The 43,655-nt window shown below is 68.5% G+C and carries 34 protein-coding genes and 2 pseudogenes; 14 read left to right on the top strand and 22 right to left on the bottom strand.

What is annotated here, in order from left to right:
- The first annotated feature begins 101 nt into the window (after window positions 1-101).
- Window positions 102-1,496, top strand: a complete 1,395-nt coding sequence (locus tag ACFORO_RS41550) for an RHS repeat-associated core domain-containing protein (protein WP_377896755.1) — start codon at window positions 102-104, stop codon at window positions 1,494-1,496.
- 232 nt (window positions 1,497-1,728) lie between these two features.
- Window positions 1,729-1,923, top strand: a complete 195-nt coding sequence (locus ACFORO_RS41545; protein WP_377875804.1) for a hypothetical protein — start codon at window positions 1,729-1,731, stop codon at window positions 1,921-1,923.
- Between the two features lie 200 nt (window positions 1,924-2,123).
- Here the strand turns inward: ACFORO_RS41545 and phoU are convergent, their stop codons facing one another.
- From phoU to cmdF, 7 genes are all read right to left on the bottom strand, one after another.
- The gene (gene phoU, locus ACFORO_RS41540; RefSeq protein ID WP_377875806.1) at window positions 2,124-2,780 is read right to left on the bottom strand and encodes a phosphate signaling complex protein PhoU; all 657 of its coding nucleotides are present in this window, start codon (window positions 2,778-2,780) and stop codon (window positions 2,124-2,126) included.
- Between the two features lie 710 nt (window positions 2,781-3,490).
- Window positions 3,491-5,374 (bottom strand): endonuclease/exonuclease/phosphatase family protein, encoded by a 1,884-nt coding sequence (locus tag ACFORO_RS41535; RefSeq protein WP_377875809.1) that lies wholly within the window; start codon window positions 5,372-5,374, stop codon window positions 3,491-3,493.
- Between the two features lie 1,537 nt (window positions 5,375-6,911).
- The gene (locus tag ACFORO_RS41530) at window positions 6,912-8,402 is read right to left on the bottom strand and encodes an APC family permease (protein WP_377875811.1); all 1,491 of its coding nucleotides are present in this window, start codon (window positions 8,400-8,402) and stop codon (window positions 6,912-6,914) included.
- Between the two features lie 32 nt (window positions 8,403-8,434).
- Window positions 8,435-9,478 (bottom strand): alcohol dehydrogenase catalytic domain-containing protein, encoded by a 1,044-nt coding sequence (locus ACFORO_RS41525; RefSeq protein ID WP_377875813.1) that lies wholly within the window; start codon window positions 9,476-9,478, stop codon window positions 8,435-8,437.
- 31 nt (window positions 9,479-9,509) lie between these two features.
- Window positions 9,510-10,925, bottom strand: coding sequence for an aldehyde dehydrogenase family protein (locus tag ACFORO_RS41520; RefSeq protein ID WP_377875815.1), 1,416 nt, complete (start codon window positions 10,923-10,925; stop codon window positions 9,510-9,512).
- Window positions 10,925-12,025, bottom strand: a complete 1,101-nt coding sequence (locus tag ACFORO_RS41515) for an AMP-binding protein (RefSeq protein WP_377875817.1) — start codon at window positions 12,023-12,025, stop codon at window positions 10,925-10,927. The genes ACFORO_RS41520 and ACFORO_RS41515 overlap by 1 nt, the downstream gene beginning before the upstream one ends.
- 53 nt (window positions 12,026-12,078) lie before the next feature.
- On the bottom strand, window positions 12,079-13,686 hold the full coding sequence (gene cmdF / locus ACFORO_RS41510; RefSeq protein ID WP_377875819.1) for a tyrosine 2,3-aminomutase: 1,608 nt from the start codon (window positions 13,684-13,686) through the stop codon (window positions 12,079-12,081).
- A 639-nt stretch (window positions 13,687-14,325) separates the two neighbouring features.
- On the opposite strand from cmdF, the gene ACFORO_RS41505 reads away from it, so the two are divergent.
- From ACFORO_RS41505 to ACFORO_RS41495, 3 genes are all read left to right on the top strand, one after another.
- Entirely contained in the window at window positions 14,326-15,228 is a 903-nt protein-coding gene (locus ACFORO_RS41505; RefSeq protein ID WP_377875822.1) for a phytanoyl-CoA dioxygenase family protein, read from the top strand.
- A gap of 184 nt (window positions 15,229-15,412) precedes the next feature.
- Window positions 15,413-17,512, top strand: coding sequence for an ArnT family glycosyltransferase (locus ACFORO_RS41500; RefSeq protein ID WP_377875825.1), 2,100 nt, complete (start codon window positions 15,413-15,415; stop codon window positions 17,510-17,512).
- 258 nt (window positions 17,513-17,770) lie between these two features.
- Window positions 17,771-18,139 carry a hypothetical protein gene (locus ACFORO_RS41495; RefSeq protein WP_377875829.1) on the top strand — a complete coding sequence of 123 codons (369 nt, stop codon included), beginning with the start codon at window positions 17,771-17,773 and terminating at the stop codon, window positions 18,137-18,139.
- Between the two features lie 493 nt (window positions 18,140-18,632).
- Here ACFORO_RS41495 and ACFORO_RS41490 read toward each other — a convergent pair whose 3' ends face one another.
- Complete coding sequence (locus tag ACFORO_RS41490; protein ID WP_377875831.1) at window positions 18,633-19,088, bottom strand: anthrone oxygenase family protein; 456 nt, start codon at window positions 19,086-19,088, stop codon at window positions 18,633-18,635.
- Window positions 19,089-19,198: 110 nt separating this feature from the next.
- Here ACFORO_RS41490 and ACFORO_RS41485 point away from each other — a divergent pair, with 110 nt between their 5' ends.
- Window positions 19,199-19,948, top strand: coding sequence for a TetR family transcriptional regulator (locus ACFORO_RS41485; RefSeq protein ID WP_377875834.1), 750 nt, complete (start codon window positions 19,199-19,201; stop codon window positions 19,946-19,948).
- Between the two features lie 1,234 nt (window positions 19,949-21,182).
- On the opposite strand, the gene ACFORO_RS41480 is transcribed toward ACFORO_RS41485, so the two are convergent.
- Both ACFORO_RS41480 and ACFORO_RS41475 read right to left on the bottom strand, forming a co-directional pair.
- Complete coding sequence (locus ACFORO_RS41480; protein ID WP_377875836.1) at window positions 21,183-21,608, bottom strand: nitroreductase family deazaflavin-dependent oxidoreductase; 426 nt, start codon at window positions 21,606-21,608, stop codon at window positions 21,183-21,185.
- Between the two features lie 17 nt (window positions 21,609-21,625).
- Window positions 21,626-22,087, bottom strand: coding sequence for a VOC family protein (locus ACFORO_RS41475; RefSeq protein WP_377875838.1), 462 nt, complete (start codon window positions 22,085-22,087; stop codon window positions 21,626-21,628).
- A 71-nt stretch (window positions 22,088-22,158) separates the two neighbouring features.
- Here ACFORO_RS41475 and ACFORO_RS41470 point away from each other — a divergent pair, with 71 nt between their 5' ends.
- Window positions 22,159-22,914 (top strand): TetR/AcrR family transcriptional regulator, encoded by a 756-nt coding sequence (locus ACFORO_RS41470; protein ID WP_377875840.1) that lies wholly within the window; start codon window positions 22,159-22,161, stop codon window positions 22,912-22,914.
- Between the two features lie 627 nt (window positions 22,915-23,541).
- On the opposite strand, the gene ACFORO_RS41465 is transcribed toward ACFORO_RS41470, so the two are convergent.
- The gene (locus tag ACFORO_RS41465; protein WP_377875843.1) at window positions 23,542-25,296 is read right to left on the bottom strand and encodes a hypothetical protein; all 1,755 of its coding nucleotides are present in this window, start codon (window positions 25,294-25,296) and stop codon (window positions 23,542-23,544) included.
- A 545-nt stretch (window positions 25,297-25,841) separates the two neighbouring features.
- Here ACFORO_RS41465 and ACFORO_RS41460 point away from each other — a divergent pair.
- The 3 genes from ACFORO_RS41460 to ACFORO_RS41450 are packed head-to-tail and all read left to right on the top strand — an operon-like array spanning window position 25,842 to window position 28,119.
- Window positions 25,842-26,531: a response regulator gene (locus ACFORO_RS41460; RefSeq protein ID WP_377875845.1), complete on the top strand. Its 690-nt coding sequence runs from the start codon at window positions 25,842-25,844 to the stop codon at window positions 26,529-26,531.
- Entirely contained in the window at window positions 26,528-27,982 is a 1,455-nt protein-coding gene (locus ACFORO_RS41455; protein WP_377875847.1) for a sensor histidine kinase, read from the top strand. The genes ACFORO_RS41460 and ACFORO_RS41455 overlap by 4 nt, the downstream gene beginning before the upstream one ends.
- A complete protein-coding gene (locus ACFORO_RS41450; protein ID WP_377875849.1) occupies window positions 27,982-28,119 on the top strand; it encodes a hypothetical protein in 138 nt (45 codons plus the stop codon). Before ACFORO_RS41455 ends, ACFORO_RS41450 begins: the two co-directional genes overlap by 1 nt.
- Window positions 28,120-29,485: 1,366 nt before the next feature.
- On the opposite strand, the gene ACFORO_RS41445 is transcribed toward ACFORO_RS41450, so the two are convergent.
- Window positions 29,486-29,740: a hypothetical protein gene (locus ACFORO_RS41445; RefSeq protein ID WP_377875851.1), complete on the bottom strand. Its 255-nt coding sequence runs from the start codon at window positions 29,738-29,740 to the stop codon at window positions 29,486-29,488.
- A gap of 383 nt (window positions 29,741-30,123) precedes the next feature.
- On the bottom strand, window positions 30,124-30,861 hold the full coding sequence (locus ACFORO_RS41440; RefSeq protein ID WP_377875853.1) for a GbsR/MarR family transcriptional regulator: 738 nt from the start codon (window positions 30,859-30,861) through the stop codon (window positions 30,124-30,126).
- A 218-nt stretch (window positions 30,862-31,079) separates the two neighbouring features.
- Between ACFORO_RS41440 and ACFORO_RS41435 the strand changes: the two genes are divergently transcribed.
- Window positions 31,080-32,042 carry an ATP-binding cassette domain-containing protein gene (locus ACFORO_RS41435; RefSeq protein WP_377875855.1) on the top strand — a complete coding sequence of 321 codons (963 nt, stop codon included), beginning with the start codon at window positions 31,080-31,082 and terminating at the stop codon, window positions 32,040-32,042.
- Complete coding sequence (locus tag ACFORO_RS41430) at window positions 32,039-32,842, top strand: ABC transporter permease (RefSeq protein ID WP_377875857.1); 804 nt, start codon at window positions 32,039-32,041, stop codon at window positions 32,840-32,842. The genes ACFORO_RS41435 and ACFORO_RS41430 overlap by 4 nt, the downstream gene beginning before the upstream one ends.
- 20 nt (window positions 32,843-32,862) lie before the next feature.
- Here the strand turns inward: ACFORO_RS41430 and ACFORO_RS41425 are convergent, their stop codons facing one another.
- The 7 genes and pseudogenes from ACFORO_RS41425 to ACFORO_RS41395 all read right to left on the bottom strand — a co-directional run bounded on the left by ACFORO_RS41425 (window position 32,863) and on the right by ACFORO_RS41395 (window position 36,906).
- Window positions 32,863-33,177, bottom strand: a complete 315-nt coding sequence (locus ACFORO_RS41425; protein WP_377875859.1) for a hypothetical protein — start codon at window positions 33,175-33,177, stop codon at window positions 32,863-32,865.
- A 376-nt stretch (window positions 33,178-33,553) separates the two neighbouring features.
- Window positions 33,554-33,772 (bottom strand): annotated as a pseudogene (locus ACFORO_RS41420) (pentapeptide repeat-containing protein); the annotation flags it as partial.
- Window positions 33,773-33,825: 53 nt separating this feature from the next.
- A pseudogene (locus tag ACFORO_RS41415) lies at window positions 33,826-33,879 on the bottom strand (hypothetical protein); the annotation flags it as partial.
- A 36-nt stretch (window positions 33,880-33,915) separates the two neighbouring features.
- Complete coding sequence (locus ACFORO_RS41410) at window positions 33,916-34,191, bottom strand: hypothetical protein (RefSeq protein ID WP_370935152.1); 276 nt, start codon at window positions 34,189-34,191, stop codon at window positions 33,916-33,918.
- A gap of 72 nt (window positions 34,192-34,263) precedes the next feature.
- A complete protein-coding gene (locus ACFORO_RS41405; RefSeq protein WP_377875862.1) occupies window positions 34,264-35,415 on the bottom strand; it encodes a N(5)-(carboxyethyl)ornithine synthase in 1,152 nt (383 codons plus the stop codon).
- 49 nt (window positions 35,416-35,464) lie between these two features.
- Window positions 35,465-35,818, bottom strand: a complete 354-nt coding sequence (locus ACFORO_RS41400; RefSeq protein ID WP_377875864.1) for an RGCVC family protein — start codon at window positions 35,816-35,818, stop codon at window positions 35,465-35,467.
- A gap of 758 nt (window positions 35,819-36,576) precedes the next feature.
- The gene (locus ACFORO_RS41395) at window positions 36,577-36,906 is read right to left on the bottom strand and encodes a hypothetical protein (RefSeq protein ID WP_377875866.1); all 330 of its coding nucleotides are present in this window, start codon (window positions 36,904-36,906) and stop codon (window positions 36,577-36,579) included.
- A gap of 2,520 nt (window positions 36,907-39,426) precedes the next feature.
- On the opposite strand from ACFORO_RS41395, the gene ACFORO_RS41390 reads away from it, so the two are divergent.
- A complete protein-coding gene (locus ACFORO_RS41390) occupies window positions 39,427-39,849 on the top strand; it encodes an ATP-binding protein (RefSeq protein ID WP_377875868.1) in 423 nt (140 codons plus the stop codon).
- 952 nt (window positions 39,850-40,801) lie between these two features.
- Complete coding sequence (locus tag ACFORO_RS41385; protein WP_377875870.1) at window positions 40,802-41,401, top strand: DUF1707 domain-containing protein; 600 nt, start codon at window positions 40,802-40,804, stop codon at window positions 41,399-41,401.
- A 763-nt stretch (window positions 41,402-42,164) separates the two neighbouring features.
- Here ACFORO_RS41385 and ACFORO_RS41380 read toward each other — a convergent pair.
- A complete protein-coding gene (locus ACFORO_RS41380; RefSeq protein WP_377896754.1) occupies window positions 42,165-42,719 on the bottom strand; it encodes a DUF5994 family protein in 555 nt (184 codons plus the stop codon).
- A gap of 328 nt (window positions 42,720-43,047) precedes the next feature.
- Complete coding sequence (locus ACFORO_RS41375) at window positions 43,048-43,338, bottom strand: hypothetical protein (protein WP_377875872.1); 291 nt, start codon at window positions 43,336-43,338, stop codon at window positions 43,048-43,050.
- Window positions 43,339-43,655: the final 317 nt, after the last annotated feature.

Genomic DNA, 43,655 nt, shown 5'->3' with positions numbered 1-43,655 from the left:
TCCACTAGAATAAAAGAAGAAACCATCCGTGGCTTACACGGAAATCATGACAGGGTCGGTGGATCCGGCTGGACTACGGCTACGACAAACTCGACGGCGTCGTGTCCGTGACCCGCCACCGCGATGGCGTCGTGTTGCAGGCCGCGGCCTATGACAACAACGGCGGCCTCACCCGCCGAGACACCGCCACCGCGACTCACGTCTTCGCTTACGACACCGGCGGGCAGCTGCTGTCCGACACCCGCAGCGACGATGCCAGCCCGGACGAGCACCTCGCCTACGGCTACGACCTCGCCGGCAACCTCACTGCCGCGACCGATCCCGGCGGCCAGACGGTCTATGGCTACGACGCGGCGAACCGGCTCACCTCGCTGGCCGACCCGTTCGGGCAGACCACGACTTTCGGCTACGACAACGCCGGCCGCCAGACCAGCCTGACGGTCAAGAACTCCGCGGGAACACAGTTGTTGCAGACCAGCTACAGCTACACCCGCACCGGCGGCGCGGACTCCGACCAGATGCAGTCGAAAACCGACGCCACTGGCACCACCGCCTACACCTACGACTCCCTGCAACGCCTCAAGACCGCAGGCTCAACCAACTACTCCTACGACAACGCCGGCAACATCACCAAACTCGGCGCAGCGAACCTGACGTACAACGCCGCCGACCAGCTCGTCAACGACGGCCGCGCCCGCAGCTACGACACCGCCGGCAACCTCACCGGGTCGAGCAACCCGACTGAGACCAACAACTACAGCGACACCGGCCAGTTCGTCTCCGGCAGCGCCGCCGCCGGTAACAGCTTCGCCGCCAGCTACGACACCCTCGACCAGACTCAACCCCGCCAGCTCGCTTACACCACCAGCGGCGGAACCACCACCGACCGGTTCACCACCACCGCACTCGGTCTCACCCAAGCCGTCCACAACGGCGCCCGCACCAGCCTCGCCCGCGACCCGCGGGGAGCGATCGTCACCGAGAAAACCGGGGCCGGCGCGCGCTACAACGTGGTCACCGACTACCAAGGCAGCGTCGTCGCCCTCATTTCCACCACCGGCACCGTCGCCGCGACCTACCGCTACGACCCCTACGGCGGCAACACCGCCACCGGACCCAACGCCGCAGACAACCCGATCCACTACGTCGGCCAATACCAGTACGGTGTCGACATGCTCCTGGGCTACCGCTGGTACTTCCCCGGCTGGGGCCGATTCCTCACCCCCGACCCCACCGGACAAGAAACCAACCACTACGCCTACGCCCAAGACGACCCCATCAACAACAGCGACCCCACCGGGGCGAAATCAGCAAACAACGGTTGTGCGGATGCGATATTCGGAGTGGCCATTATTGGTGTTGGTCTGATAGGAGGAGCAGTGGGACTTGCCGCAGCGTTTATAGCCGAAGACATGCTAGGAGTGGGCTTGTCGATTGCCAGGTTAGCTGGTGCGGGCGCTAGTGGTTTAGCGGTAGACAATTCGCCGTGCCGATGACGAATACGGCGCTAATTGGAATAATAGTCGGAATTATCTCGATACTGCTCGCGCTAATTGCCATAATTCGAAGTATGCGAAAAAGAAAAGGCCAGTAGGGAAAACACTGCGCGGCCGGGCTTCTGCTTCGGTAAGCAGCGGCCCGGCCATGCCGTGATTGCCACCCTCGGGCGGGGAGGGAACTTAGCGAGCCGTGTCACCGCGGTCCGGATCACCCCTGGCAAGGAGAATAATGAAGAAGAAAAGCATTGTTGTGATGACTGGGATCATCGGTGCATTTCTTGCGATCTTTGCCTCTCTCTTCATCTTCTTGCAGGAGAACCCAGGGTCCGGCGAACAGGCCAACCTGATAGGAATTATTCTTGTTTTGGCCGGTGTTGTGATATTTTTGCTTGCCTCGTTGATATTGGCAAAAAAGAGAAAATAGCATTAAACGAGGATCTCCCTGGCGGGCCAGGGAGGTTTGCACTATTGACGGCGCAGACCTCCCTGGCCGGCATAGCGCTCGCCGCGACGGGCCAGGCTGCGCTCCGCAGGCGGCCGCCGTGACGCGGCGCTCGCTGCTCGCCATCACCCGCGCCCTGACCGTGCTGGACGCCGCTGACGAGGTTGCCGCCGCCGCCCTGCTTATCGTCCTGTGCATCTTCTGGTACCGCCGGACGGCACCTGGTCGCTGCACGTCACTCGAGCGACTGACACCGCTTGGTCGGCGTAGCGCTCGAAGAACCGGGCCAACAGCGCGACGTCGACTCCTGCGCGGACGCCGTGAGGCCAGTCGTTGCTGCTCGCCGACGCGAGCAAGTGTCCTTCGAGGCGGTCGATGAGATCGTCGGCGTCCTCGAGTTCGGCGTAGCGTGCTTCGCCGGTCAGGATCAGCTGCCGGACTGCGCGAGCGCTCACCACTGCCAGCCGCCCCATCTCGCCGAAGCTGTCGCGGGTGTCGCCCGGGATCGCGGCGTCCGGGTGGCGGCGGACTTGTTCGGCGACGTGGCGGGCGAGATCGCCCATCCGCTCGATCTTTTCGCTCACGTGAACGAAGGTCACGATCGACCGCAGGTCGCCGGCGACCGGAGCCTGCAGCGCGAGCAAGGCGTGTGCCTTTTCCTCGCTGGCCAACCGCATCGCGTCGGTGTCGGCGTCGTGACTGATGACGTCTTCGGCCAGCGGAAGGTCACGGTCGAGCAGTTCCTGGGTCGCCTTCTCCATGGCGTGCGCGGCCAGATCGCGCATCTGCGCGAGCTGGCCGGTGAGGCTGTCGAGTTGGTTGTGGAACGACGTCCGCATCTCACGACAGCAGGGGGCGCGGCCAGGAGAGGCCATGCGGAGTTGCCGGGCGCCCGCGTGCTCCGGGCCGCTGGCCGGTCAGGTGGCGCGGCTGTCGGTCGGGCGCGGCGAATGCCGGCGTTTCAGCGGAATGAGCCGGAGTATGTCCCGGGGGTGAGCGCGGGTCCGGCAGGGGGCGAGGCACCGCGACGGGATCAGGCAACCGTGGGGCAGCAGTAGCCCCGTATCGGCCGGGCGGGGCGTGGCCGATACGGGTCGACAGCCGCTTCTCGAACGTGGTCGGCCAGAGGAGGTCGAGGAGTGGGTCCGCAGCGCCGCAGTGCTGCATTCCAGCGGGGGCGGACTGGACATCGCTGGCGGCGACGGGCGGATCGCCGGCGTTCGGGGCCGCGCCGACGACCAGGTCGACCGCGGGCGGCTCGATCCGAAGGGACCCTTTCGGGTGGCAGGCGAACGTCTCGCCGGACCGGCTGACCACGCCGCTGGTCCGCAAGGGGACTGCAGCGCGAGGAGGTCGATCGGCACGGCCAGCGCTTCGCTGTCGATTTCATCGAGCAATCGCCGCGCCAGCGCGAGAACCTGCCGTGGACCGTGCTCATGATCCTGGTGTCGGACGACGGGCGCGTTTCGCTGCATGACGGCCCGGCCGTGTGCGGGTGATGCGGTGGGGTTGCCGACCCCGCCGCCTTCACCCGCGCACGGCGCGGCGGTCAGGGGTTGACGGTCTTCCAGCGTTCGGCGGGGATGTCGTTGCAGCTGGCCAGGCGGACATCGCCGGAGGTGCCGTCCGGGCCGAGCAGGCACAGGTGGTTGGCCTCGTTGCGGTATCGGGTGGTGCCGTCGGCGTAGGTTTCGGCGATCCAGCGCTGGCCGGCGGCGTCGACGCCGCGGTCGTCGTCGCACGCGCGGAGCAGGGCTGGGACCACTGCGTCTGGTCCGGCGTGTTCGTCCTTGGTGCCCAGGCAGCGGCCCTCGCCGTCGAGGCTGAGGATGTGGACCAGGTTGTCGCCGGGGGCGGCCTGTTCGATGGTCCAGCCGAAGTCTTTCTTCTCCTGGCCGGTCAGCCAGTAGATCCACCACCACGAGGGCGGTCTGGGCGCGGAGCTGATGCTGGTGCCGGGGACCGCGCCGCGGCGGTAGATCCGGGCGTCGAACCAGGCGGATTGCAGACGTGCGTTCGCGGCGAGTTCGTGCCAGGCGGTGTTGACGCGGACGGCGTTGTCCCACCATCGCTGGCTGGCGTCCTGGCCGCAGGGCGCCGCGGTGACCGCGGCGCCGGCTGCGGTCAGGCAGAGCGTCGGGTCGGCGACGTTCTGCCAGAGCTGCGGTCCGCTGTTGTCGTGGTTGAGACCGGGGTCCGGGGCAGGCTGGTGGATGCGCCACTGGGCGCGGGGATCGCTGCACGGACCGGCGACGATCCGGACAGCGGTGTCGCGGCGGGCCCCCGGCGCGATGGACGGACAGCCTCCGGGGAACCGCAGGTAGTGGGTGAGGCCGGGGGTGGTGTACATCTGGGAGGTCTGGGAGTCGGTGAAGTTGGCCGGTGCGAGCACGAACGAGTGATCGGCATTTTCCTGCAGCGCGGAACCGGTCGGGGTGGCCAGCTCTGTGCTGTAGGCGTGCGACGTCGTATCCCGCCCTTCCAGTTCTGGGCTCCGGCTGAACTCCACGGGCGTGTGGTCTGCTCTGCCGCCGCGCGGGATGGTCGCGGCGAATCGCCCGGGCAGCCCGCGGGTGATCGCGTAGTCCAGCTCGGAGTCCTCCCTGCGGGCGTTGATGTAAGTCGGCCGGCCCGTGCGGACGAGTTCTTCGCCGGCGTGCAGATGCAGAGACTGGTCGCGCGCCCGGTCGTCGCTCTGGCCGAGGATGTTCACGTTGAAGTCGCCGACCATGACCCAGTGCAAGCCGCCCACGGCGCCGCGCACCCGGTCGAGCAGCCCTTGCACGTCCTCGCCCCGGGCGTGGACGTTCCAGTACCAGGTGTTGCCGAACCGCAGGCCGAACAACGGCCGCGCCCGATAGCGGTTGTTAGGGGCGTGCGGGCGCGGATCGTAGGTGGGGTTTTCGAGCACCCGGACCTCGTCGGCCTCGGTGTCGGTCACCAGCGCGAGGTTCGTCCGCCCGCCGTTCCATCTGTCGGTCTGAGAGGCTCCGTCGCGCTGCGGGTCGGTTTGCAGGAAGTACACGTAGCGGTGGAGGCCCCTCGACTCGGTGCCGATGTTCCAGTCGACCACGCTGTAGTTGCTGGGTTGCGAGGGCGGGCGACGGCGGCGCGGCAGGTCGATGACCTGGCCGGTGCCGCCCGGCCGGTAGTCCGCCCCCGGCGGGCCGCTGCCCGCCTCTTGCACCGCCACCACGGCATGCGTCGTCGCCATTCGCGCGACGTCCGACAGCCACGCCGTACCGTTGTCGGTGCCGTCTATGTTGTAGGAGGCGAACGGCGAGGCACCGTCGCCGTCCACGGCTTCCGCTGCCGGGGCGCCGGTCACTGTCGCGGCCAGCAAGGCCATCGGTCCCGTGACCGCCGCGAGCACGGCCGCGGTCCACCCCCGTCGCTGCTGCACGCGCGTCGCCGCACCACGATCTCGTCGCACTGCTTCCCCTCTCGCCGGCCGGCCCCGCGCCGTCCGGCGCGGGCGCACTGGCATCACAGGCCTCCCACGACGATCGACAGACGAGAAAACCTGATTTCGCCTATACGCTAAAGAGGCCCCGACATTCGGGTCAATTCATATTGTCCCGTTTGTGCGCAAAGCGAGATAGGGAAGCGAAAACGGGTAACTGAAATGCCTCTTCGGCTCGTCCGGCCGCTTTCGTGCGAGGCGGCGGAGGACAATCTCGGCTCGCGCCGAATTCTCCCGCTGAGGACCGATGAAGCGGGTCGCCTCTGAAAAAAGAACGCTGTCTTCCGTCTGCAGTGTATTCCGTGCTGTCCCGGCCCTTGGGCCGGTGAATTCGAGGAGACGCGTCGGTCGCTGCCCGATCCGCACTGTGCACCGGCGCGACGCGCCCGGACCGACTGTTTCCCGACGGTGCGGTTCAGGGTGCCGGTTCCCGTGGCAGGCCAATCACCCGTCAGATCGCTGCGCGAAGCAGCGCGCCGGTGATGAGCACCTGCTCGTCGTGGCGATTCGCGCACGCGCAGGCCGGAGCTGCCGAGACCGGACTCTCCCATGAGAAGCGCTGTCCCGTCGTTGTCGACCGGGTGGCCTCGGCTCCAAGCATCGGCGAGACTGGCAGTGAGGCGTGCCGTGATGGCCTCCCCGCTCTGTGCGATGGCGGTTTAGCGACCGCCCGCGCGGGGGAACAGGCAAAACGCCGGCCTCGTCGCGGTCCCGGATCGCAGACGGCTCCGCATAGTGGCCGGGTCTCGGATCCCGTCCCGGCCACACTCGCGGCCCTCGCGTATCCTCGGCCGGAGGTGCCATTGGGCCGTGCACAACAAATTTTGGCCGATCCCGGTGCCGTCGCGGAAGATTGATGATTTATGGGATGCTGGAATACATAAAATGCTTGCGCTGACGGCTGGCCTAATGGGAGCTGGTTCCGCGCCCTGCGCGACTCGGGCGGCCTTCGCGAATCAGCCGCCTTCAACTGTGGTTCCCGCTTGAGGCTCTACGGTGGTGCGGACTGTGTCGAGGTCTGCGTCTCTCAAGGGAGGGCTGGCTATGATCGACGAAGTATGGTACCTGGAACGAGCTTCCGCCTGATCGCGCCGTCCGGCGCGAACACCGCTTGAGCGGACTGAGTGTCGACCCGACGATCACGTTGTTCGACGGCGTTGGACGGAGAAGGCATTCTCGATGTGGTCAGTTCTCTTCTGCGCCGATGGATTCGCCAGTTTGCGGAGGCAGGCAGTGTGCATCACATAGTTCGCGATCTGTGCCCGACAGGTTCCAGCGCGCCCGAACTTCGGCGTCAGCCGACGGACTCGACTGTCCTCGCACAAGGTTGTCAGGGAGTTCTTGTGCTCAAGCCAAACCAATTGGGTGCGAACGTCTAGGCCTCGCGCATCGCAAACGCCTCATCGCAGTGCTTCAATGTCGGCTCCTCGCCCGTGCTGCAGGCCGATGTCGCCGATGCCTCCGGTGCCTGAACGGAGGACCTCGACCGCGTGGAGGCGCGGGGGCGTCAGGGGCGCCTGCCGTCGTCGGGTGCGGTGTCGAGGACAGGCGTCGCCGACAGTCCGCGGTCCGAGGACGGCGGTTCAGCCGGCCGCGAGGTGGTCAGGGTGACGGGGCGGCCGCGGCGGGCGTGCCAGGCGGAGGCCAGCAAGGCGAGGATGCCGGCCAGCGGGATGAGCCAGGGCAGCAGGACGGCTGCCGGGCCGGTGAGCCCGGTGAGGATGTCGAAGTTGGCGACGGCCAGCGCGATGATCAGGAGCAGGCCCAGCCCGCCGAGCAGGGGAGCGGCCAGGGTCTGCCATCGGGAGCCGTGTTCCCGGCGGCGGAAGAAGACGATGACGGCTGCGGAAGTGGTGGCCTGCAAGAGAAGGACGGCCAGGGTCCCGAGGCCGACGAGCCAGGGGTAGAGCTGGGCGAAGGGCTGGACGCCCGCGATCATGAAAGCGGACAGCGCGAGCAGGGTGAAGGCGCTCTGGGCGAGGCTTGCCTTGTGAGGGCTGCGAAACCGGTGATGAGTTCGTCCCAGGGAAGCGGACAGCAAGCCTCCTCTGCCCAGGGAGAACAGGTACCTGGTGAGGGTGTTGTGCACGGCCAGCAGCACAGCGAACAGGCTGGTGACGACGAGAACCTGCATCAGCTCGGTGGCCGGCCGTCCGACGAAGGCGGCGTTGACAGCGGTGACGAAGCCGACCGGGTCCGCGGCGGCGTCCGCGGCCACCGCTCCCGATCCGTGGGCCAGGCCGATGGCCCAGATCGTTACCGCGTAGAAGGCTCCCATGAGCAGCACGGCGACGTAGGTGGCGCGAGGAACGGTACGGCGGGGATTGCGGGCTTCTTCGCCGTAGACGGTTGCCGCCTCGAAACCGATGTAGCACGTGAAGGCGAGCAGCAGGGCTACGCCGGGTGCCTTGGCGAAGACGGCGGCGGGGTCGACGGCGTCGAGGTCGATTCCTTGTGCTCCGCCGCTTCCGATGACGGCGATGTCGAAAACGAGCAGGATGAGCACCTCGGCGATCATCACAACGCCCAGCACCTTGCTGGACAGGTCCACCTCGAGATAGCCCAGCACACCCACCATGGCGAGCGCCACGAGCACGAGGGCCTGCCAGGGCAGCCGCAGGTCCCATCGGGCCAGCAGGTCGTGCGCGAACTCGCCGAACTGGCCGGATACGCCGGCCAGCATGCAGTTGTAGGCCAGCAGGCCGATCCCCGCGGCGGCCTCGCCCGCCCGCCGCCCCAAACCGAGGGACACGTAGGCGGTGAAACCGCCCGCGTTGGTGACGTAGCGGGCCATCGTGGCATAGCCGACGGCGAACAGAAGCAGGATGGCGGTGGCGATCAGGTACATCCCCGGCACCCCCGTGCCGGACGCGGCGAAGGCGACCGGCGCCGTTCCCAGCGTGGCTCCCAGCGGTGCTGCCGACGACACCACCAAGAAAACGATGCCCGGCGTTCCCAGCGCCGATTTCTTGAGCTGGTTCGCGGATCCGGCGCTCATCGCCGCGCCCTCCTTCCCAGGATCCGGCATCGTCACGGACGCAGGACCGGCTTGACGCACCCGCGGGAGTCCATCAGCTGAAAGGCCTTCGGCGCGTCTGGGAGGGAAAACTCGGCGTCGAACACCGCGCTCGGGTTCAAGGAGCCGTCCAACACCTCCGCCAGCAGTTCGGGCAGATGCGTCCGCACGCTGGTGCCGCCACCGGACAGCGTGATGTTCTTGCCGAACAATTCCCACAGCGGCAACGTCACGTCCCAGGGCAAACCCGCGTATCCGATTCGCCCGCCCGGCCGCGCGCACCCGATCGCCTGCCGGATCGACTCGAGCGTGCCCACGGCTTCCACGACATGGCCGCTGCCTCCGCCGAGCAAGTCGAGGACTTCCGCGACGCCCGCGTCGCCCCGGCCGGGTACCACGTCGGTCGCTCCGTGCTGCCGGGCCAGCGCTTGCCGGCCTGGATCGCGCGACATCACCACGATCCGCTCAGCGCCGAGCCTGCGGCTTGCCAGCACCGCGCACTGGCCGACCGCGCCGTCTCCCACGACCACCACGCCGGATCCGGGACCGACCCCGGCGCACATCGCGGCTTCGTGCCCGGTCGGCATGACGTCGGCCAGCGACAGCAACGGCGACAGCAGGTCGTCCGGGGGCGAACCGGGCACGGCCACCAAGGTGGTGTCGGCCAGCGGCACCCGGACCAGTTCGGCGTGCCCGCCCTCCAGGACGGAGCCGTCCGGGCTGATCTCGCCGAACAGCTGCGCGCGGTCGCAAGCGATGGTCACGCCTCGCCGGCAGTGGGCGCAGCCGCCGCAGGAGGTGCTGAACGGAGCGATGACGAACTGCCCCGGGCGCAGCCGGCCGATTCCGCCGCCCACCTCCTCGACGACCCCGACGAACTCGTGGCCGCTGCGAATCGGGCGGGGAAGCGGCGACCGGCCCCGCAGCACGGCGAGGTCGGAGCCGCAGACCGCGGCCGCGACCACCCGCACGACCGCGTCGGCGGGATGTCCGATCCTGGGTTCGGGGACCAGCTCGACCCGGACGTCGCCGGGACCGTGGACGACAACGGCACGCACTGCGCCTCTCCTTTCTCCAGCGGGGAAGTCTTCATCGGGACCGGGCCACCGCGGTGCTGCGCATCAGGAATTCCGCCAGGAACCCGTCGTGCGGCACGCCGGGCGGCAGCCACCACGTGGGACGGTCCAGGCCGTAGATGTTGCGGACGGACGGTTCGGCGACCAAGTCGTCCACCATGGCGTCGCTCTTCGCTGCCAGACCGACAACCAGCGAGTGCCGTAGCGGCGCGACGCCGAGCGACGCGGACCACGGCGCCACCCACGCGCACGGGAACGGCAACTCGATGTCCAGGTGTCCCGACCCGGGGTCGGCCAGCAAATGGACCGCGGGGCGCAGCGCGGCGCTGCCGTCGCCAAGGTCGTGCGCTATCCCGTCGCCGCCGAGGACCGGTGTGGCTCCCGTTGCGCTTGCGCGCAGGAATGCGTCCAGCGCGCGTGCTTCGGCCAGCGACGTGCAGGGCAGCTCCGCGGCCTCGTCCTCGGGCGGCAGCGGCTTTGCCTGCGCCAGCCGCTCGGCCAGTGCACGGGCGAATCCCGGGGCATCGTGCTCGACCAGTACCGCGGTGGTGTTGAGACACGACACTCCGCCCAGCCCGGCGACCGACTCCGCGACGACCTCCAGGTGCGGTTCCCAGTCCCCGGTGATCAGCACCTTCACCCGGCCTGGCCCCTGCGGAAGGATCGGAGTGCGGTTGCCGCTCGCGCCGTAGCGTGCGAGCACCTCGTCGCCGCCGAAGACCATGGCCAGATCGCCGCCGTGGACCAGTTCGCCCGCTGTGGCGTGGTCGCAGGGCAGCAGCAGCACGTCGTCGTCGGGGAATCCGGCCGCGCGCAGCGCCAGCACCAGCCGGTACGCGGTGAACGGGTCGCGTCGTGACGGGCGCACCGCCACCCGGTAGCCCAGGGCCAGCGATTCCAGCCAGAGCGAATGGACGGCCGGGTGGTTGCCGGAGGCCTGAACGCTGAACACCCGGCCCCGGCGGCGCCAGACCACGACGGGACCGGCAGGTCCCGTTTCCCCGGCCCGAGCGCCGGACGGGAGCGCACCGGCGGGCCGAGCGAGTTCGACACAGTCCTGAGCGTGGGCCGCGACGTCGGCGATCGTCGCGGCCGCGGCCCTGGCCACGGCCACCGGCACGCCCGTGGTCCCTGCCACCAGCCGGTGGTGCTCGTCGGGAGCGATCCCGGCAAGCACACCGTCGGCGAAGTGGCGGGCAGCGGATCTCAGCCGCTCGGCGCGCAGCTCCGGCGGCCACGCCGCGGCCGTGGCCGGCGCCGACCTGAGCTTGTCCATGGTTCGGGCGATGTAGAGAGCCGGGGCCAGGGTCAGCTCGGCCACCGGCGTGCCCGTGACGTCTCGGACGACCTCTCGCCGGTTGGCCCGGTAGCGTCCGGCACCGCCCAGCGCGTCGATCAGGTGAAGATCGGCGCCCGCGGCGGGACTCATCAGTACGCCCCCACGATCACCGGCACGCCGGAGAACTCCTCCACGGGCCGCACGTCGGCCACCGAGTGGCTGACCTGGCCGTCGGGCTCGGCCGCCCGCCGGGCCACGTCGCGTTCCAGGTTGTTGGGCAGCAGCGCCGATTTGCTGACGTGGTGCATCACCACGCGCCCCGTCTCGCCGACGGCGACCGGTTTCCCGGCGGCCGGGTCGACGACCTCGTAGGTCACGTTCGCCGACGGCGGATCGAACACGGAATCCCCGTTGTCGGTCGACGGCCGCTCGAACGCCGCGCCCAGCGCCATGGTGCTGCCGTAGAGGCCGTACACCCGGATCCCGGGGAACACGTCCTCGCGCAGCAGGTCCCGGGTGTCGCTGTCCATGCTGGTGCCGCACCAGGTGATCGCCTTGACTTGGCTGCGGACCAGGTCGGCCAGGCGTTCGTCGCGCGCCAGCCTGGACAGCAGCGGCGGCGGGGCCTGGACGGCTCCGACCCGTTGCGTCGACAGGACGTCGGCCACCTGCGCGAGCACGTGGTCCAGGTACCGCTCGATCTCCTCGGCGCGGCCTTGCCGCAGGCCCAGCCGCACCCAGCGAGGGTCGAAGTCCACCGCGAAGCGGACTCCGCCCCTGCGGCGGGCGTGCTGCGCCGTCAGCTCGGCGTAGTCGTGCGGCCCGCTGGGGCCCATCGACAGCCAGTTGACGTTCCGGGGATAACCCCGCTCGTCCATGGCGCGCATGGCACCGGCCATTTCGCGTTCCATCCAGTCGGCGAAGTAGAGCACCCGCTTGGGCGGGCCGGTGGTGCCGCCGCTTTCGAACACGCCGATGATCTCGGCGGATCCGCCGTAGCCACGGGGGATCAGATCCTCGATCGGGACTCGCCGGAGTTCGTCGACCAGCTGAGGAAACATCCTCAGGTCGTCCATGGTGCGCACCTCGGTGCGCGGGTCGAAGCCCAGCCGCGGCAACCGGTCGAGCCAGAAGGGCGTGCCGGTCTCCGGCGAGAAGTGCCACTGCATGGCCGCGCGGACCAGTTCGTCCGGGTCCACCCGCGCGTCGAACGCGGCGTCCAAGACCGCTGGTGCTTGCCGTGGTGTCATATCGATCCTCCGTCCGCGGAGTCGCGTGGGCCGTCCGCTGCCGCTTCCTGGCCTCAGCGCAGCGGGATGTCCAGCGCTTTGATCGCGTCGAGGAACAGGCCCTTGGAGACGGCTTCGGCCACCAGTTCCAGTTCGTCGGACATGTAGCGGTCTTTTTCGAGCATCGGAGCCAGGGAGCGAACCGTCTGATAGGTGGTCTTGCCCGCCGGGCTCAGACCTTCGTAGCGGCCGGTCAGATCCACCGCCTGCGCCGCGGCGAGGTATTCGAGGGCCAGGATGCGGGTGTTGTTCTGCAGCACGCGGCGGGCGTTGCGCGCGGCGATCAGGCCCATGCTGACGACGTCCTGGTTGTCGCCGTTGGAGGGGACGCTCTGTGTGCTGGCGGGGCCGATGGTCCGGTTCTCGGCGATCAGTGCGGTCGCGGGGTATTGGGCGCCGGCGAAACCGCTGTTGAGACCGGGGTCGCCGGCCACCAGGAATTCCGGCAGGCCGTAGCTCAGGTGCCGGTTGAGCAGGCGGTTGCTGCGGCGTTCGGACAGCACGCCGAGCTGGGTCAGCGCGATGGTGGTGTAGTCCATGACGAACGCGACCGGCTGGCCGTGGTAGTTGCCGCCGTGGAAGACCTCTTTGCCTTCGAAGAACAAGGGATTGTCGGTGGCGGAGTTCAGTTCGGTGTGCAGCGTGCTGGCGGCGTGGCGCAGAGAGTCGCGGACCGCTCCGAGGACTTGGGGGATCGCTCGCAGCGAATAGGCCTTCTGGAGGTAGACGTCCGTGCGGGTGACCTCTTCGCCCACGCGCCGCTGCTCCACCTCCTTGCGCAGGTCGGAGTGGGCTACGGCGAGTTCGCTGCCGGCCAGCAGGGCGCGCAGGTTGCCGGCCGAGTCGATCTGGCCGCGGTGCGGGCGGGCGAGTTCGTGGCCCTCGGGCAGGAACGGGCTGGTGGAGCACTTGAGCGTTTCCAGCACGAGCGCGGAGACGATTTCGGCCTGGTGCAACTGGTCCAGCGCCCGGCCCACTACCAGCGAGCCGAGCCCCGTCATGCCGGAGGTGCCGTTGATCAGCGCGAGTCCCTCTTTGAACCGCACCTCCAGCGGAGTGATCCCGTGCTCGCGCAACACCTCGGCGGTCGGCACCCGCTGGCCGCCGCGCAGCACGTACCCCTCGCCGATGAGGGTGATCGCGATGTGCGACAGCGTCGCCAGGTCTCCGCTGGCGCCGAGGGAGCCGATTTCCGGGATCGCGGGGGTGATGTTGCGGTTCAGGTAGAGCGCGAGGCGCTCCAGGATCTCCGGCCGCACAGCGGAGTAGCCGCGGGAGAGGGCGTTGAGCCGGGCGGCCAGGATGGCTCGTGCCTCGTCCTCGCGAAACAGCGCGCCGACCCCGGCGCTGTGGCTGCGGATGAGGTTGGTCTGCAGCTCCACTTCTTTGGACGGCTCGACCTGCATGTAGATCATCTCGCCGTACCCCGTGGTGACGCCGTAGACGGCGGCGCCGGTCTTGACGATTGCTTCGAACTGGTGCCGGCTCTTCGCTGCTTTGACCAGCACTTCGGGGCGCACGGTGCACGGTGCGTGGTTCTCCGCGACGTTGCGGATGTCGCCGATGCTGAGGGTTTCGCCGTCGAACGACACAGTGCTCTGCTCAGTGCCGACCAAGGTCACGGTCTTGCCTCCATACGGTTTGCCGATGAGTTCAGGAAAGCTGCCGACGCTGTCGTGCGAATGCATTTCTTGCAGCAATGAATGGCGCTGCCGGGACAGGTATTCGACTAATAGAAAGTGTCGCGGGAGTCGGAGCTGGGCCGATCCTGCTGATTCCGCTCGCAATGCCAGGCGGATGGCAGCGGCTTCGCGGCTGCTCTTGACGTCGCCCTCAAGTATCGACACCCGCTGCGGCACCGTCAACCTCCGAAAGTGTGCCAGGCCTGTGCCGCATGTTCTTTGCGCAAAAGGGAAATCGTCCCTGCCTCTTCGTGCACGTACGCGGCGAACCGTTGACTCTGGCGAGGCCGGGGGTAGGCTATCGCGCCTGATAAGAATTCCGTCGAAATGCGCAGATCGGCCACCTTTGCTCTATGGTGTGGATCACACCTGAATGCGGCTACTTGCCTGGCACTTTTTCTGGAAGCATTCGCCTCGGGTGGCGGGCCGCTTCGGGGTATTTCTCAAGCGGCTCCAGGCCGACAATGCGAACGAATTTGAAATTATCGGACAACTGCGACGTCGGCACCGATAGCGGTCAGCTGCCCGGACTGGTGACGAATAATGTAATCAGGCAATACCTGAGACGGGAGGATGACGATGAAGAGTGCTCTCGCCGACCGATTCGCCAACACCGCGAGCACCGAAGACGTACTGGCAAGCGTTCGCACGAACGGCTACGCCATCGTCGAGGACGTGCTGCCGGCCGAAACGGTCGACGCGCTGATCGAGGAGATGGCTCCGTACATCGAGGCCACCCCCTTCGGGCCGGATGCCTTCGCGGGCCAGCGCACCAAGCGCACCGGCAGCCTGGTGGCGAGGTCGGAAGCCGGCCGCAACCTCGTAGTGCACCCGCTGAGCCTTGCCGTGGCGCGGGGACTTCTCGACAGCTCCACCGAGATCCAGTTGTCGCAAACCCAGCTGATCAGCGCGTATCCGGGCTCGGTGGCACAGAAACCGCACAAGGACGAGCTGATCTGGGACTTCTTTCCGTTCGCGGCGGACCACCACGTGATGTGCCAGTTCTTCTTCGCACTGACCGATTTCACCGCCGAGAACGGAGCCACGCTCGTCGCCCCCGGCAGCGACCCGGTCCTTCCGGAGGAGGTCGACCCGGCGGATTTCAAGCCGGTGGAGATGCGGAAGGGCTCGGTGTTCGTCTTCTCCGGCAAGGTCGTCCACGGCGGCGGCCACAACACCACCGACGCGGTGCGCCAGGGCCTCATCGTCAGCTACTGCTCGGGCTGGGTGCGGCAGGAGGAGAACCAGTACCTGGTGTCGCCCCCGGATGTGGCTCGCAGCTACCCCGAAGACGTGCTGCGGATCATCGGGTACCAGCAGGGCTGCTTCGCGATGGGCTACGCGGGCGACATCGAGGAACCGATGGACGTGTTGTTCGGCCGTAAATCGGCGACCCCGATCGTCCCGTCCGAAGCCGCGGCGCGCGGTGCGAACAAGACAGCCAAAGACTGGAGCGCCGACGTGGCCGGCCGCACCGTCTAGCCCGGGGAATTCGCCGCGGTGAGGCGCCGCCGGTGCGGTGTTAACGAAGAGCCAGGTTTCGCACTGCGGTGTGGCGGCTCGCCGAACGTCGCGGTAATTGCCGCTGCTGATCTCGAAGCCGCCCCTGAGTGGCGTGTGGGTGTCGGCGCCCTCGTCCAGCTCGACGGATCGAAGAGGTGACAGCATGAGCGCGACGATCGGCAGATCGTCCACGGGGGAGTCCGCCCCGGCGGCCCAGCGCAGGGTCCGCTGGCCGGTGCGCTGGCCGGAGTGCGCGCTGGCAGGCATCGTGGCGCTGTCGGTGGTGCTCTACGCCTGGCGTATCGGTGACGAGGGCTGGGCCAACGCCTATTACTCGGTCGCCGCGAAGTCGATGTCGCAGAGCCTGACCAACTTCCTGTTCGGCGCGTACGACCCTCTCGGCGCGGTCACGGTGGACAAGCCGCCGATGGCGTTGTGGCCGCAGGTGTTCACGGTGTGGGTGTTCGGTTTCCACGGCTGGGCTGTGCTGCTGCCACAGGTGCTCGAAGGCGCGGCAGCGGTGTTCCTGTTGCATCGTGCCGTGCGTCGCTGGGCAGGAGAGAACGTGGCCTTGCTGGCCGCGCTGGTGCTGGCGTTGACTCCGGCGACTGTGTCGATCAACCGGGACAACAACCCGGACACCCTGCTGGTGCTGTGGTCCGTCGCGTCGGCCTACGCGGTGACGCGCGCCGTCGAACCGGGGATTCCCGATCGCCAGGCCACCCGATGGCTGGCCTGGTCCGCCTTCTTCCTCGGGTGCGGTTTCCTCACCAAGATGCTGGCCGGCTGGATGCCGGTGCCCGCCGTGGCGCTGGCCTACGCCGCCGCGCGCGACACCGGCTGGGGCAGGAAAATCCGCGATCTGCTCGTCGCCGGGGTGGTGCTGCTGGTGTCCTCGGCATGGTGGGTGGCGCTCACCGGGCTATGGCCGCGGCCCAAGCCCTACGTCGGGGGCAGCAGCGACGGTTCAGCGCTCGATCTGGTTCTCGGGTACAACGGGTTCAGCAGGATCGTCGGCCTGGGGAGCGGCGGCGATCCCGCCGCGAGCCAGGCACCGGAGCTGTCGGGCGGGGTGCCTTCGCCGTTCGGCGGCGATCCGGGACCCGCCCGGTTGTTCAACGCCTCGGTGGGCGGGCAGATCAGCTGGCTCATCCCGTGGTGCGTGCTGGTGCTGATCGTCGTGGCGGTCACCGGCGCGGTCCGGCTTCGCCGCCGGGAACCCGCCGATCTTCGCGGACGGTCCGGCTGGTGGTTGTGGGGTTCCTGGCTGGTGATCTTGAGCGCGGTGTTCAGTTCGCAGGAGGGAATCTTCCATCCCTACTACACCACTCAGCTGGCCCCGGCCGTCGCGGTGCTGGCCGCCGCCGGCGCGGTCAGGCTGTGGGCGCTCTACCGGAAGCCCGGGCCGTTCTGGTTCCTGTTGCCCGCCGGGCTCGCGGTCACCGCGGTATGGGCGTGGGTGCTGGTGAACCGTGAACCTGACTGGCACGGTTGGGTGGGCTACGCGGTTGCGGCGCTCGCGATCCCGGCTGTCTCGGGGTTGCTGATCGGGCGATCCAGAGCGAGAGCGGTGCAACGCCCCGCGGTCGCCTTGGGCCTGATCACCGCCCTGCTGGCACCGGCCGTGTGGTCGGCGGCCAAGGCAGGCGACACCGGCCGGGGGCTCGGCGGGGGCTCACTGCCCAGCGCCGGTCCGCCCGGGTCGATCTTCGGCGACCTGCAGGAGTTCGCCGCCTCGCCGGAACCTGCTCCCCAGCAGGGATTGCTGGACCGTCCAGGAGTGCTGCACGCATTGCGCACCGGCACCATGCCGAACGGGTTCCGGTTGGACGAGGCCGACCTGCCCGGGGAATGGCGCAAGATCGCCGACTATGTGCATGCCCACGCCAACGGCGCGCCGATAGAACTGGCCGTGGAGGGCGGGGCCGTGCTCACCGGTCCGTTCCTGCTCGACACCGAGGTCAACGCAGTCGCGCTGGGCGGATACGTCGGCCTGGACCGGACACCGACCGCGGCGCAGCTGTCCGCCTGGCAGGCGAAGGGCAAGCTGGCCTTCGTGCTCGGACTCGACCCGAAGTCGGAACAACTCCGCTCGTCCGGCAGCGGCATCGCCGGCGACGAAAACAACATCTCCGAGCGGGACAAGTGGACACGGCAGCACTGCACGACGGTGCCGCCCGCCGCATACGGCGGCGGCACGAAGCCCTTGCCGATCGTGAGCGAATTCGGCGGCAACCGGATTCTGTACCGCTGTGCCAGGTAAAGCGACCGGCGCGGGCCGCATCCCTGTCAGGTTTGGATGTCGCCGGAACAGGCTGACCGCGTACGTTCTCGAGTGCGATTCTGTGCGTTATCTGCCCGAGCCGGATCGCGCTGAACTGTCATGAGACGGCGAAAGATCGCGCCCGGACCGCTGCTCGGCGAGGAATCAGGCTGTCCCGACAAGCGTGCTGCTCCGGGACGGCCGCGTTTCGCCGGCCTGGGCCGAGGTATGCCCCTGGAATGAGCGCGGATCCGGCAGATGCGAGGCACCGTGACGGGATCGAGCAACCGTGGGGCGGCAGGACCTCGTATCAGCCGGGCCAGTCGTGGCCGCCGCGACGACGAGAACGTCGCCTGTGCCGCCGAACACGACGCCGCCACCGAGGGTGAGGCCCGCCGCTGGATCGAGCAGAACCTGCCTGCCGCCGCGATGCCGGACTGGGTCCACCAGCGTCCCCATGGCACCGCCGGAGCCTTCCTTTTCGCCACCTACGCCGAGGGCATCCGCGTCCATGACGGGCCGGGCGAATCACGTTGGGAGAACTACCCGGACGACGCGCCGGAGCACACCGCCGACCTCATCGACGGCACCGTGCGCTGGTGGCCAAGCGAGGACACGCAGCGCTAGCCACGCACCGCGCGGTGGGAATCGTCGTGACGGTCCCGCTGCCCAGACTGCTGCCGATGGCACCCGGCGGATCGGAGGCGGCACGCCTCGCGATCGTGCGCGGCAACTCGGGCTAGGGCAAGGCCTCCGTCGCACTGGCCGTCCGGTCACACCTCGGCCGGACCCTGCGCCGGCGATCCGAAAGTCGAGACCCCAGCGATGAGTCCGTTGCATCCTGGCGTCGCTGCGGAGATCAACCAAGCTCATTGCGCGTGCGCTTTGATCGAGGACGTCGGGGTATGGATGACGGCTGGGCCGACGTTGTGGTTCTCGCCGAAGTCGAAGCCCCGCAACGTTTTCTCGCGCGGGCACGCGGCTGTTTGATGCGGCGCTCGGAGCGGCAGTTGCCGGGTCGTCGTCAAGCGCCGACGTCGCCCGCGGTCGTCGAAGACGGTGTTGTGCGGCTTCCGTTTTCGGCGGGGAACGTCAGCTCGTGCCGATGAGCGGGCGGGTGTCATGCGGCCAGAAAGAACAGTCCGCTGGCGATGAGCGCGGCGCAGAGGCGGACGGCGTTCACGCGGTGGAACCTGCTGATGACCGAGCGCACGTCCGCGGGGGTCGTTGCCAGGTCCCATCGTGACACTGTTGTGTAGATGGGCAGGTTGAACACCGCGGTCCAGAGGAAAAAGCCTGTCAGGAAGACGCCGCCGGCGGTCATCGCGCACGCGTACTTGGCGGCGGTTGGGGCGCCGAGGAATCCGAGGGCGATCGAGCAGGCGATGGGGATGATCGTCAGTGTCGACAGGATCCGGTTGGTGGCCGCGTGGCGAAGGAAGTCCTGCAGGTTCCGCGCGGCGTCGTCGTCGGCTTGACCGCGCCACATGGCGCGCATGACGCTCAGCAAGGTGGCCATCAGCCCGACCAGCATGGCGGCGGCGAGGATCGCGGCGAAGATCAGGACCTGGTACATCGGACACGCTCTTTTCCGAATGAGGCGGCCAGTCCTCGATCGCCTGACCGTCGGTCAGGGAAATCTAGCACGCGAGTGACCGACGGTCAGGATGACGTACAGTCGTGCGCGTGGACGAGGAACATGCGCCGGACACCCGCTCGCGGATTCTGGAGGTCGCCGCCGACCTGTTCCTGCGCCAGGGCTACATCGAGACGTCGTTGAGCCAGATCGCCAGGAGACTCGGGTTGACCAAGGCGGCGGTCCTGTACCACTTCCCGGCCAAGGACACGATTCTGACGGAGCTGGCCGAACCGATGCTGGCCGAATTGGAGGGCGTCCTGGACGCGGCCGAGGAGATGGAGCCGGAGAGCGCCCGATGGGCGGTGGTCGAAGGAATTCTGGATGCGTCCTTCGGGCACCTGCGGGTCTTGGCGATCGCCAACGCCGCCTGGGTGGCGCGAGATCCGGTATATCGCCGGGTGGTGGCCATCAACAACCGGGCATCGCGGATCATCGCCGGCCCCGGGGCCGGCCTGCGCGAGCGCGTGCGAGCCTCGGCCACGCTCGCCCTGCTCGCCCGCCCCGCGCTGTTCCACCAGGAGGACCCGCCGCAGGACGTGCGCCGGGAGGCGCTCGACGCGGCCGCCCGACTGCTCTGCGACATCGGCGACTCTGCGGTGCCGTCGCCAGTTCTCCCGCACAGCCGGACCGACCGCCGCCGCGTGATGACCGCCGACCGGATGGCCGCGGCCAGGCGCCTCCAGGCCGCCGGGACCCACACCGTGGCGGACATCGCCCGCATGGTGGGCGTGTCCAGGGCGACGGCGTACCGCTACCTGACGAGCGATCCCGCTGAGCCCCGGCGTTCCTCGACGTGAGACCAAATGAGACAAGATGTGAGACGTGAGACTGCCGCTCCGGTCGCATTGCCCCGCGTGGTCCCGCAAATAGGCGGGGTTGTTGCGGGTGCCCAGATGCCGAGATCATCAGGGCCAAGCACTCGCACACGTCGGAGGGCAACTCCTCCAACCCGGCTGCTGCCCCCGCCTCACCACCCGCCTGAACTCGTCTGTTCGCGAGAGTCACAAGCGTCCGGGGTTGTCGCATGGTCATGGCCGAGCAGTCGCAACCCGTCGGCGAGCAACCCCTCCGGCCGCCGGAGCGCGTTGTCCGCATCGCCCGCCGACTGGCCACATTCGAAGCTTTGGCGAAGCCAACCTGTTCAGCGCCTGGAGCAGATGCGCAACCGCGGACACGCCGTCTATCGTCTGCCGCTCATCAACCTGGCTGACGATCCCAACGGCGGGATCTGCCCAGAAAATGATCTTTGGCCGGCGACATAGAGCATCAACGACAGCTGCGCCTCGGCCGGCGACTCGAACCCGTGCATTCGTCCGGGGCTGGCCAGACGCTCCAGCCCCGGACGATGCCGTGAACCCCGGGTGCCGCGAGAACCGCCGTGCCGGCTCTCGCGCAGCTGTCGACACCCCGGAAGGTTCCTCCGAGCCGGGACCGATACGCCACCGCCGCCCCGTCGGACCACCGCCGGCCACCGACGCGGGAAGTCCTCCGGTCGCAACCGGGCACAGCCGTCAACGGACGAGGACTCGCTCCGCCCCGGCTGCACGCGTGCGACCACGCTGGTGCCTGCTCGCCCACCACCGCGCCGTCCAAGCACACCGCGCCGAAGCCGGCAGACGCGACGTCAGCTATGCCGGCAATTGCCGGTGTTCCATGCCGTCTGCCGCCTGCGCTCGACGAGGAACAGCCACGTCGGACGTCACGATGATGCCAACTGGCACCTGCTGTCACACGGTTTGCGGCTGGCCACGCTGTCTGTCATCTGACCGCCATTCTCTCGTCGCCGGGGTGCCGGTTGTCGGGGCCGGCTTATGGAACTGCGGGTTCGCGAAGGAGCGCGGCATGCCGTCGCGGGGTTGCTGCTTTCTGGTTGCTGTGCACGGGTTCCGTCGTTCCGAGCCGGCAGCCGGGCTCGCGTTGGATGTGTCGCTGTCGTCGTCGCTGGTCTGCTGGGGATTTTCTCCGAGGTTCCGTGCGCGGCTGGCCCGGGTCGAGAGCGCTCGGCTGAGGTTCGGTGTCGGCACTGTGCGATCACTCGCCGGTTTGGGGGTGCAGTCGCACCACTGGGATGTCGCGGGAGGTTTTGCGCTGGTAGGCGGCGTAGGGCGCGAAGACCTCGACCAGGTTTGGCCACGCGTCGGACTTCTCCTCGCGCGACAGCGTGCGGGCGCGGACGGCGAACCGGTCGGTTCCCACCCGCACCTTCACGTCGGGATGCTGCTGAATGCTGAGATACCACAGCGGATGGCTGTCGGCGCCGCCGTTGGACGCGACGACCAGGTAGGCCCCGTCGTCCGGGTGGTAGATCAGCACGGTGCGGCGCCACTGGCCGCTGCGCCGGCCGCGGTAGTCCAGGAGCAGGCAGGGCGCGCCGTTGACCGTGGTTCCCTTGGCGCCCTCGGACTCCTCGTACAGCCGTGCTTGCCTGGCCACCCATCCGACCGGGCTGATCCGCACCTCCGCTCCGGACGGGTTCACCGGGTGCCGAACCAGGTCGCCTGCGCGGCTTCGAGTCCGGCGGCGGCCTCCCAGTCCTTGACGGGCTGGGAGAATTCCCACTGGTAGCCGAAGGGGTCGATGCACTCGAACACGCGGTCGCCCCACGCCTGGTCCGCCGGTTCCGCGGTGACTGTGCACCCGGAGGCCCGGCAGTACTCGTAGCTCTCGGCGAGGTCGTCCACGCCGAGGCCGATCGCCACGCCGAGCCCGCGCGGGCCGGCCTGGGTCTGCCGCTCCCGCTCGCTGTCGGGGAAAGGCATGCCCGCCAGGGCGTCGACGATCAACTGCACCTCGCCGCGCCGGAGGATCGTCATCACCGGCCGGCCGTCGGGGCCGGGCACGCCGCCGACCTCGTCGAAGTCGAACCCCCGGTAGAAGCGTGCGGCGGCCTCCACGTCGCCGACCCGCAGACCCACTCGAAACGATGCCGCAACCATCTAGACCTCCATTTGGGTACACCATACGCAAACTCTGTGCGTACAGTACACGCAAACAAGGGAGGACGCCTGTGGCCACGTCCGCCGGTCCCGGTGACCCGGTACGCACGCTCGAACTGCTGTGGGACGCGCGACCCCACTCCGGCCTCGGCCGCAAACCCGAGCTCAGCCTCGACCGGGTCGTCTCGGCCGCGATCGAACTCGCCGACGCCGACGGGCTGGACAACCTGTCGATGCGCCGGGTCGCCGAGCGGCTCGGCGTCGGCACGATGTCGCTGTACCGGTACGTGCCCGGCAAGACCGAGATGCTCGACATCATGGTCGACCGGGTCAGCGCCGAGATCCGGTACGGCGACGGAAGCCGCGGTCGCTGGCGTGCCCGGCTGGAGCAGGTCGCCCGCGCCAACCGCGCGCTGTTCGAGCGCCACCCCTGGCTGCTGCCGCTGTTCCCCCGGCGACCGCCCCTGGGACCCGGCGTGATCGCCAAATACAACGCCGAACTGGGCGCCGTCGCCGGGATCGGGCTGACCGACGTCGAGATGGACTCGGTGCTGACCCTCGTCCTGGAATACGTCCACGGCGCGACCGCGAACCTCGTCGAGAGGAGGAAATTCGCCGCGCACGCCGAACACGGCGACGACCAGTGGTGGTCCACCCTCGCCCCCCACCTCGAACGGCTGCTCGACCACCGGCGCTACGCCTTGGCGATCCGCGTCGGCACCGCCGCGACCACCCACTACAACGGCGTCCACGACGCCGAACACGCCTTCGAATTCGGCCTCCAGCGCGTCATCGACGGCATCGAATCATTCGTGAACGGCAAATAGCCGCGTTTCCGGTCGCGCTCGGCACGGTGCCCGGGGCATCCCGCACGCGAACACAGCCCGCTTGCCGACCCGGCCACGCTCTCGTCGACGGCGAACGGACGTCACCGGAGCCGCTCGCACTCGCCGCGGCATCAGCGATCGTCACGTCGAGACGTCACGAGCTGGCCGCCTCAGTTGCCCCGCAAGCGCCAATGAACCCGAGCGCGGCCGCCCCCACCATGTCGTGAACGTCAGGGCGCGGATGCGACTGGCGACAACTAGCTTGGCCAGTCGGCGACAACTGCGGTGTCGAAGCCGCCATGCCAACGCTTGCGGCTACAGGCGATAGGTGTCACTTGCCGGAGGCGCTTGCCACTGTGTGGGTGGCACGGCCTTGTGCGTGTTGGCCCGCCTCGCGGGGCGAATCGCCGCGCCGCCGTGCGCGGCTGACCGACCACGGCGACAGCGACTGGACGTCAGCTATTGCCGATTGCCGTGTGTTCGCGCAGTGGATGATCGTCGTCAGGCGAGTGTTTGCTGCGCTATTGGGGTTGTCGTGCGGGGCAGGCAGATCGGCGGGTGTGCTCATGGCTGACACCGAGGTGTCGCTGAGGACTCGTTGGCGGTGGCCAGGTGCTGATTCCTGGTTCACGGTCGTCCGCAGAATTTTCGCTCGGCTTCGAAGGGGTCCGGGGGAATGGTGACCCGGGTCCGGTGCCAAGCGCCGGTCAGGTTGTCCCAGAAGCGCTTGAACGTCAACGGTTCTCGTGCGGATTGCTGGATCTCGGCGAGGTCCCCGCAGCTGAGTGCGTGCCGCGCCGCGATCACCTGTTCCGAGGTGACGGTGCCGGATACCGCGAAGTTTCCCGAGGGGTGGGGCGGTGCCGCCGGGGCGGCGTAGTCGGCGAGCAGCCAGGCGTTGCCGAGGGGTTTCGAGTGTCCCGGTTTCACCGTCGGGAATTCGAACCGGGCACCGATCGGGTTGGCCAGGCCCCAGAAATCGACGATCCCGACGTCAGTGGGCGCGAGCATCCCGGCCGTGCCGAGGTACACGCCGACGACCATGGCCTTCTCCGCAATACCCGTGCGCATGGGCGTGGTGATGATGTCGTTGCCTGGGCCCAAACCGTGGTAAATCAGTGCTCGATGCCCCGAAACGGCCTCGGCCGTCACGACGTTCTTCAGTCTCTGGAGCTGCTGAACGTAGGTCGCGGAATCCGTGGGATGCGAGCTGCCGGTCCAGGCGACGTAGTACGCACGCTCGTCGTCGATGCCGTGCACGGAGCCGTCCACCGCCGGATACCGGCACAAGCCCGCGCAGAGGGACGCCCAGACAACCACGACCACCACGGCTACACCCGCGTTCTTCGAACGGGAAACCACGAGGACAGGCAGCAGGATGAGGAACAGGGCCGGTAGCGCCATGCGCGCGTGCATGTAGTCTCCGCCGACCTTCACTACGTACGCTAGGTGCAGCGCACCCGCCACTACCGGGGCGAGCGCCACCATCAGATCGGTGCGCCTGCCGCCCAGCCGATGCAGCAGCCCGGCGAACACGAACATGACCACGGCCAGCGGCAGCCACAACAGATAGGGACCGGCGAAATCCGCGACGTAGGCGAATCCGCGCGGCCACATCGACTCGCCCGCGTTCTTCGTGAGCGCGGGCATCGGAACGACGATGCCGTAGAAGCCCATCCGAAAGATTTCATAGGCGACCGGCAGTGTGGCCGCGGTGCCGACGGCACCCAGGGTCAAGCGCCAGCCGGGCCGGACTGTCAACCACAACGCGGCGAGGAACACCGCGGCAACCAGTGCCTGGTCCGGCCGTACCAGCGGGCCGAGCCCGATCGTGAAGGCCGCGAACAAGAGCGCTTTCGTCGAGCCCCGCTCGCGCAGCCGTACGAGAAGCCACCAGCTGGCCGCCATCCAGAATGTGTTGAGCCCGGTCTCCAGGCCGGAGGTGGCGTACTCCCAGACGGGCCGCAATCCCAGCAGCACGAGGACGCCACAGGGCAGTAGCACCGTCGCGTGACGTCGGCTGTGCAGCCGCCGCGCGGCATCGACCGCGAGGCCGAACCCGACCGCGGTGAGCACAAGACCGAGCACCCACGAGATCGTCGAGGTATCCGGCTGTCCGAAGAGGAATCCGGCCAGCGCGAGCAGCCACTGCCAGAGTGCGCTGGTTGACGTCTCCGCCCGCTCGCCGATCTGGTAGACAGGTCCGTTTCCCGCGAGGATCTGCTCCACCGCACGCGTGAAGATCAACGCGTCGTCGCAGATCCAGCGCGTCAAGTACCCCAGCACCGCGATGAGCAACGCCGAGCCCGCAACGACTGTCAGATTCCAGCGAGTTCTCGTCGCCTTCGAATCGCGGGCGGCATTGACCGCGGCAGGTGCCACGGATACAGCGGTATCCATAGAAGATTAGCCCTTACGTTTCGAATCGAATTCCGGTTCCCGAGTTAATTCACGAGCGCGGCCGGTTTCCCCGATGGGCTGGATACCGCTCGCGCACCGTATGCGACGACCGCTCCATACTGCCCAGCTGCAGCGCCCGCACTGGTCCTGGCAGCAAGGTCGTCATCGCTCAGCTCTTCAAGGAATCTCTCGGAGTCCAGGCTAGGAAAGGATCATGTGCCTGCCGCGATCGAAGATCGACCATTCCGCACGGTTCTGTGATCGAGTTGCTCGCGTCGTGACATACGCCAGGAATGCCTTCGCATGCAGAGCTTCGGCAAGGCCGTGGCGACGTCCGGTTCGGACGGGCATGCGTCGAAGTCAGCGCCACCGGCGAAGTGACAGGGACTGCCTGGAGCCTTGAACCCGAGAACGCGGATGTTTTGTAACGAAACCGCACGACACCGCCACGGTTGCGCACGAATTCACCGCGCACGCGCCCCAGCGTCCCTAGAATCGGACACGAACTTGATCTTTGGAGGGGCCCTATGCCGCGACTCCTGCTCGTCGAGGACGACCGGGCATTGGCCGAAGCACTCACGCTGGCGCTGGAAGCGCTCGGGCACGACGTCGTCGTGGCGCCGACCGGGGAACGAGCGCTGGAGGCGCTGTTCACCGACCGGCTCGAATTCGACTTCGTGCTGCTCGACGTCATGCTGCCCGGGATGGACGGCTTCGAGGTTTGCCGCCGGATCCGCGCCAGGAGCAGGCTGCCGCTGATCCTGCTGACCGCTCGCGGTGACCCGATCGACATCGTGGTCGGGCTGGAATGCGGTGCCGACGACTACGTGGTCAAACCCGCGGAACCGCGGGTGATCGACGCGCGGATCAAGGCGGTCGGCCGTCGCGCGGTCACCGCCGCGGGTCCGTCGGCGGGCCTGCTGCGGGCGGGAAGCCTGGAGATCGACGTCGGGGCGATGAGCGTGACCCGGGCCGGTGCCGAAATCGCGCTCACAGCCACCGAGATCCGGCTGCTCGTCGAGTTCGCCGAGCAGCCGAACCAGGTGCTCAGCAGGCAGGCGCTGCTGAAGCGAGTGTGGGACTACGGCTACGTCGGCGACTCGCGGATCGTCGACGCGGCGGTCGCCCGGCTGCGGGCGAAGATCGAGGACGACCCGGCGAATCCGGTGGTGCTGCGGACGGTGCGCGGGCTCGGCTACCGGCTGGTGAACCCGTGAAGCTGCCGGCCTTCGGGCTCCGGGTGCGGATCACGGCGGCAGTCGTGCTGGTGACGACGACGGCGACCGCGGTGATGGCCTTCGCAGCGACCAAGCTGCAGGAAGACGACGCGATCGCCGGATTCACCTTCGCCGCGCAATCGTCGGTCAGCGCCCTTTTCGACAAGACATGGCCGGTACTCGAACAAGCGATGGCGGGCAACGGCACCGTGACGGATTTCGCGCGTGCGATGGATGGCAGGACGACGGAGTGGGCACTGTTCACCAAGAGACCCGACGGCTCCGCCGAGCTGGTGGACTACGGCGCGCACAACCTCTGGTGGGCCCCGAAACCGGTTCCGATCCGCGTTTCCGACCGGGAAAGCGTCGTGGCCTCGGTCGCGAACAGGGTCTTGGTCCGCACAGGCAAGCCGGCGGACCTGCTGACGGCGAGCACCGTTGACCCGGCGACCGGCCGGGACGTCCTCGTGGTCAGCGGAAACTTCGTCACCTACTGGATGGTGCAGTTCTTCGACCTCACCCCGCTCGAACAGAACCTGGCCGCACAACGGCGGAAGCTGGCCTGTCTCGCCCTCGGCGTCGCCGTTTTCGGTGTCGGAGCCGCCCTGCTCGCCGCCCGGTACATCCAGCGCCCGGTCCGTCGGGTCGCCTCCGCCGCCCGTGAACTGGGCGACGGCGCCTTCGACGTGCGCGTGCCGGTCAAGGGCCGGGACGAACTCGCTGACCTCGCCGCGTCCTTCAACTCCATGGCGCAGCGCGTCAGCGAGTCGGTCGGGGAACTACGCGCCAAGGACCGCCAGCAACAGCGGTTCGTCGCCGACGTGGCCCACGACCTGAGGACCCCGGTCTCCTCGCTGGTCGCCACAGCCGACACCCTCGACAGCGCCAGCCACGAGACCCGGACCCGGGCGAAGCGGCTGCTCGCGACACAGGCCCGGCGGCTGGCGAAACTCGTCGAGGACCTGATGGAGATCTCCCGTTTCGACGCCGGGTCCACGGACTTCCGCCCCGAACCGGTCGATCTGCCCGAACTGGTGGAGGACGCGATCGAGGTCAGCGTGCCGGGCACGGAGGTCCGGGCCACGGGCACCGGCGACACGACCGTGGTCGCCGATCCGCGCCGCGTCCACGCCATCGTGTGCAACCTCCTGGTCAACGCCGTCCGGCACGGCCGGACCCCGGTCACCGTGTCGATCCGCGGCACCGCCGCCGACGTAGCGATCGCGGTTTCCGACTCCGGCCCGGGCATCCCCGAGGACCTGCTCCCCATCCTGTTCGACCGGTTCGTCCGGGGCGATCACGCGCGCCGGGAGACGGAGGGAAGCGGGCTCGGACTGTCCATCGCCAGGGAGAATGCGCTGGTCCACGGTGGTGACCTCACTGCGCACAACGACGGTGGCGCCGTCTTCACTTTGACGCTCCCACGGCGTGTGGCGGGCCAATCAGGGTGATGTCAGAGGGCGCGCAGCTGTCGAAGCACGCCATCGGGACGTGCGTGGGAACGCTGCAACCGGTGTGGTATCTGCTGCTGGGACGCGAGGTGGTCGACAAGACGGCGATCGACCAATCGCCCGCACATGCCGCATAGCGCGCCTACGGGAGCACGGTATTCACCGATCGACAGCGCGATAACCTGTTCCACTTCTGCGCTGCCGTCGGTGACTCCGCCACTGGCAATCTGGTGGTCCGCAACGAGGCAAGCACTAGGGCATCGAGCGGCGGCCAGGCTTGACCGCGAGGAACGCCATAGCGCGGTTGAACCTCAGCGATATTGATCATGACAGGCGATCAACATGTGCGTTCAGAATCCACGAACAAGTGCGGTCAAAACTCGCGGACGCCATCGCCGGGCATTTCAGCGGTTGGCTTGGGCAACGATCAATGCGAGCGGGTTCGGGCGAGGGCGCGCGGTCGACGTTGCCATGCGGGTAGTCCCGTGCGCGGATAACCGCGAGAACGGCGGGGTTGAGCACTATCGACCGGATGCTCACCCCCCGGAAGCCGCGCTGATCGTGGCGGAGGGCGAAACGTGTCGCTCCTGCAACTTCCCTGCGACGCGTGGGGGCTGTTGGCCGTGGCGGTCGACATTGCCCGTGCCACGGGAGAACTGGATCTGTTCGCCGGGCAACTGCTGGCGGCGGAACCCGACGCGCGTCGCCACGACGGCGACGTCGTTGTGCAGCTGATCCCGGCGGCCGGCCGCCTGGGAGGGTCTCGCCGATGTGAGGATCCTGGCCGCCTCTGGCGGTGCCTGGGAATGTGCCGAGACCGCGCGAGGATTGGACGTCGGCTGGCCGCGGCGTATCGCGCCGCTCGTCGCGGACGTCATGAACCGGTAGGCAACGGTCGATCCGGCGGCCGCGCCCGGGAAACCTGTGGGCGCTTTGCGTCCGCTGGTATCGGCCGGACATCTTCGGGAAGGCGAAGCGTTGTGCTGTCGCCGTCCTGCGGTTGGGGATCGCCCACGAAGCACGCGTCGCCGACGGAGGCATTCGCTTGGACGACGGTCGGTGGTTCGCCCAGCCCTCCGGTGCGCTCGCCGCTCGGGTGCCGGCATCAGAACGGGCTGGAAATACTGGTTCCGTGCGCGCGGCGGGGTTCGCCTGTCCGGAAGCCGCCACCGCACCCCGTCGGCCGCGATCCTGGCGGCGTGCAAGGGAAAGGTCACCGAGGGCTAGCGGACATGGCGGCGGGTCAAGGACGACCGCACGCTCCTGGAGCTTCGCGAAGATTGCAGCGCCATCCGGAAAGAGAAGTCGTCTTAGGCGATTCGGACGAGTCCGTTATCTGTACGTTCCGTGTGCGCACGGGCAATTTAAACCGTGACGTGGTTTTAAGCCCGATTGACCGCACGTGCGGCGCCTGTGTCCTGCACTGCTCGAGCACTTGCTTGATTGCTGGTGCGACGAGGTTGCTGCGCTCCAGAATCCGGGACAGGATCGCAAGATCGGCTCTCAGCGTGGGCTGGCCAGGACGCCGACGGCGCAAAAGGTCAAACGCTCCATTGTCGCGGCCTGCTTGCGGCGGCGACCTCCCGGCAGGAGCATTCTCAAGACTTTGAAGGCCTCCTCGCGGCGGTCTTTGTCGTTTGTGCGGATCGCCGTAAGTGCCGTTACTGCGACCAAGACCACGTACACAACGGTCGGCAGGCCGGACACGACGAGAATCGGCAAGGATGCCGCTTCGTGGATGCTGGCCCCTGGCCCCATTTCAGCTCCTTCTTATGGCGTGCAAGAAGAAGCGCTTGCGGCAGGACGCCAACTTGGGATCGTGGTCCGGCAGGACGGTGCTAGTGCCCCTCGGCCATGATAGGCGACATCGTGCCGAGGCCCTGCCACAGCCCGAAGGCGGTGTTCGCGCAGCAGCCTGCCGCCCGGGTTGCAGGCGAATGCTCGAGGCAGGCGAACAGGATCAATTGGCCCTGGCGAGCCGAGTGGTGTCTCTTTCCTGATCACGTGACAATGTTGTGGCCGCCTGCGCGCGAGAACGATGATTCCTGCGCGGAAGCTGTCTCAGCGGTAAGGCCTATCAAGCGGATGCTTGATATCGCGACGGAAGCGACGTGGCGAGACCTGTGTTCAACGTGATCTGTTCAGTCGTCGGTTTCGGACGTCTGTCGAGGGTGGGCGGAGTAGATCTTGTGCCAGTGCTGGACTGAGCGGACCAGGTCGTCGATGACGTGGAGGAGGAACTCGCTCGTGTTTTCCAGTCGAGCGCCGGCGGGGGTGGCGGTGCCGAGTTTCTGGGCTGCGATCTTGCAAGCTTCGGCGATCCGGGTTTGGTTGCGCGCGCTGGCCATGATGGACTGGAATGCTACGTCGTCGTCGATGGCGTAGCGTTCGGCGCGACTGTGGGGATCGCGTTCACGTTTGACGAGTGCCTGGTTCTCCAGGTATCCGATGGCCTTGGAGATGGAGGCGGGGCTGACGCGCAGGCGTCGCACGAGTTCCGCGGAGGTGAGGCTGCCGCTGTCAGTGGTGAACAGCGCGCCGAGCACCCTGGCCATCATCTGCGGGAGTCCTGCCTGAATCATCAGTTCCATGCTCTGCGCGTCCACCTCGTCCACGAGCCGTGGATCGCGCCCGCCGAGGTCGGCCCTGCCCGGTGACGGTGTTGGCGCACTGGTCCCGCGCTGACGCGCACGTCGTGTGCTGGCCCGGTGGGCCGCCTCGGCGCGGTAGCCGCGCGGTCCGCCGTTGTGCATCACCTCACGGGTGACGGTGGAGGTCGGCCGTCCGATGCGGCGGCCGATGGCGGCGTAGGTCAGCTCCTCGCGCAGTCCTGCGGCGATCTGCTGTCGGTCCTGGAGGGTGAGTCTGTCACCAGGCATCGGGCGGCCTCCGCTGTCGGCGTCGTGTCCAGCTTAATGCAACGAGAGTGCAGTTGCATTAGCCAGCATAGATCACGCAACGATTCACCCAATTCTAGCTGGGGTTATGCCGTTGCTTCACAAAGATTAGATTGACGATTTTGTGTATGCAACGTAACTTTCGCCAAGTCGTGAAGGTTCTCACTGACACTGGATCTCACCAACGGGGAGCGAAGCCCATGACTACTGATCTCGGTCGACCCGCGCTTGCAGCGACCGCGATACGCAAGGCGTACGGCGACCACGTCGTGCTCGACGGCATCGACCTCGACATCCCCGCGGGGTCGGTCTTCGCGTTGCTCGGCCCGAACGGCGCGGGCAAGACCACCGTGGTGCAGATCCTGTCCACGCTCATCCGCGCCGACGCCGGCGAGATGCGGGTCGCCGGCCATGACGTGGTGCGGGATCCGGACGCGGTGCGTGCCGCGATCGGTGTCACCGGCCAGTTCTCGGCGGTGGACGGCTTCCTCACCGGCGAGGAGAACCTTCTGTTGATGGCCGACCTGAACCGCCTTCCCCGCCGGGAACGGCGGCAGCGTGCAGCTGACCTGCTGCAGCGGCTCGATCTCGTGGACGCGGCCCGGAAGCCCGCGGCGACGTATTCCGGTGGGATGCGCCGCCGCCTGGACCTCGCGATGACGCTGGTCGGCCGGCCCCGCGTGATCTTCCTCGACGAGCCGACCACCGGGCTGGACCCGCGCAGCAGGCGGACCATATGGGAGATCATCCGCGGACTGGTGACCGGCGAGGGCGTCACGATCGTCCTCACCACTCAATACCTGGAGGAGGCCGACCAGCTCGCCGACCGGATCGCGGTGCTGCACCGGGGAAAGCTGGTGGCGGAGGGCTCGCCCGAGGAGCTCAAGCGGCAGGTCGGCGGCGGCCATGTCACCCTGCGGTTCGCCGACCCACGCAGTTACGACCACGCGGCCCGGACGCTCGACGTGTTGTCCCGCAACGATGAGGCGTGCACCCTGCAGATCCCCAGCCAAGGCGATGTCCGGTCGTTGCGCGAACTGTTGGACTGGCTCGACCGAGCCGCGCTCACCGTGGACGAACTCCAGGTCCACACCCCCGACCTCGACGACGTCTTCTTCGCCCTGACGGGAAACCCGGTCACGGAACAGGAGCCTGCCCGATGAGCGCCGTTTTCAGCACTGTCTCCCACGCCTTTGCCGACTCGGCGACCATGTTGCGCCGCCAGTTGCGGCACATGCTGCGTTATCCGACGCTTATCCTGACCGCCGCCGGGGTTCCGGTGGTCTTCCTGCTGCTGTTCGTCTACGTTCTCGGCGGCATCCTCGGCAGCGGCCTCGGCGGGCCGTCGGGCGGCCGGGATGCTTACGCGAACTACGTCGTCCCGGGCGTCATCCTGATGACTGTGGCGACCGCGGCCCAGGGCACGGCGATCTCGGTAGCCATCGACATGACCGAGGGCATCGTCGCCCGGTTCCGCACCATGGCCATCGCCCGGGTCTCGGTGCTCACCGGTCATGTGCTGGGCAGCCTGATCCAGACCCTGCTGAGTATCGCTGCTGTCATCGGGGTCGCGCTGCTGGTGGGTTTCGAGCCGACCGCAGACTTAGGCGCATGGCTCGGCGCGCTCGGCGTGCTCGTAATGATCATCCTCGCGCTCACCTGGCTGTCGGTCGCACTGGCCATGGTCGCCAAGAGCGTCGCCACCGCGAGCAACATGCTGACGCCGCTGATGATCCTGCCCATGCTGGGCAGCGGGTTCGTCCCCGCCGACTCGATGCCCGCCGGGTTGAAATGGTTCGCCGAGTACCAGCCGTTCACCCCGTTCATCGAATGCCTGCGCGGGCAGCTGATGGGCACCCCGATCGACAACAGCGCAATGCTGACCGTCGGTTGGTGCGCCCTGATCGCCCTGGGCGGCTACCTATGGGCCAAGAAGCTCTACAACCGCGAGCCCGCCAAGTGAGCGTCTTCGTGGTCGGTATTTCAGGTCGAACTGAGTCTTGGGTCGCTGGTCGTGATGGCGCGGGCAGTGAGGTAGGCGGTCCAGTCGTGTTGGGAGTAGCTGGCCCAGGCGTTGGTGGTGTTGATGTTGATATCGAGGATTTTCGCGAGGACGGCGGCGAGGACAGCTGCGGGGAGTTCGGCGGCCAGTGCGGCCAGAGCAGCACTGCAGGCGCGGCGAAGGTGAACAGGCAGGTGTTTGCGCAGGGCGCGGCAGAGAGCGTCACGGGCGGGTCGTCCGGGGAGCCCGCCGGGGAACAGCCAGCGGGGACCGTCGCTGGTGGTGCGGTCGAGCATTGCCGCACCAACGCCGTGGTCGCAGTGGGCGCGGAGCAAGGCTGCGACGGCGGCCGGAGGCAGTAGGCGATGGTGGGACATCTGTAGCCAGCTGGTGCCGTCAGAACCGGTGTAGATGCCCTAAATTGCGGGTCGTGTGGCGCCCGCGTAATCGTCCCCAGGGTAGCGATAGTTGCCGACTTGCACGGGCTGGCCGAAGTCGGGTGCGTTGAGCAAGTTTCTGGAGCGCGATCGCCGCAGTCGTCGCGACTAGCGCCGCCGCCTACCTGGTCACACGGGCTCGACGCCGGCGGTCACGAGGATGACCGGAGCAGGTCCGGCGGGCGATTCCATTGCCCGCCGGACCTTTCACCTTCCCCGCTCGCGTGGGGAGAACCTAGACGGCTTCGCGCAGCCGAGCGCGTCGGAAATCGGCGTCGACGAAGCACGCCCGGGAAAGGTCCGCGCCTCGGAAATCGGTATCCGTGAAGGTGGTGCCGTTGGCTGCGGCGCCACTGAGCGAGGTGTTCGAAAGCCGGGCGTTGTCCAGGGCAGCGCCGCGTAGCTTGGCTGAGCCGAGGATCGCGTCTCGCAGGTCGGCGTGGGCCAGGGTCGTGCGGTCGAGGTCAGGTTCGCCCGGGCCAAGACCGCGTTTTCGCCGAAGCGGGCTTCGCGAAGCACCGCGCCGGTCAGATCAGCTCCGGACAGTTCCACGTCGGTGAGGTCCGTCTCGCTCGCACCTCCCGCATCGGGGCGGGCTCAGCCGCCAAGCAGTGCGGGCGGTGCGGAAGCCTGCCGCCGCGTGGCGGCAGGCGGGGAGGGCTCCGCGGCCGACAGCCGTGTTAGGCGGCCCCGGGCGAGCCGGTGCACCATGTCGCCGAGGGTTTCGGGAACGATCGAGCCATCCAGATCGCGGGCTGCGGCGCGGACCTCCCGGTGCACCGCGTCGGGGGAGAGCTGGCTGGCGAATTCGCCGCCGAGCCACTCGCCGACCTCGGTGACGACGTCCTTGCCAGTGCTCGGTATCGCAGTCATTGAGACTCCTTCCCGAGCGAATGCCGAGAATCTGGGCGACGAGACCGGACCGTCGGCAGCGGGTGCCGACGGCTACGTCACGCGGTGGGGATAAGCCGCGGAGCGCCGTTGGAAGGTGAGGATCGCCGGGTTCGCGATGACGCCGTCGCGGATTTCGACGGCGCGTCCGATGGTGTCGTCGGTGTCCCATGCGGAGGGTCCGTCGAGCACCGGTCGCAGCAGGGGGAGCAGTGCCTCGCTGATCTCCCAGGTCGCCGAACTCCACAGGTAGGACGGGCTGTGGTCGACGGCGTAGTAGGTGATGCCTTCGCCGACGGTGAAGGTCGGGTCGGCGAAGGTGGTGGGCTGGGCCCAGCTGAAGCCCATGCCCTCGTCGCACGAGACGTCGACGATGAGGCTGCCCGGTTCGAACGCGTCCAGGTCGTCTTTGACGAGGAACGTCAGCGGCTCGGCGGGATCCTGCAGGACGCAGTTGACGACGATGTCGTGCTCTGCGAGGAATCCGGCGAGGGGGACTCGTCCGCGGTCGGTGAGTGCGTGGCTGCGGCGCGGGTCGCCGGTGCTGTTCGCGTCGTGCTGGAAGTGCACCATCGTCGCGGAGTGGATGGGCGAGCCGACCGCGGTGATGCCGCGGCCGGTGAGGACGCGCACGTCGTGCACGCCGTGTGCGTTGAGCGCGGTGACCGCGCCTCGCGCGGTCGCGCCGAAACCGATGACCACTGCCCGGAGGCGGCGTCCGTAGTCGCCGGTCGACCCGGTCAGCTGCAGGGCGTGCAGGACCGAGCAGTACCCGGCCAGCTCGTTGTTCTTGTGGAACACGTGCAGTCCGAAGGAGCCGTCGCGGGTCCAGTGGTTCATCGCCTCGAACGCGATCAGCGTCAGCCTGCGGTCGACGGCCAACTGGGTGAGTTCCCGGTCTTGGACGCAGTGCGGCCAGCCCCACAGCACCTGGTGCGGCCGCAGTTCCGCGACGTCGCTCAGCACCGGTTTGGCGAGCAGGACGACGTCGCATTCGGCGATGAGTTCCTCCCGCGTGCGCAGCCCGGCGACGGTGCCTTTCAGCTGTTCGTCGGGCACGCCGAAGTCCTCGCCGTAGCCGTGTTCGAGGTAGATGCGCTCGCGCAGATCGGCGTCGATCCGCTCGAGATGCCGGGGGTGGATCGGCAATCGGCGTTCGTCCGGTTTCCGCGAATGCGCGACGACTCCGAGAGTGAGCTGGTGCACCGGGTTCCTTTTGCTCGATGGTGGTCTGGACAACGTGTGCCCGAGGGCGTTATCGGCGCAGGTCTTCGGGCGTTTCGTCAATGAGGTGCAGCAGTCGCACAGCGAGGGCCTGGCAAGCGGTGTCGGTGAGGCCGGTGTCTTGCTTGAGCAGGTCCCGTACCTTGGCGACGCGTTGGTCGTAGCGGGAGACGAAGTCGATTCGTGCGGTCATGGGTCGTTCCTCTTTCTTGGTTTCGCGGCCGCCAGCGGCGCAGGCGCAGCGGCGGTGGAGCGCGCCTGCTGCGGTCGCGGCGCAGAACCGGTCCGCGATCGGGTCGTGCGCGTCTGTCTGATGTGGACAGACCGGGCAATCGCCGGACGGTGCCGCGGCGGTCGGCGCCAGCGCGGCGCGCATCGCGATCATCGCCGGGCTCTTCGGCCGGCGGTCGCCGATCCGTTCGCGGCCGTGCGGAACACGCTGGCGACGGTGCCCGGGGAATGGACGGGCTCCGTGCGGGCCCGCAGCGGAATGCGGTGCGGTACGTTCATGACGCTCCAGCCCCGGCAACCACCGGAACTGGGACGAGAAGGCCGGCGTGCCGCGATCGTCACCACGTGGCGCGCGAGAACCAGGCGGAGTCCGGGGACGGTGCAAACTCGATTGCCCGCACACGGGATGCTCCCGGACACCACTGACCCTACACGCGCCTGGGTCTCAGCAGGTAACGGTCACCCGCTCGGCGCCGTCCCGGCATCCCGGCGACCGGGCCGCCGGCCGGGGACCGTTCCCGACGGGGATCTCCGGCGGCACCGAGCAGGCCGGCCCGCCGAGGACCCGTGCCGATCGCCGTGACCGGCAACCGCCCGGCCGGATTCGGAGAACGCGGCCCTGCCGCCGTCGACATCCGCGTTCGGCACCGGCGAGGATCTGCCGCGCCACGCGGTGAACCCGGCGTGCGCGGCTGGAATCTCCGGTGCTTCCGCGCCTCGAACGACGTGCTCACGGCGCTGCGCGGAGCGTGTGTCGCTGGTGAAGCACGACGGTTCGGCGGTTCCGGCGCAGATGGCTGCTGGTTGCGCTCGTGTCGGCGCAGGCGACGCCAGTGCAGACGCAGAATGCGGATCCGCTTGGCAGAGTTTCGTCAGGGGCGGTGTGCTCGAGGGGTACGCACCGAGTTCCGTTCAGCACGATTGCCCGCCCGGCAAGCGCGCGAGCGGGTCGGCCCGCGCGGCGTTCCACCGCAACGCCGCGTCCAGCTGTGCCTCCGAAAGCCGTACCCGTCGCGAGATCTGGCGCAGGGATGCGCGGCTCAGCGACGAGTACCGGCTGGCCTGGCACAGCAGCCCGAACCACCACTGCTCGTCGACCCATTCGAGCTTGGCCTTGCTCACCAGCGCGGCCAGGTGCTCGTCGCAGCACGCGTGGACGACCCGTTGTCCGGGCAAGGCCAATTCCACGGAATCGACGACCGACGAGTCGCGCACCAGAGCGGTCTGGAGGCTCGTGGACACGGGCCGCTCGCCGCAGTACCCGCAGGGTGGGTCACGACGGCCGGGGATCGCCCCGAAGGAGTAGGCAGGCGGCACCAGAACCTCCGGCTCACTGCGACCAGTTCCGTCTCGCGGGCAGCAAGCCGGTGCCGGGGCGGAACGGCGTCTGCACGATCCCGGGCAGGGCTGAGGCCGTCCCCCTCTGCGGAATCACGCTACGGGCACCATGACGCGATGTCAGTACACCATCCGGGTCCGCCGCAGCCGCAACGCTCGAGCAGAGTGCGCACGAGATCGGCGGTGCGAGAGAAAAGCGGCCGCTTGACTTGCGGTGCAAGCGAGTCCGGTCTTCGCCGCCCACGGAGCGCGGCTGGCTCCGGGCAGCAGTGGCCGGGCCGAGAGCTGTCCGGCCGCTTCGGCCGGCGCCGCGGCGCCGGCAGGCAGTAGCGTGGCGTGGTCCGCTGACCGCGGCCACCAGCCGCTGCCGACGTGCCCGCAGTCGGAGCGGGCGGCTTCAACGAAACCCGCGCTGCAACGGGCCGCGCGCTGCCTCCGGCCTGAGACTGTCACCCGGCTTCCCGTGCTCGAGGTAGCCTCCGTTGCCGTTCGGCCCATGGAGAGGTCGACACCCCCAGCAACAGCGGAGGAACGAAGAGGCAAGCCTGGCATTTCGCCGTACGGCACAGGAAACCGGCCTCGGCGCCGCCCTGCCGGGTCTGCACGGCCGATGTCCGGGCCGGTCCCCTCGAACGTTCGGATGAACCTGGTGGCGCGTGTGCTTGCCGACCCGCCAGCCGCAGCTCAGCCGGGCCAGCCTTGTCGTCGGCCGACATCGCGGCCTGTAATCGACAACTGCCGTGCCGCCTGCCGCCACGCGAGCATTGCCGCCGAAACGGCGAAGGTGCTCCCGCCGCGCACCGCACCGGACGCCGCCGAGCAGTCCCGCCGACAGCTCTGTGTATTCGCTTCCGGCCGACTGCCCGGCGTCCGGCGCGGCCGCGGTCTCGCGTTCGTCCATTGTGGAATCCTTAAGCGCGGGAGCGGAAAGCCGCCCTGCCGGGGCGCGGTCGCTTGGCAGGGCGGCGGGCGCTCCGCGAGGTTCCCGGCCCCTCCGCAAGCGACAGGGACACGGCTCTGCCGGTGCGGCACCGGTTCGCCTGCGCCGCACCAGCCGACGAGGTTGGGCAGGGCTCCAGCCGGCGATCGCGGTCCGCGACAGCGGCGACGGCAGCAGCGGGAGGGTGTACTGTCAGCGGTGTCCGAAGGCATTCCGTGTGCGGGTGCAGGAGCCCGCATCGTCCTCGGGTCTCATCCGGTCACGTGAACCGGGGACGGGAGCACGGCATGCAGCCGGCCTACGGCGCACCATCGTCTTCCCAGCGGCCATGATGCCGCCGAGCAGCTGCGGGCGGGTTTGTGCTCCGTCGGCAGCGCCCACTCGGGAGGGGTGACGGTGCGGCGTGGCCCGCTGCCGTGCGAATGACGGAACCCGTTGTGCGGAAAGAATAACAACGCAATATCGGAGCGGTTCGCAGGTCCCGTCGCGGCCCGATGCGCTGATCCGCCCGCAGGACGTACTCCGGCCGCGGTTTCCTCCGGCGGAGAGCCGGTTCCCGCGTCGGCGAGCCCCGGCTTCGGAGCCGTTTTCCGGCGTGTAGGGCCGGTGGTATCGGCGTCCGCCAACGGGCCGGCCGGACGGGAGCGACTGTCCCGGCGAACCTGGCGGCGGGCATGGGAATCGGACTTGTTGCCGGCAGGCGAGCGGTCGCGGTACAAGGGGCCGAACGCCGAGGAGGGCTGTTTCGACAGCGCCCGGCGGCCGCGGTCCCGGAAGCCGGGCACGGAAATCCGCCCCTAGGTCGAACAGTTCGGGCGGGTCGGCCGCATCAGGTTCAAATCCGGTCGCTGGGGATCTCGTTCCTTCCCCGCTCTGCCACGGGCCGCACCTGGTTGCGCCTGCCGGGTTTCCGGCCTCCGGCAACGCTCCGTCGTGGTGACCAGGCCGCACGTCCGCGACCTGACGATCCCGCCGTAGGCGGATCCGGTCGCCGCGCCTCGCGCGCTGCACGCGGCCGGTCGGACGAAAGGGTCGGGACCGCGTGGGAAATCCTTGTCCGCTCGGGTCATCGGACCGTCCATTCCGGCACAAGGAGCGACGTCTGTCCTGCGTGCGGATAACGGGCCAATCATCGTTGCCGAACCGTCGCAGACGCGGGCTTGGTCCGCGGCTGCCGGCGAGTTGCCGGCGACGGAGCGGCGAGCGCGCCGCTTCCCCCGCCAGCCGGACCGCAGCGGGGGCGGCACCGCGCCCGGATGCAGCGGCCAGCCGGACCGGTTCGCCTCGCTCGCGTGGGTGGAATCGGACGACCGTCCGCGCCCGAACTGCCGCCCAAGGGACGCAATCGCGTCCGGCCGCGAAGAAACCCGGCCGGAACGGGTGTGGACGGGATGTCCTGCCGGGTACCTCTCCTTGATGAGAATCCGGATATCGGCCCGTTGCGTTCCCTCCGCGAGTCTGTCCGCCGGGACGGATCGCGGCGGATGACCGGCAGCGGAGGGGACAACGGATGCCCGTGGACGCTCGACGTGCGCGGGACCGGCCTCTCGTCGGTGCCCGCCGTCCGCGTCTGGGCGGCCGGTCTGCTCGGCAGCCTCAGCGCCGATCGTCGGCCCGACGTGCTCCTGGTGCTCGACGAACTCGTGACGAACGCCCATGCGCACACCCTCGGCCCGACGTGGGTCCGGCTGACCGAACAGCCCCGGCCTTGCCTGGTCGTCGTGGAAGCGGACGACCTCTCGCACGGCTGGCCGGTCGTCCGTGCTCGGGGAGGGACCGCGCCGCACGGACGGGGGATGCAGCTCGTGGACCGGCTCGCGGACGAGTGGGGAGTGCACGACAATCTGGACGGAAAGACCGTGTGGGCGCGCTTGGGCTGGTCCGGGGAAGGCGTCCGCCGGCGGTGAGTGTCGCCCGCCGAGCCCGACAGCGACCAAGGCGGTCGTGGAGATCGACCAGAGGAAGCGGACTGGCCCTGGCCGCAGTCGTGGCGGCCGGTTCCGACGACCAGACAGCCTGGCTTGCCCCGCAGCCGTCGCGGACGGCCGAACTGGAGCGTGCGGAGCACCGTGGCGAGGTACGGACACAGGTGCGCGAGTGCCCGATGCCGCGGAACTCGCCGAGATGCCCGGGCGTTCGGAGCATCGGCTTCGTGACCGGCGTCCGCCGCCGATGGAGATCAGCACGCGGCGGGCGACATCCGGCGCAACCTCCGTGCGGGGCTGGAGATCGGGGCATTCGAACCGGCGAGCAGCAAAGCAGGCAGCGGGGTCCGCCTTTCCGATCAGCGACAGTCCGGCCGTGTTCGGGAAATTCTTCCGGGCAGGCAAAGGCCTTCGCGGCGATCGGGCACGCAAGGCGTGTCACGCGGTTTCAGCCGTCCGCGGAGCAGCGCACGCGCATCCCTCTTGGGCGGCGTCGCTCTCGACAAGGAACCCGGTTCCGATCCTCAGCGCACCTTCTGCCGGCTGGGCAAGCTCTGGAACATCGACACACACCAGCGACTGATTCCGGGATCTCGCCGCAGTGGTCGCGAGCGGGCGAAAAGACCTTCTGCCTCGGGGCCGCGAGTCGCGAGTCCTGTCGCGAACTTCGTGCCAGGACTGGTTGCGATGAGGCAAAGCGAGAACGAGACGCGACCGATCGCAGCTCGATGCGGCACCGGAGCCGTGGCGATCGCGGCGGGCGCGAAATGGACGTTGCGCGCGGTGTGTTCTTCCGCCGCATCCTCGGCGTCCGGATCACCGTGCCGGCAGCCGAATGTCCGATTAGCGCGCGACCTTGCTCACTGCGTATTGCACCGCACGGGCTTTCGGTCATCTGGTCGCTGTTCGGCGGCCGACCCGATAGATTGAGGACGTGTCAGACGGCGAACTCGAACCGCGCGGTGGTGACGTAGCGCGCGGGAATCAGCGTGCGTCCGATGCCGACCGCGACCGTGCGGTGGAACTGCTCCGGCAGGCCGTCGGTGACGGCCTGCTCGGTCTCGACGAGTTCAGCGACCGGGTCGGCGTCGTGCTCGCGGCGGGGACCCGGGGACAGATGGAATCGGTGCTGGCCGATTTACCCGGGCTGTCGCTGTTTCCGCCCGAACCGCCGTTCTCCGAACCACCCGCGCTCGTGCTCCGCACCACCAACGGTTCGGTCAAGCAGGAGGGCGAGTGGGTCGTTCCGCGGCGGATCCTGGCGCAGTGCGGCTCTGGCCGCGTCCGGATCGACTTCACCCGGGCTGTGTGCCGGCACACGGAAATCCAGCTGAAAATGGTCTGCACCGGCTCGGGGCAGGTGCAGGTGACCGTGCCGCGCGGATGGTCGATCCGCGTCGAGGAGCTGAGCGCGACCAGCGGCAGGGTCATCGACAAGGCGGCGGACCCGTATGTGCCGGGTTCCCCGTTGATCTGGGTGTCCGGCGAGCTGGCCAGTGGACGGCTCAAGATAAGGCATCCGCGCGAGACCTGAATGGCCGACACGACGAGGGCGGTCCGCTCAGTCGATGACGGTCGGTGTCGCGCTGAGCCAAGCGCTGCGAGCCGGCTGACTCCGGAGACCGACGCGGCGACGTGGAACGCAGGACCGCCATTGGCCGGGCTTTCGAAGCTCCGCACGTGCCGAACAGGGAACTGCCGTCCGAATCCGCGTCGCGCGGACCGGTTCCGAACGGTCGCTCGCGGCGGCGGCCAGCCCAGAACGGGATCGTCTCCGTCGCGGGGCGCGGCGGTTCGCGATAGGCATGGGCGAGCAGAAGGGCGTCCGGCGCCTGCTTTCGCGGCCTGCTGGAAGTTTCCTTTCGCTGAAGCGAAAGACGCCGATGGCAGGGGTGGAATCAGTCCGTTCAGGATTCCCTGGCACTGTGTCGGCGCGTGCCGACGCAGTTTCGCGCCGGCTCGACCACGCGAGAGATGGCGACGGATCAGCTGTGACTGGAAGACCTGGGCACTCCGAGGTTGTGCCTGCCCGGCCGTGGACTTCGGGGCGGGTGTGCCTGGCACGGCTCCGGCTGGTTGCGCGGTGCTTCCGGATGTGTTGTGGTTCAGTCGCTTTCTCGCCGCCACAGCTCGCCCGGCCGGCTCGTCCGCCAGAGCGGACGACCAGGTTCGCTTGGCGCGAAAAAGATCGTGATCTTGTCGGGCGGCCGCTTGCGGGAACAACGCGGAGGAGGCCGCCCCGCCGCTGCGGCGACCCTGCGGTGGGCGCTCGTCCCGCCGGAGGGTCGCGGGAAAATCTAGGCTGACGCGGGGATGCGGCCGCCGTCGACGTCCCAGCGCTGGGTCGCGTCGTCCATCGCGCCGGCGGCCGCCGCCTCGTGGTCGGTCTCGCTGGGGGCGGCGAGCAGGGACTCGACGGTATCGAGGTTGTCCCGGTGCGCCGCGGCCGCCAGAATGCGATGCGCGTCGGCTTGCCCGGTCTCCGGCGGTACGACCAGCAGAGCCAGCCGGCGCGGTCCCCGCGCTCCGGTGACGGTCACTGTGTCGGGGTGGTGCGCGCGGAATCCTTCGAGCCGGATCGCGGAGCCGTCGACGGTGAGCCGGCGCTGAGCCGGAGTCCAGGCGGCGAGGTGGTAGGAGACCCGTTCGATCCGGTCCAGCCGCACGGCGAGCATCGCGAGCAACGCCGACAGTTCCACGGCTAGTTCGCGGGTGTAGGGCCACCATGCGCCGTCGACGTATCCCGTTGCTGGGCCGTCCGGTTTCAGCCGCAGGCGTGGTGCGCGCCAGGCCGGTGTGGCGGCTTTCCTGGCCGAGACAGTGCTGGCGACGGTGCGGAGGTTCGGTGCCATGGCGGCGTTCCCGTCCCCGGCCGCTGTCACCGTCCGGACTGGGTGCCGAGGACGGTGCAAGCTTGACCGCTCACGCACGAGATGCTCTCGGACACTGTCAACACTGCACCCTTTGCCTCGCCGGTCGCGGAAACGCCGACGGCAGCGGGACTTCGCTTCTGAGCAGCCGGAAATCGGGACGAGAAAAAGAACCGTTCACGGGGAAGACGCCACGCCCGCGCGGGTCGTCCTTTTCCGTCCCGGTCGTCGACTGGCCGCGGCTCAAGCCCCCGAACTCGGCGAGGGGTTTCGCGGACTGCGCGTGGTGGCCGCGGTGCGGGCCGGCCGGTCACGGTGTTGTCGTGATGTGGAAGGCGTAGTGCCCGTTGATGTCCTTTCGGACGTCGAGTGTTTTGTCGGCGAGCCGGACGCGGGTCTCGCGGGCGAGGAACACCTGGGTGTCGCCGGTCGCGATGATGTCCTCCTCGGCCGCGGGGTAGGCGGCGACGTCCACGGCGAATGCGGCGCCGTCCTCGGGAAGGCCGTCGAGCGTGAGGCGCAGGCCGCCTTCGGCGTGGAAGTTCTGGGATGCGGTGAGCTGGTTGATCGCTTCGGTGGCTGCTCCGGTCAAGGTGAACATCGGTGGTTCGCTTTCTACGTGTTGTGCTCAGGCGGCGTCGCCGCGCCTTGTGCTGCGTGGATCGGTGGCAGACGGCGCGTGCTGCGTGCGGGCAGGTCCGAAAGCTGGGCATCCTGGAGCCAGAGGTCGTGCTCGTGCGGCGGGGTTCCGCGCAGCCAGCGAACCGAGGGGGCTGGTCGCGGGGTCGGGCGTCGGGAGGGCGGAGTGCGGGCTGGTCGGCGGTGCCCTCGTGATTCTGCCGCGAATACCGGGGCGCATGGGCGTTCCTGGTGCGATTTCTGCCGTGCCTGTTGTCGCGGACCGCTCCGATGCGGAAG

The organism is Amycolatopsis halotolerans, assembly GCF_042647905.1.
Lineage (GTDB): Bacteria > Actinomycetota > Actinomycetes > Mycobacteriales > Pseudonocardiaceae > Amycolatopsis > Amycolatopsis halotolerans.
This window is presented reverse-complemented; position numbering and strand designations above follow the sequence as displayed.

Coding starts and splice junctions, on each gene's coding strand:
- ACFORO_RS41495 (WP_377875829.1), top strand. CDS start 17,771: ATGCGAGGCACCGTGACGGGATCGAGCAACCGTGGGGCGGCAGGACCT.
- ACFORO_RS41440 (WP_377875853.1), bottom strand. CDS start 30,861: ATGCCTGGTGACAGACTCACCCTCCAGGACCGACAGCAGATCGCCGCA.
- ACFORO_RS41500 (WP_377875825.1), top strand. CDS start 15,413: ATGAGCGCGACGATCGGCAGATCGTCCACGGGGGAGTCCGCCCCGGCG.
- ACFORO_RS41490 (WP_377875831.1), bottom strand. CDS start 19,088: ATGTACCAGGTCCTGATCTTCGCCGCGATCCTCGCCGCCGCCATGCTG.
- ACFORO_RS41515 (WP_377875817.1), bottom strand. CDS start 12,025: ATGACACCACGGCAAGCACCAGCGGTCTTGGACGCCGCGTTCGACGCG.
- ACFORO_RS41460 (WP_377875845.1), top strand. CDS start 25,842: ATGCCGCGACTCCTGCTCGTCGAGGACGACCGGGCATTGGCCGAAGCA.
- ACFORO_RS41375 (WP_377875872.1), bottom strand. CDS start 43,338: ATGTTCACCTTGACCGGAGCAGCCACCGAAGCGATCAACCAGCTCACC.
- ACFORO_RS41520 (WP_377875815.1), bottom strand. CDS start 10,925: ATGAGTCCCGCCGCGGGCGCCGATCTTCACCTGATCGACGCGCTGGGC.
- ACFORO_RS41410 (WP_370935152.1), bottom strand. CDS start 34,191: ATGACTGCGATACCGAGCACTGGCAAGGACGTCGTCACCGAGGTCGGC.
- ACFORO_RS41445 (WP_377875851.1), bottom strand. CDS start 29,740: ATGGGGCCAGGGGCCAGCATCCACGAAGCGGCATCCTTGCCGATTCTC.
- ACFORO_RS41380 (WP_377896754.1), bottom strand. CDS start 42,719: ATGGCACCGAACCTCCGCACCGTCGCCAGCACTGTCTCGGCCAGGAAA.
- ACFORO_RS41505 (WP_377875822.1), top strand. CDS start 14,326: ATGAAGAGTGCTCTCGCCGACCGATTCGCCAACACCGCGAGCACCGAA.
- ACFORO_RS41530 (WP_377875811.1), bottom strand. CDS start 8,402: ATGAGCGCCGGATCCGCGAACCAGCTCAAGAAATCGGCGCTGGGAACG.
- ACFORO_RS41390 (WP_377875868.1), top strand. CDS start 39,427: ATGACCGGCAGCGGAGGGGACAACGGATGCCCGTGGACGCTCGACGTG.
- ACFORO_RS41425 (WP_377875859.1), bottom strand. CDS start 33,177: ATGCTCGACCGCACCACCAGCGACGGTCCCCGCTGGCTGTTCCCCGGC.
- ACFORO_RS41435 (WP_377875855.1), top strand. CDS start 31,080: ATGACTACTGATCTCGGTCGACCCGCGCTTGCAGCGACCGCGATACGC.
- phoU (WP_377875806.1), bottom strand. CDS start 2,780: ATGCGGACGTCGTTCCACAACCAACTCGACAGCCTCACCGGCCAGCTC.
- ACFORO_RS41450 (WP_377875849.1), top strand. CDS start 27,982: ATGTCAGAGGGCGCGCAGCTGTCGAAGCACGCCATCGGGACGTGCGTG.
- ACFORO_RS41400 (WP_377875864.1), bottom strand. CDS start 35,818: ATGATCGCGATGCGCGCCGCGCTGGCGCCGACCGCCGCGGCACCGTCC.
- ACFORO_RS41430 (WP_377875857.1), top strand. CDS start 32,039: ATGAGCGCCGTTTTCAGCACTGTCTCCCACGCCTTTGCCGACTCGGCG.
- ACFORO_RS41475 (WP_377875838.1), bottom strand. CDS start 22,087: ATGGTTGCGGCATCGTTTCGAGTGGGTCTGCGGGTCGGCGACGTGGAG.
- ACFORO_RS41545 (WP_377875804.1), top strand. CDS start 1,729: ATGAAGAAGAAAAGCATTGTTGTGATGACTGGGATCATCGGTGCATTT.